General features: G+C 69.4%; 58 protein-coding genes and 1 pseudogene (1 of these 59 cut by a window edge). 23 read left to right on the forward strand and 36 right to left on the reverse strand.

The features are described from left to right. Window positions 1-312: 312 nt before the first annotated feature. The 4 genes from AB0K28_RS09010 to AB0K28_RS09025 form a co-directional block, all read right to left on the reverse strand. The gene (locus tag AB0K28_RS09010; RefSeq protein WP_364367011.1) at window positions 313-780 is read right to left on the reverse strand and encodes a hypothetical protein; all 468 of its coding nucleotides are present in this window, start codon (window positions 778-780) and stop codon (window positions 313-315) included. A gap of 372 nt (window positions 781-1,152) precedes the next feature. Then, the gene (locus AB0K28_RS09015; RefSeq protein WP_364367014.1) at window positions 1,153-1,476 is read right to left on the reverse strand and encodes an STAS domain-containing protein; all 324 of its coding nucleotides are present in this window, start codon (window positions 1,474-1,476) and stop codon (window positions 1,153-1,155) included. A 119-nt stretch (window positions 1,477-1,595) separates the two neighbouring features. Beyond that, the gene (locus AB0K28_RS09020) at window positions 1,596-2,447 is read right to left on the reverse strand and encodes a DUF5994 family protein (protein WP_364367017.1); all 852 of its coding nucleotides are present in this window, start codon (window positions 2,445-2,447) and stop codon (window positions 1,596-1,598) included. Between the two features lie 384 nt (window positions 2,448-2,831). After that, on the reverse strand, window positions 2,832-3,422 hold the full coding sequence (locus AB0K28_RS09025) for a DUF5994 family protein (protein WP_364368010.1): 591 nt from the start codon (window positions 3,420-3,422) through the stop codon (window positions 2,832-2,834). Between the two features lie 360 nt (window positions 3,423-3,782). On the opposite strand from AB0K28_RS09025, the gene AB0K28_RS09030 reads away from it, so the two are divergent. After that, a complete protein-coding gene (locus AB0K28_RS09030) occupies window positions 3,783-5,456 on the forward strand; it encodes a SpoIIE family protein phosphatase (protein ID WP_364367020.1) in 1,674 nt (557 codons plus the stop codon). A gap of 290 nt (window positions 5,457-5,746) precedes the next feature. Here AB0K28_RS09030 and AB0K28_RS09035 read toward each other — a convergent pair. The 5 genes and pseudogenes from AB0K28_RS09035 to AB0K28_RS09055 form a co-directional block, all read right to left on the reverse strand. Beyond that, window positions 5,747-6,094: pseudogene (locus AB0K28_RS09035) on the reverse strand (transposase); the annotation flags it as partial. A gap of 91 nt (window positions 6,095-6,185) precedes the next feature. Continuing rightward, window positions 6,186-6,458, reverse strand: a complete 273-nt coding sequence (locus AB0K28_RS09040; RefSeq protein WP_364368013.1) for a tyrosine-type recombinase/integrase — start codon at window positions 6,456-6,458, stop codon at window positions 6,186-6,188. A gap of 94 nt (window positions 6,459-6,552) precedes the next feature. Then, window positions 6,553-7,980 carry a DEAD/DEAH box helicase gene (locus AB0K28_RS09045; RefSeq protein WP_364367023.1) on the reverse strand — a complete coding sequence of 476 codons (1,428 nt, stop codon included), beginning with the start codon at window positions 7,978-7,980 and terminating at the stop codon, window positions 6,553-6,555. Window positions 7,981-8,326: 346 nt separating this feature from the next. Next, on the reverse strand, window positions 8,327-8,533 hold the full coding sequence (locus AB0K28_RS09050; RefSeq protein ID WP_020545593.1) for a cold-shock protein: 207 nt from the start codon (window positions 8,531-8,533) through the stop codon (window positions 8,327-8,329). Between the two features lie 169 nt (window positions 8,534-8,702). Then, entirely contained in the window at window positions 8,703-8,972 is a 270-nt protein-coding gene (locus AB0K28_RS09055; protein WP_364367026.1) for a hypothetical protein, read from the reverse strand. A 594-nt stretch (window positions 8,973-9,566) separates the two neighbouring features. Here AB0K28_RS09055 and AB0K28_RS09060 point away from each other — a divergent pair. Further along, complete coding sequence (locus AB0K28_RS09060; protein WP_364367029.1) at window positions 9,567-9,965, forward strand: MerR family transcriptional regulator; 399 nt, start codon at window positions 9,567-9,569, stop codon at window positions 9,963-9,965. A 345-nt stretch (window positions 9,966-10,310) separates the two neighbouring features. Here AB0K28_RS09060 and AB0K28_RS09065 read toward each other — a convergent pair whose 3' ends face one another. Beyond that, complete coding sequence (locus AB0K28_RS09065) at window positions 10,311-11,174, reverse strand: SDR family oxidoreductase (RefSeq protein ID WP_364367031.1); 864 nt, start codon at window positions 11,172-11,174, stop codon at window positions 10,311-10,313. 183 nt (window positions 11,175-11,357) lie between these two features. On the opposite strand from AB0K28_RS09065, the gene AB0K28_RS09070 reads away from it, so the two are divergent. Beyond that, window positions 11,358-11,732, forward strand: a complete 375-nt coding sequence (locus AB0K28_RS09070; RefSeq protein WP_364367034.1) for a helix-turn-helix domain-containing protein — start codon at window positions 11,358-11,360, stop codon at window positions 11,730-11,732. Between the two features lie 423 nt (window positions 11,733-12,155). Here AB0K28_RS09070 and AB0K28_RS09075 read toward each other — a convergent pair whose 3' ends face one another. Next, window positions 12,156-12,827, reverse strand: a complete 672-nt coding sequence (locus AB0K28_RS09075) for a response regulator transcription factor (protein WP_364367037.1) — start codon at window positions 12,825-12,827, stop codon at window positions 12,156-12,158. Further along, window positions 12,824-13,999 (reverse strand): histidine kinase, encoded by a 1,176-nt coding sequence (locus AB0K28_RS09080; protein ID WP_364367040.1) that lies wholly within the window; start codon window positions 13,997-13,999, stop codon window positions 12,824-12,826. The genes AB0K28_RS09075 and AB0K28_RS09080 overlap by 4 nt, the downstream gene beginning before the upstream one ends. Window positions 14,000-14,187: 188 nt before the next feature. Between AB0K28_RS09080 and AB0K28_RS09085 the strand changes: the two genes are divergently transcribed. The 3 genes from AB0K28_RS09085 (at window position 14,188) to AB0K28_RS09095 (ending at window position 17,760) form a co-directional block, all read left to right on the forward strand. Continuing rightward, entirely contained in the window at window positions 14,188-15,744 is a 1,557-nt protein-coding gene (locus AB0K28_RS09085; protein WP_364367044.1) for an alpha/beta hydrolase, read from the forward strand. Window positions 15,745-15,790: 46 nt separating this feature from the next. Next, window positions 15,791-16,684 carry a TIGR03564 family F420-dependent LLM class oxidoreductase gene (locus AB0K28_RS09090; protein WP_364367047.1) on the forward strand — a complete coding sequence of 298 codons (894 nt, stop codon included), beginning with the start codon at window positions 15,791-15,793 and terminating at the stop codon, window positions 16,682-16,684. Window positions 16,685-16,863: 179 nt separating this feature from the next. Next, window positions 16,864-17,760, forward strand: coding sequence for a type II CAAX endopeptidase family protein (locus tag AB0K28_RS09095; RefSeq protein ID WP_364367050.1), 897 nt, complete (start codon window positions 16,864-16,866; stop codon window positions 17,758-17,760). A gap of 27 nt (window positions 17,761-17,787) precedes the next feature. Here AB0K28_RS09095 and AB0K28_RS09100 read toward each other — a convergent pair whose 3' ends face one another. The 7 genes from AB0K28_RS09100 to AB0K28_RS09130 form a co-directional block, all read right to left on the reverse strand. After that, a complete protein-coding gene (locus tag AB0K28_RS09100; RefSeq protein ID WP_364367053.1) occupies window positions 17,788-18,402 on the reverse strand; it encodes a DUF6461 domain-containing protein in 615 nt (204 codons plus the stop codon). A gap of 35 nt (window positions 18,403-18,437) precedes the next feature. Further along, window positions 18,438-18,854, reverse strand: a complete 417-nt coding sequence (locus tag AB0K28_RS09105; protein ID WP_364367056.1) for a hypothetical protein — start codon at window positions 18,852-18,854, stop codon at window positions 18,438-18,440. A gap of 95 nt (window positions 18,855-18,949) precedes the next feature. Beyond that, window positions 18,950-20,143 carry a fumarylacetoacetate hydrolase family protein gene (locus AB0K28_RS09110; RefSeq protein WP_345391630.1) on the reverse strand — a complete coding sequence of 398 codons (1,194 nt, stop codon included), beginning with the start codon at window positions 20,141-20,143 and terminating at the stop codon, window positions 18,950-18,952. Then, window positions 20,140-21,321, reverse strand: coding sequence for a mandelate racemase/muconate lactonizing enzyme family protein (locus AB0K28_RS09115; RefSeq protein WP_364367059.1), 1,182 nt, complete (start codon window positions 21,319-21,321; stop codon window positions 20,140-20,142). The genes AB0K28_RS09110 and AB0K28_RS09115 overlap by 4 nt, the downstream gene beginning before the upstream one ends. 7 nt (window positions 21,322-21,328) lie before the next feature. Continuing rightward, window positions 21,329-22,159, reverse strand: a complete 831-nt coding sequence (locus AB0K28_RS09120) for a carbohydrate ABC transporter permease (RefSeq protein ID WP_364367062.1) — start codon at window positions 22,157-22,159, stop codon at window positions 21,329-21,331. Continuing rightward, entirely contained in the window at window positions 22,159-22,923 is a 765-nt protein-coding gene (locus AB0K28_RS09125; protein ID WP_364367065.1) for a sugar ABC transporter permease, read from the reverse strand. The genes AB0K28_RS09120 and AB0K28_RS09125 overlap by 1 nt, the downstream gene beginning before the upstream one ends. A 245-nt stretch (window positions 22,924-23,168) precedes the next feature. Beyond that, window positions 23,169-24,419 carry a sugar ABC transporter substrate-binding protein gene (locus tag AB0K28_RS09130; protein ID WP_364367068.1) on the reverse strand — a complete coding sequence of 417 codons (1,251 nt, stop codon included), beginning with the start codon at window positions 24,417-24,419 and terminating at the stop codon, window positions 23,169-23,171. Between the two features lie 134 nt (window positions 24,420-24,553). On the opposite strand from AB0K28_RS09130, the gene AB0K28_RS09135 reads away from it, so the two are divergent. Continuing rightward, the gene (locus tag AB0K28_RS09135) at window positions 24,554-25,327 is read left to right on the forward strand and encodes an IclR family transcriptional regulator (RefSeq protein ID WP_364367071.1); all 774 of its coding nucleotides are present in this window, start codon (window positions 24,554-24,556) and stop codon (window positions 25,325-25,327) included. A gap of 44 nt (window positions 25,328-25,371) precedes the next feature. On the opposite strand, the gene AB0K28_RS09140 is transcribed toward AB0K28_RS09135, so the two are convergent. From AB0K28_RS09140 to AB0K28_RS09155, 4 genes are all read right to left on the reverse strand, one after another. Beyond that, complete coding sequence (locus tag AB0K28_RS09140) at window positions 25,372-25,677, reverse strand: antibiotic biosynthesis monooxygenase (RefSeq protein ID WP_345391649.1); 306 nt, start codon at window positions 25,675-25,677, stop codon at window positions 25,372-25,374. Window positions 25,678-25,775: 98 nt separating this feature from the next. Then, window positions 25,776-26,366, reverse strand: coding sequence for a TetR/AcrR family transcriptional regulator (locus AB0K28_RS09145; protein ID WP_345391652.1), 591 nt, complete (start codon window positions 26,364-26,366; stop codon window positions 25,776-25,778). Between the two features lie 25 nt (window positions 26,367-26,391). After that, a complete protein-coding gene (locus AB0K28_RS09150; protein WP_364367074.1) occupies window positions 26,392-27,117 on the reverse strand; it encodes an ABC transporter ATP-binding protein in 726 nt (241 codons plus the stop codon). Then, entirely contained in the window at window positions 27,114-28,256 is a 1,143-nt protein-coding gene (locus AB0K28_RS09155) for an ABC transporter permease (protein ID WP_364367077.1), read from the reverse strand. The genes AB0K28_RS09150 and AB0K28_RS09155 overlap by 4 nt, the downstream gene beginning before the upstream one ends. A gap of 204 nt (window positions 28,257-28,460) precedes the next feature. Here AB0K28_RS09155 and AB0K28_RS09160 point away from each other — a divergent pair, with 204 nt between their 5' ends. Both AB0K28_RS09160 and AB0K28_RS09165 read left to right on the forward strand, forming a co-directional pair. Then, entirely contained in the window at window positions 28,461-29,873 is a 1,413-nt protein-coding gene (locus AB0K28_RS09160; RefSeq protein ID WP_345391661.1) for a glutamate decarboxylase, read from the forward strand. A 5-nt stretch (window positions 29,874-29,878) separates the two neighbouring features. Next, on the forward strand, window positions 29,879-31,063 hold the full coding sequence (locus AB0K28_RS09165) for a cytochrome P450 (protein ID WP_364367081.1): 1,185 nt from the start codon (window positions 29,879-29,881) through the stop codon (window positions 31,061-31,063). Window positions 31,064-31,114: 51 nt separating this feature from the next. Here the strand turns inward: AB0K28_RS09165 and AB0K28_RS09170 are convergent, their stop codons facing one another. The 8 genes from AB0K28_RS09170 to AB0K28_RS09205 all read right to left on the reverse strand — a co-directional run bounded on the left by AB0K28_RS09170 (window position 31,115) and on the right by AB0K28_RS09205 (window position 38,807). Further along, window positions 31,115-31,963 (reverse strand): LLM class flavin-dependent oxidoreductase, encoded by an 849-nt coding sequence (locus AB0K28_RS09170; RefSeq protein ID WP_364367084.1) that lies wholly within the window; start codon window positions 31,961-31,963, stop codon window positions 31,115-31,117. A 43-nt stretch (window positions 31,964-32,006) separates the two neighbouring features. After that, on the reverse strand, window positions 32,007-33,338 hold the full coding sequence (locus tag AB0K28_RS09175; protein ID WP_364367087.1) for a fumarylacetoacetate hydrolase family protein: 1,332 nt from the start codon (window positions 33,336-33,338) through the stop codon (window positions 32,007-32,009). Next, on the reverse strand, window positions 33,335-34,492 hold the full coding sequence (locus AB0K28_RS09180; RefSeq protein ID WP_364367090.1) for an epoxide hydrolase family protein: 1,158 nt from the start codon (window positions 34,490-34,492) through the stop codon (window positions 33,335-33,337). Before AB0K28_RS09180 ends, AB0K28_RS09175 begins: the two co-directional genes overlap by 4 nt. Before the next feature lie 264 nt (window positions 34,493-34,756). Beyond that, a complete protein-coding gene (locus AB0K28_RS09185; protein ID WP_364367093.1) occupies window positions 34,757-35,515 on the reverse strand; it encodes an SDR family oxidoreductase in 759 nt (252 codons plus the stop codon). Then, window positions 35,512-36,258, reverse strand: a complete 747-nt coding sequence (locus AB0K28_RS09190) for an aldolase/citrate lyase family protein (RefSeq protein ID WP_364367095.1) — start codon at window positions 36,256-36,258, stop codon at window positions 35,512-35,514. The genes AB0K28_RS09185 and AB0K28_RS09190 overlap by 4 nt, the downstream gene beginning before the upstream one ends. Window positions 36,259-36,271: 13 nt before the next feature. Further along, complete coding sequence (locus AB0K28_RS09195) at window positions 36,272-37,165, reverse strand: ABC transporter permease (protein ID WP_345391685.1); 894 nt, start codon at window positions 37,163-37,165, stop codon at window positions 36,272-36,274. A gap of 8 nt (window positions 37,166-37,173) precedes the next feature. Next, entirely contained in the window at window positions 37,174-37,962 is a 789-nt protein-coding gene (locus AB0K28_RS09200) for an ABC transporter ATP-binding protein (protein ID WP_345391688.1), read from the reverse strand. Window positions 37,963-38,027: 65 nt separating this feature from the next. Then, window positions 38,028-38,807: a helix-turn-helix domain-containing protein gene (locus tag AB0K28_RS09205; protein ID WP_364367098.1), complete on the reverse strand. Its 780-nt coding sequence runs from the start codon at window positions 38,805-38,807 to the stop codon at window positions 38,028-38,030. Window positions 38,808-39,017: 210 nt separating this feature from the next. Here AB0K28_RS09205 and AB0K28_RS09210 point away from each other — a divergent pair, with 210 nt between their 5' ends. From AB0K28_RS09210 to AB0K28_RS09260, 11 genes are all read left to right on the forward strand, one after another. After that, a complete protein-coding gene (locus AB0K28_RS09210) occupies window positions 39,018-39,908 on the forward strand; it encodes a DUF6282 family protein (RefSeq protein ID WP_364367101.1) in 891 nt (296 codons plus the stop codon). A 34-nt stretch (window positions 39,909-39,942) separates the two neighbouring features. Then, window positions 39,943-40,809, forward strand: coding sequence for a hypothetical protein (locus tag AB0K28_RS09215; protein ID WP_345391697.1), 867 nt, complete (start codon window positions 39,943-39,945; stop codon window positions 40,807-40,809). Between the two features lie 15 nt (window positions 40,810-40,824). Further along, the gene (locus AB0K28_RS09220; protein ID WP_364367104.1) at window positions 40,825-41,916 is read left to right on the forward strand and encodes an ABC transporter substrate-binding protein; all 1,092 of its coding nucleotides are present in this window, start codon (window positions 40,825-40,827) and stop codon (window positions 41,914-41,916) included. Next, window positions 41,917-42,888: an LLM class flavin-dependent oxidoreductase gene (locus tag AB0K28_RS09225; protein ID WP_364367107.1), complete on the forward strand. Its 972-nt coding sequence runs from the start codon at window positions 41,917-41,919 to the stop codon at window positions 42,886-42,888. Next, the gene (locus AB0K28_RS09230) at window positions 42,885-43,967 is read left to right on the forward strand and encodes an ABC transporter substrate-binding protein (protein WP_364367110.1); all 1,083 of its coding nucleotides are present in this window, start codon (window positions 42,885-42,887) and stop codon (window positions 43,965-43,967) included. Before AB0K28_RS09225 ends, AB0K28_RS09230 begins: the two co-directional genes overlap by 4 nt. 27 nt (window positions 43,968-43,994) lie before the next feature. Continuing rightward, window positions 43,995-45,188 (forward strand): thiolase family protein, encoded by a 1,194-nt coding sequence (locus AB0K28_RS09235; RefSeq protein WP_345391703.1) that lies wholly within the window; start codon window positions 43,995-43,997, stop codon window positions 45,186-45,188. Then, window positions 45,185-45,847, forward strand: coding sequence for a 3-oxoacid CoA-transferase subunit A (locus AB0K28_RS09240; protein ID WP_364367113.1), 663 nt, complete (start codon window positions 45,185-45,187; stop codon window positions 45,845-45,847). Before AB0K28_RS09235 ends, AB0K28_RS09240 begins: the two co-directional genes overlap by 4 nt. Then, window positions 45,844-46,506 carry a 3-oxoacid CoA-transferase subunit B gene (locus AB0K28_RS09245; protein ID WP_364367116.1) on the forward strand — a complete coding sequence of 221 codons (663 nt, stop codon included), beginning with the start codon at window positions 45,844-45,846 and terminating at the stop codon, window positions 46,504-46,506. Before AB0K28_RS09240 ends, AB0K28_RS09245 begins: the two co-directional genes overlap by 4 nt. Before the next feature lie 12 nt (window positions 46,507-46,518). Then, window positions 46,519-47,958 (forward strand): aldehyde dehydrogenase family protein, encoded by a 1,440-nt coding sequence (locus tag AB0K28_RS09250; protein ID WP_364367119.1) that lies wholly within the window; start codon window positions 46,519-46,521, stop codon window positions 47,956-47,958. Further along, on the forward strand, window positions 47,952-48,569 hold the full coding sequence (locus tag AB0K28_RS09255) for a nuclear transport factor 2 family protein (protein ID WP_345391712.1): 618 nt from the start codon (window positions 47,952-47,954) through the stop codon (window positions 48,567-48,569). Before AB0K28_RS09250 ends, AB0K28_RS09255 begins: the two co-directional genes overlap by 7 nt. A 266-nt stretch (window positions 48,570-48,835) precedes the next feature. Beyond that, window positions 48,836-49,741, forward strand: a complete 906-nt coding sequence (locus AB0K28_RS09260) for a YihY/virulence factor BrkB family protein (protein WP_345391715.1) — start codon at window positions 48,836-48,838, stop codon at window positions 49,739-49,741. A gap of 634 nt (window positions 49,742-50,375) precedes the next feature. Here the strand turns inward: AB0K28_RS09260 and AB0K28_RS09265 are convergent. Beyond that, window positions 50,376-51,233 carry a LysR family transcriptional regulator gene (locus AB0K28_RS09265; protein WP_364367123.1) on the reverse strand — a complete coding sequence of 286 codons (858 nt, stop codon included), beginning with the start codon at window positions 51,231-51,233 and terminating at the stop codon, window positions 50,376-50,378. A gap of 70 nt (window positions 51,234-51,303) precedes the next feature. On the opposite strand from AB0K28_RS09265, the gene AB0K28_RS09270 reads away from it, so the two are divergent. The 3 genes from AB0K28_RS09270 to AB0K28_RS09280 all read left to right on the forward strand — a co-directional run bounded on the left by AB0K28_RS09270 (window position 51,304) and on the right by AB0K28_RS09280 (window position 52,941). Next, window positions 51,304-52,035, forward strand: a complete 732-nt coding sequence (locus AB0K28_RS09270) for an SDR family oxidoreductase (protein ID WP_345391721.1) — start codon at window positions 51,304-51,306, stop codon at window positions 52,033-52,035. A gap of 28 nt (window positions 52,036-52,063) precedes the next feature. Then, on the forward strand, window positions 52,064-52,366 hold the full coding sequence (locus AB0K28_RS09275; RefSeq protein WP_364367126.1) for a hypothetical protein: 303 nt from the start codon (window positions 52,064-52,066) through the stop codon (window positions 52,364-52,366). A 101-nt stretch (window positions 52,367-52,467) separates the two neighbouring features. Beyond that, window positions 52,468-52,941 carry a hypothetical protein gene (locus tag AB0K28_RS09280; protein ID WP_364367129.1) on the forward strand — a complete coding sequence of 158 codons (474 nt, stop codon included), beginning with the start codon at window positions 52,468-52,470 and terminating at the stop codon, window positions 52,939-52,941. Between the two features lie 4 nt (window positions 52,942-52,945). Here the strand turns inward: AB0K28_RS09280 and AB0K28_RS09285 are convergent, their stop codons facing one another. The 4 genes from AB0K28_RS09285 to AB0K28_RS09300 form a co-directional block, all read right to left on the reverse strand. Next, window positions 52,946-53,071 (reverse strand): alpha/beta hydrolase, encoded by a 126-nt coding sequence (locus AB0K28_RS09285; RefSeq protein WP_364368016.1) that lies wholly within the window; start codon window positions 53,069-53,071, stop codon window positions 52,946-52,948. A gap of 36 nt (window positions 53,072-53,107) precedes the next feature. Next, on the reverse strand, window positions 53,108-54,118 hold the full coding sequence (locus AB0K28_RS09290; protein ID WP_364367132.1) for a DUF418 domain-containing protein: 1,011 nt from the start codon (window positions 54,116-54,118) through the stop codon (window positions 53,108-53,110). Between the two features lie 213 nt (window positions 54,119-54,331). Beyond that, complete coding sequence (locus AB0K28_RS09295) at window positions 54,332-54,595, reverse strand: hypothetical protein (protein WP_364367135.1); 264 nt, start codon at window positions 54,593-54,595, stop codon at window positions 54,332-54,334. A gap of 62 nt (window positions 54,596-54,657) precedes the next feature. After that, window positions 54,658-55,117, reverse strand: partial view of a carboxymuconolactone decarboxylase family protein gene (locus AB0K28_RS09300; protein WP_345391736.1) — the 3' portion only. The gene runs 23 nt beyond the window's last position; the window shows 460 of its 483 coding nt (coding positions 24-483); its start codon lies off the right edge, out of view — the gene reads right to left on this strand; it ends in the stop codon at window positions 54,658-54,660.

Below are 55,117 nucleotides of genomic sequence, written 5' to 3' on the forward strand. Positions count from 1 at the left end.
GCTACGAACGCCGGGCCGACCACTTCGCAGCCTTCGCCGCCATCGCCGCAGCCCTCATCTGCTACCGCCGACTCACCAAATGAGTCATCGTCTAAGTTTAAGATGCTTCGCCGCTTACGGACGGTCACGAACGTCCCTGGGACGCCAGGGCAGGGACCAGACTCAAGATCCGGGATATGCGATCCGGCTCACCTCAGCCGCTGATGGCCTCCTGCTCGTCGCGATCATCTCGGAGCCTGAGGCCCCGCCGGAGGCTTGCTCCAAGGGCACCTCTTGGAGAGGTGTCAGTTGTGATTAAGTAACGACCATCGCCTAACTGCACCTGTAGCCGCGGTCGTCCCAGCAGGAGTCAGCCGCGGTCACATTGACCCACAAGCCCTCTTGTTGGCCTTCCGGAGCGGTGTCAGTGATCTCTTCAATGGCGATCCCGATGAGCCGCTGGTCCACTTGGTCGACGAGCTGAAATTCGGTGCAGCGTGGAGTGCATGCCTTCGAGGCGGGAGACCACCCCGCCTCGACGAACGCTTTCCACAACTCCTCATGTCGGAATTCTGGGCTCACCAGAACGGATAGTGAGGCACCGTTGTTAGCTGAGTCGCATCCATTCCATTCGTCAACACTCCGACGCTTGCCCGACGGCAGAACAGGACTGACCGCCTTCAGGTACAGAGCGTTCTCCTGCTTTGCCCGGTCCACGCAGACCTGGCCGCCACCGTACATGCCCTCATAGCCAGATGTGCAGCCGATCAGACTGCAGGCCAAGACCATCACGGCGCTCACCGTGCAGAGCTTTCTGGATGGCGGAATCGAGCGACGTAACCCCATAGGCAAAGTAGATCATTTGTCCAGGACGCGGGCAAAGAGAGCGTTGGGCGGGATGATCAACGAGTCACAGGCGAGCAGTCCCTTCTCTTGCAGCCGTAAAAACGTCCGCCAAGAGGTGTCGAAGGTTCCTGGCGCTGGACTGTGCCGGCGTGAACGCAGGATCCGCCGCACGGTCGCCGCGCTGACCTGCAAACCGAGCCGAGCCAGTTCACCGTGGACCCGCCAGTACCCCCATCGTGGGTTCTCCCGGGCCAGGCGGAGGACCAGACCCCGGACCTCTTTGCTGGTTCCGAGACGGCTGGTGCGGTGGGGGTAGGTCCAGGAGCGTCATGCCATGACCGGGAAGCGGTGGTCCAGGCCGGTGATGCGCAGCAGCCGGGCCACGCGCGGGGGAACGCCGGTCAGGGCCAGCGTGATGCCTCGTGTCCGGGCACGGCCTTGCACGCCGATCAGCACGCCGATTCCGCCTGCCCCGCAGAAGGTGACCTGGGACAGATCCACGATGAGCAGGTCGGTGCTGTGGTCGAGGGTGTTGATCAGCCTCTGGCGCAGGCGGGCTGTGGTGAAGATATCGATGTCCCCCGACAGATGCACGAGGGTCGGCGCCGAGGCGCCGGCCTCGGCGAGCGGGGCGGTGTCGAGGGCGGTCATGGAATGTCTCCTCACGGGAGAAGCTGAAAGGCGATGAGATGCCTGCCGGCCGGAGATCGGCCAGCCGCCAGTACGGGCGGTGCCAGGACCGCTCGATCCGGCCGGCAGGCGGCACGGGGTCATGGCGACGGCGCCCGCCGTCCCATGGATGGCTGCGCCGCCTGCCCGATGACCGGCCCGCCCTCGTCCTCCCATCGGGCCGAGCCGTCGGCTGTGGCACGCGCAGCTGGGCCGGCGGGCAGATGCGCGAGGGTGAGGATGGCGTCGATGCTCATGCCGGCGATGTCCTGGGCGGTGAGCTTGAGCGTGGCCTCGGCGGTGCCGGCGGCGGTGCCCGAAGGAATGATCAGCAGGACGACCGGCTCGTCGGCGGCGAAGCTGAGAGTGAGCACGCGCGGGTCGGTGTGGCGGAACCAGCCGATGCGGACCTGACGCCCGCGCGCGGGGATGCGGCGCGGAATGTTCTGCCACGCATCGCCATGCAGGCCGATGCGGAGCGTGGCCCGATCCAGCAGCCGGTCCACGGCGGCGATGAGGCCGGGCAGTTCGGCGGCCGCGTCACGGGAGGAGGGCCACCAGGCTCCGTCCACCACCGCTCGCCGGTTCTGCACTGGGCGGAGACTGAGCCGTACCGGGCAATCGGCCCGAGGGGCCGCGGGCGAGGCGGGGCTGAGCGGTGCGGGTTGCGAAAGAAGTGTCGGCGTCATGGTCGCCTGGCCTGTCCAGGCCTCCGGGGAGGCCGGGTGGTGGTTCGCCGGGGGCGACGCCGACCTGAATGCCAACGCTCGAAAAGACCTCGGTATTTCTATTGTACGGCATGACTTCCAGAATTCGCCAATTCCAGAAGTAGCCTCAGCGGGTGAAATGCGGAAACACGCCCTCAGCTCAGAAATCACACAACCGGCCGTAGCAGCTTTCGGAAGAACAAGCCAGTCGCGGGCCGTGCCGCTCTCCGCCCCGCACGCCGCCATCCTGGCCGGCCACACCGCCGCTCTCGCGCACGCCCCGCTCGAGCGGGTGCCGCCATTGCACTCCTGTCTTCCAGCCCGGCTGGAGGGCACACACCGCGCACCACGGTAAGCGAATGTGGAGGACGACTACCTACAGCGTTCGACCCTGGGTAGGCCAACGTGGTGTCGGCGCGTGTGTCGAAGACAGACAGCGCCGAGGCGGGCCAGTACCTGTAGCAGCGAACAGTTACAACATGCTCACCGACGCCGAATGGGCTCCGCCGGCCGAGGGAGGCCGGCACGGACGCAAGGCCGTTGACGGATGTGAGCTGCGACCCGGCCACGCGGGCGCGCACGCCGCGCACATCCAGCTGCTGCGGGGGCCGGATCGGTTCATCCGGCCGCTCAGTGGGTCACTGGCCGGAGACGGCGGGTGGCGGGCCGTTCAGGGGCGGGCTCGGTGACGCGACCGCCCTCATTCTCCCAGGAGGCTGAGCCGTCCTGGGCAGGTGAGCTCTCCTCGGGTGCCGCGGCGCGGAGGAGGTCGGCGGGACGCACACCGAACGTGTCCGCGACGGCGCGCGTGAGCGCGGCGATGGCGAGGCCTGCAGCGGTGCGGGGCGGGATGACCAGCAGGCTGACCGGCGAGGTTCCCGCGAAGCTCAGGGTTATCAGGTGCGGGTCGGCGCTGCGGAACCAGGCCACCCTGACCTGACGGCCCGGTGCCTGGATTCGGCGCGGGATGTGGTCCCAGGCGTCCACATGCAGGCCCACACGCAGGACAGCCCTGCCGAGCCGCTGGTCGACGGCGGAGATGAGAGCAGGCAGTTCGGTGCCGGCATCGCGGGTGCGCGGCCACCACGCTCCGTCGATCGTGCCCTGCTGGTGGAGGACGGTGTTCAGGCTGAGCCTGAGCGCGGACTGTTCCGCGAAAACCGGACCCGACGGGAAGAGGATTGTCGTCATCATGGTTGCCTGGCCTGTCAGGCCCCTCATCACGAGGCCGGAAGTGATCTATCGCCGCGGGCGACGCCAACCCGAATGCCAACGCGCGAAATGTCCTCGGTGTTTTCTATTGTATCTCATTTCGCGAAACGAGAGGAATCAAGGCTCTACTGCGGAAATCGGCGATATTGTCATTTGCAGTGGTGATCGGGCCCGGCGGACGACCGTACTCCGCGCGTGATCGCCGGGCGATGTCGAACCAGCGCGTCGCCGGGCACAACCGTTTCTCATCAGGAATCATCCCTGATAGCCGACCGAGGCCTGCGGGGTTGTCCTCGGCTGGGAGCGGTACGTCGACCGTGGAGGCAACGCGTGGCCCAGAGCACATCCGACGGTCGGGGTCAGTGGTGGGTGACACAGCCGGGTTTCTGGCGCGAGGTCTTCGACCATCTGGGTGCCGGCGTGGCCGTGCTGGACTCCTCTGACCGAATCATCGCGGTCAACCCGGCTGCCGAGGAGTTGCTGGGCCGTACCGCCTCTGCGATGAGCGGACAGGACTTTCACGTCCTGCTGCACCGCCACGTCGAGGACGCCACCCTGCCGCAGGAGCCGTGCCGGCTGCTCACGGCCCTCACCCGTCGCCTCCGCGCCCGCGGGGCGGACACACTGCTGAGCGAGGACGGACATCTCATCCCGGTCACCTGGTTCAGCGATCCAGTGACCAGGAACGGCGAGGCGCTCGGCATGATCGTGCTGATGTCCGGCGACGGAACCGACCGGGAAGCAGCGGTCAGCCTCGCAGCGCACGTGACCGCCTTGGAGGACCTCACCGACCGGCTGGCCCTGGCCGCGGAGATCGCCACAGCGCTCGCGCAGACCCTGGACACCGAGGAGGCACTCGCCCGGCTCGGCCGCTTGCTGGTGCCGCGCCTGGCCGACTGGATCGCCATCGACCTGCGAACGGACGAGGGCGTACGAAGACTGGCGGTGATCGGACCAGAGAGCCGCGACACCGAGCGGGATGCGTGGCAAGGTCCACTTCCCGCGCTGGACGAGCACTCACGTTCTTCTCTGGTACGAGTGTTGCGCGGCGGCGATCCCGTCCTGATGGGGCTGGGGGACATCGCTCAGCCACCCGACTCTCCTCTGGCCGCCGTCCAGACGGGCTTCCTCCAGGCGATCGGCGCCACCTCCGTGCTCATCACACCTTTGGGCACCGTCCGGCGGGTCACCGGCGCCCTCACCCTGGCCCGTACCGGCGCCGCTCGGCCTTTCGACTCCGCCGAGGTGTCGCTGATCGGCGACATCGGGCGCCGCGTCGGCCTGGCCATCGACAACACCCTGCGGTTCGGCCGCCAACGCCAGATCGCCGAGGCCATGCAACGCAACCTGCTCGCATCCCTGCCGCAACCCGGCCGGCTGCGCCTCGCGGCCCGCTACCAGCCCGCCCCCGCCGGCTCCCAGGTAGGCGGGGACTGGTACGACGCGTTCCTCCTGCGTGACGGCGCCACCGCGCTGGTCATCGGCGACGTCGTGGGTCACGACCTGGCCGCCGCGGCGGGCATGGCCCAACTGCACGGCATGCTGCGCGCCCTGGCCTGGGATCGGACGGGACCTCCCAGCGCCATCGTCGACCGCCTCGATCAGGCCGTTCCCGTCATCACGAATGTCCCTCTGGCCACCGTCATCCTGGCTCGCCTTGAAGGTCCGGATGAGGGTCCCTGGCAACTGCGATGGACCAACGCCGGTCATCCGCCGCCCCTGCTGGTCACACCCGACGGACGCGCCGAATTCCTTGAACAGGGACAGGGCCTGCTGCTGGGCACCGGCCTCAGTGACGTCAGCCGGCCGGACGCCACGGTCCCCCTGCCACCTCGCGCCACCCTGCTGTTCTACACCGACGGCCTGATCGAGATCCCCGGCACCGATCTGGACATCGGTCTGAGGCGACTCCGCCGCCACGCCGCCGCCCTGGCCTGCCATGCCCTGGACGATTTCTGTGACCAGGTCCTCGCCCGCATGCCCCCTGGCACCGCCGACGACGTCGCCCTCTTGGCCGTACGCATCCCGGCCGCCTCCGAGTGACCGGCTCTTTCATGCCGGGTGACAAGCGGTTCACGCCACTGCGGTCGCGCCCTCGGAGCGGTGTAAACAGCTCGACGAGGCCGGTGCCGTGAGTGAATCTTAGGCGGCCTTCGGTCAAGTGCCTGCTCACCGGCCGTCAGAGCCTGACCACCTACGTGCGCATCCTGCAGGACCTCCGCCGAGCCCTGCTGCATCCGCCCACACGGCTCCACCCGACCGACAGCCCGTCCTTGGCACCCGTCACCTAGGTAGCGCCGGCACCTGGCGTCGTATTCGACGACGCCGCGCACGAACAAGGCGATCACGAGCGTCTCCAGCGCGTGGGTGCGGGTGACACCTGCGCCGAACAGGCGGGAGGCGAACTTCTCGGTGGTGCCGCGCAGCTTGGGGCGGGCAATGGTGATCGGCCCGCTGGTGGTCTTGACGGTGGTCGGGCAGTGCCCGTTGCGGTAACCGGGCCGCACCGGGGCCTCCTCGTCGCCGCCGGCAGCGGTGGCGGTGCGCTGGTAGCGGGCGCGGCCGAGGAAGGCGTCCACCTCGGCTTCGACGACGGTCTGGATGATCAGACGGGCACCGAGCCGGGCGACGCCCTCGATGACCTCGACCAGGTCACGACCCTCGGCGAACAGGGCGTCGATCTCGGCGCGGCTGGCCTGAACGGGCGGTGGATGCGTGCCACGAGCGTAGGTCCTTGCGTAGTGCGATCTGTGGACGGTTCAGCACGGCAACCTACGCTCGTTCACTTTTACACCGCATCTCGGACACGACCGCCGGGCTGTGGCCCGGTCGCTGTCGTGGATATGGCTGAGGCAGCACCGAGGTGTAGGTGTCGGCGGTGAGGACGATGCCGGCATGTCCGAGCAGGCCCTGCACTACACGTAGATTCGCGCCTGCCGCCAGGGCCGGTGTCGCGGCTCCATGTCTCAGGTCGTGCAGCCGCAGCGGGGGGAAGGCCGCTGGCCAAAACCAGTTTGTGCGAGCGGTGGGTGAGGCAGTTGGGATCGATCGCCTCGCCGTTCTCGCGGGCCAATCTCTTCAGCACCCTTGCCGTCCGAAAGGCCTGACTACCTGGTCCTGGGCGAGCCCCCATCCGCTGCTACCGGAAACGTCTGCCGTTCCGTCCCGACCGACGGCTGACAACCGGTGCGGCGATGGTCACGGGGATACCTGAGGGAGCCTGGGCGCCCGTGATACGCCTCAGCTCGGCCTCGCCCGAACGGACCTCGCTGGTCTGCGGGACGATACCGGCATCGGCCATCAAGCGGGTCATGTCACGGCGCTGATTGGGCAGCACCAGGGTGACGACGCTGCCGGACTCGCCGGCGCGGGCGGTGCGGCCGCCGCGGTGCAGGTAGTCCTTGTGGTCGCTCGGCGGGTCGACGTTGACGACGAGGTCCAGGTTGTCGACGTGGATGCCGCGGGCCGCGACGTTGGTCGCCACCAGCGTCGTGACGTGGCCGCTCTTGAATTGAGCGAGGGTGCGGGTGCGCTGGGGCTGGGACTTGCCTCCGTGCAGCGCGGCGGCGCGCACTCCGCTGTTCAGCAGTTGTTCGGTGAGCCGGTCCACAGCGTGCTTGGTGTCCAGGAACATGATCACCCGACCGTCGCGAGCAGCGATCTCCATAGTGGTGGCCTGCTTGTCGGCACCCTGGATGTGCAGCACGTGGTGCTCCATCGTGGTGACCGCGCCCGCCGAAGGGTCGACCGAATGGACCACCGGGTCGCTCAGATAGCGGCGGACCAGCAGATCGACGTTGCGGTCCAAAGTCGCGGAGAACAGCATCCGCTGGCCGTCCGGGCGCACCTGGTCGAGCAGGTGGGTGATCTGCGGCATGAAGCCCATGTCTGCCATCTGGTCGGCCTCATCCAGCACGGTGATGCCGACCTGGTCCAAGCGGCAGTCGCCGCGCTCGATGAGATCCCTGAGCCGTCCCGGGGTCGCGATGACGACCTCGGCGCCGTTGCGCAGCGCATGGGCCTGGCGGCTGATCGACATGCCGCCGACGACCGTGGCCAGCCGCAGCTTCAGTGCTTGGGCGTACGGTGTGAGCGCATCGGTGACCTGCTGGGCCAGCTCCCTGGTGGGGACAAGGATCAGGGCAAGCGGTCGCCGCGATTGTGCCCGCTGTCCGGAGGTGCGAACGAGCAGGGCCAGGCCGAAGGCGAGTGTCTTGCCCGACCCGGTGCGTCCCCGCCCCAGGACGTCCCGGCCGGCCAGAGAGTTCGGCAGCGTGGCCGCCTGGATCGGGAACGGTTCGTTCAAACCCAGGCTGGTGAGCACCTTCAGCACTGCGGGCGGCATGCTCAGCTCAGCGAACGTCGCGGCTGCCGGCAGGGCCGGGGTGACGGTGACCGGCAGTGCGAACTCTCCCTGAAGCGCGGCGGGACGCCGCCCGTTGCCGGACCGGCTGGAGGGGCCTGAACGGCCCTTGGCCGGAGAGCCGAATCGGCCGCCCCTGCTTCGGGCGGAGCCGCCCGTATGGGGCGAAGAGTTGCGATCGTGCGCGCGAGTTGCGTGGTTCATGCAGAACCTTCCTCGATGCGGCACGTGTCAGGTGATCCTCGGTGCGATGAGCGGCACAAGAACAGCGAGCACGAGCCGAAGAAAAGACGAGTCGAACCGGCGGAAAACCGCCTGGGCCCGTACGTCGAAATGGTCGGCTTTCGCCGGGAAGAACGCGGCGATGATGCCGCGCCGTAGGACTGGAGCGGGCCTATGCCCGAACCATCGGTGGTGGTGCATCCGGTGTGCGACGGAAGAACAGACGCGCTGTGCTTCTCGGTTGTGAGGCCATCACGGCACGATGGATGCCACAAAAGCAACGCGCCGGGGCCGCGCCCTGCGGCGCGGGCCCCGGCTACGTGGTGTGTCAGGCGGGAACGATGTTCTCGGCCTGCGGGCCCTTCTGGCCCTGCGTGACGTCGAAGGCCACCTTCTGGCCCTCGCGCAGCTCACGGTAGCCGCCGTTGGCGACGATGTTGGAGTAGTGCGCGAAGACGTCGGCGCCGCCGCCGTCCTGCTCGATGAAGCCGAAGCCCTTTTCCGCGTTGAACCACTTCACGGTGCCAGAAGCCATGTTGATCTCCTTTGATAGGTGCATAGCCGAAACCCGCATCGAACGGATTCCGCGTCGCCGCGATAGGACCACACCCGGAGATGACCGGAAAACAAAAATGCACCTGAGGCTACATACCGTCAGGTGCACACAAGTCTTTATGGGTACCACAACTGCAACTAGGTTCAATCTAGCACACGTGTGGCCGTGCCGCGCATGCCCCCGCCGACGTCGTCATCATCCTCATCTTCATCATCGTCATCGTCATCATCCGCGCGCCATCGCCGCGCGGGTGATGAGGCAGGAACGAGGCGATCTCGGCCGCGGCCAGGCCGACCGCCACGGCGGCGGGCCGGCCGCCCAGGACGTGGTCCGCCTCCCGGCTGGAGCCGGCGGCCGTCGTGGTGCGCAGCTCACCCCGCAGGCCCATCACCGGGCACACCGCCGAATGCCACCCCACGATCGCCGGCCCATCTCCCCACCCCCGGCCCGCTTCTCGCGTCTCATGTGGCGGGAGAGCAACTTCCTCTCTGACACCCTCAAGAAAATCTGTAGTCGCGACTGTAGACATTCGTGCGGTGGGGAGCTAGAGTTCTTCATATCGCAAGAGACGGATCCACGAGGGCAGCGCAGGACGAGCACCACGACGGACTGCCCGGACGGACGTGGACGCAGGAGTGCAGAACGAAGTGAAGGCAGAAGGTCGGATTGCCGGGGCCAGCGCAGTTGAACAGGGCCCGGGTGATGGACGCGCTGCCGTTGCGCGAAGCCGACACCAGAGGTCGGGGTGTCGAGGTAGGGATACATCAGAAGGGAGTGTTGAACGCCATCAGGATCGCCCGTCGCCGGCTGCAGAATGCCGCACGGGTACCGCAGCTCCACGAACAGGATGGTGGTCTACGGTCACGCTTACGCGATCCTCGCATCCCGCCTCATCGAGCGGTCAGATGCGGAACAAGTGGACCGGCCAGCAGGCCGGTCGATGGTGTTAAACCTCGTGCGGGCCCCGGCGCATCAAGGCGCCGGGGCCCCTGTCTGCATTCGGGAAGGTTGTATGAATCGAACACCTCAGGCATTGACCACCACCTCCAGGCGGGAGCAGCCCCACCCAACCAGCGCTCACCCGGCCGGCCAGTCAGCCGAGGCGGCCGATAGCCTCGGGCAGCGCCTCGACGATGAGGACTACCCCGCCTACAGCATGGGCCGGGCCGCCGAGATCCTCGGCGTCACCCCAGCGTTCCTGCGCAGCCTCGGCGCCGCCAAGCTGATCGAGCCGCTACGCAGCGAGGGCGGCCACCGCCGCTTCTCCCGCTACCAACTGCGCCTGGCCGCCCGTGCCCGCGAACTCGCCGATGCCGGCACCCCGCTGGAGGCGGCCTGCCGCATCATCATCCTGGAAGACCAGCTCGCCGAGGCACTGCGCATCAACGAAGAGCTCCGCCAGCGCCACTGACCGCTCCTGGCCCTCGGCCGCGCCCGGGGGCATCAGGACCGGCACGCCCGGCAGCCCACCACAGCCCGTGACGGCGAGGCCCGCGCGGCGCCGGCCGTCGAAACTGACCGCCGTCCCGGCACGGTCACATGAACCTCAAGGAATCGGCCACGCCGATCACACTGCCGAATTGTTCTTATCGGGATCAAGGCGACGGCGCTGCGCGCCGCCGCACGGGACTTCGTACCTCAGCCCCGGTCCACCGGGCATTCCAGCATCGACGAGGGCCCTTGGACGGCCGCCTCGCCGAGACCGGCCTGGCAATCAGACCCACCTGAGCAACCCGGCCACATCACGAGTTCAACCTCAGTAATGCAGGGCGGTCGCGAGCGCCTCGGCCAGGGTCACGGGCGGGCGGCCGATCAGGCGGCGCAGGTCGCCAGAGTCGGTGTACATCTCGCCGCGGTTCATACCGCGGTCAGCGTCAGCGAGGACCTCCGCCAGCTCGGCGGGTAGGCCCGCGGTGTGCAGTACCTGGGCGAAGTCGGCCACCGGGAGGTCAGCGTAGGTGACCTGCTTTCCGGCCGCAGCGGAGATCGCGGCGGCGAGCTCAGTCAGGGTGAAGGATTCGTCGCCGCCGAGCTCGTACACGGCGCCGGTGTGGCCTTCAGCGGTGAGGACGACCGCTGCGGCCTCGGCGTAGTCGGCGCGGGACGCGGCGCTGATCCGCCCCTCGCCTGCGGCGCCGACGACCGCGCCGTTCTGCAGGATCTGCGGCAGTTGGCTGGTGTAGTTCTCCAAGTACCAGCCGTTGCGCAGCAGCACGCTGGGGATTCCGCGGTCCCGCAGATACGCCTCGGTCTCCCTGTGCGTGGCACCGATGATGGTGGTGGCCGTGTCTGCGTGCGTCGTGCTCGTGTACGCCACCAGCGACACGCCTGCGGATGCCGCGGCGTCGATCACGCGGCGGTGGTTGGCGACCCGCTCGCCCACGGGGACCGAGACCGAGATCAGCAGCAGCCTGTCCGCCCCCGCGAATGCCTCGGCCAGGCCGTCCGTGTCCGCGAAGTCGGCGCGGCGTACCGTGATGCCTCGGTCGGCCAAATCCTTGATCCCGGCGATGTCCCGGCCGGTCGCGATGATGTCCGCGGCCGGGATCCCGCGCCGCAGCAGTGCCTCGACGGTGAGCCTGCCCAGCTGGCCGGTGGCTCCAGTGACGACGATCGGCATGATGGTCATTCCTTCCTTCCGCGCGTGCCTCGCACGCCTGCCGTGGTCCGTCCGCCGCGGGATGGAACACAGAATGACCTGGATACTCTCTGTTGGGGAGTAGCCACTTCTTGGTAGGGTACTTACCGCAGCGAAAGCATCGAGGTGAGCCGTATGGCTGCTGTCGAGAATGTGACCGGGCCCATGTCGTCATTCGATCCGTACGAGCGCGACTGCCCGTCGCGGGACCTGCTCGACCAGATCGGCAGCAAGTGGGCGGTCCTCGTGCTGGGCGAACTCGGCCGGAACGGGACCTCCCGGTTCGGTCATCTCCGGCAGGCGCTGGCGGGCGTGAGCGAGAAGATGCTCACCCAGACGCTGCGCACCCTCGAACGCGACGGGCTGGTCAGCCGGACCGTCTACCCAGAGGTGCCGCCGCACGTGGAGTATGAGCTGACCGCGCTCGGCCAGACGCTACGGGGACCGCTGAAGGCGCTCACGGAGTGGTCCGTGCTGCACATCGAAGAAGTCATCACCGCCCGCGAAGAGTACGACAACCGCACTGAGCGCACCAGGTAATCAGCGGCGGCCGGCGGTCTGGTCATGGACGGCCGCCTCGCCGAGACCGGCCCGACAATCAGACCCACCTAAGCCACCCGGCGACATCACGAGTTCAACCTCAGATACGCACCATCTGAAACTACGGCCGCCTCCACGTTCAGCGTGATTTCACTCTCACGCAGCAGTTCAACCAGCGACCTGCGTCCAACTGTCCAGCGTCATGATCGTCCGCTGGTTTGGACCGCGTCTGCCGAGTGCTCCGAATTGGTGCGGGTTCCGGGTTCGAGCCCCGGGCGCCCTACCTCTCCACACTCATCCGAACTGCACTTTCGGGGCCTTCGGCGAGACGCAGGCACGCCGTTTCTTGCTCTTCGGTACGAGCCGGGAGACCTGGCGGGCATCCCGGTCCGGGGTTCGCCTGCCGGTCGGCTCGGAAGGGTTTCAGCGGTCGTCGTCGGCGAAGCCTGTACGGTAGGCGAAGACCACGGCTTGGACGCGGTCGCGTAGGTCCAGTTTGGTGAGGATGCGGGAGACGTAGGTTCGGACGGTCTCGAAGCTGATGACCAGTTCCGCGGCTATCTCGGCGTTGGAGAGGCCGCGGGCGATCAGCCGCAGTACCTCGCGTTCGCGGGGAGCCAGGACGGCCAGCGGGTCCTCGTCGGGGGTGGGGGCGGCCGGACGGAGGCGGTCGGCGAAGCGACCTATCAGGGTACGGGTCACGGTGGGGGACAGCAGGGACTCTCCGCGGGCGACGGTGCGGACGCCGTTCACCAGCTCCAGTAGAGGGGCGTCCTTCAGCAGGAAGCCGCTGGCTCCGGCGCGCAGGGCTTCGTAGACGTACTTGTCCACGTTGAACGTGGTCACCACGAGTACCTTCGGCGGCGCCACGACACCGGGGCCGGCGATGCGCCTCGTCACCTCGATGCCGTCCATCAGCGGCATGTGGATGTCCATGATCACCACGTCGGGCTTCAGGCTGGTGACCGTCTCGACCGCGGCAGGGCCGTCGGCGGCGACGCCGGCCACCGCCATGTCCGGCTGCGCGTCGAACGCCGTCGCGTAGCCGGTACGGACGACCTCCTGGTCCTCGCAGATCACGACACGGATGGTCATTCGGCACCGCCCACGGGGATCGACGCGGAGACTCGGAAACCGCCGTCCGGCTGCTCGCCTACGGCCAGCGAGCCGCCCAGCACGCCGATCCGCTCGCGCAGTCCGGCCAGGCCGCGCCCGCCGGAGAGGCTGCTTCTCGCGCCGACGGGGACCGCGGCGGCGGCGTTCGTCACCTCGACCTCCACCCGGTCGTCCCGGTATCCGATGCGAACGGTGGTGGGTCGGCCTTCGGCGTACTTGACGGCGTTCGTCAGGCCCTCCTGCACCACCCGGTACACGGCCAGCCTCACGCCGGCCGGAAGCGACGGCTGGTCGCCGTCCTCCACCAGCTCGATCGGCTGGCCGCCGCTGCGGGTCTGTTCGACCAGGTCTCGCACGCTGCCCACGACGGGTGTGGCCGGCTCTCCGGTCGCCTCCAGCACGTCCAGCAGAGCCCGCAGTTCGGCCAGGGCTCGGCGGCCGGCGCCGCCGATCGTGGACAGTGCCGTGACCACCCGCTCCGGCGAGGTGGCCACGAACTGCGTGGCGTCGGCCTGCACGACGATGCCGGTGACGTGGTGGGTCACCACGTCGTGCAGCTCCCGCGCGATGCGCGCCCGCTCGGCGGCGGCCGCGGCCTCGGCGGCGAGCCTGCGTCGCTCGGCCTCCTGGAGCCGCTGCCCGCGTACGTAGGCGCCGACCAGCCAGCACGCGGCGAAGAGCAGGTAGAAGATCAGGAAGTCGCTCTGCAAAGGCGGTGAGCCGAGCAGAACGATGGCCACGCACAGGGCGACGTACGCGGCCGATGCCACGGCGGCGACGACGCGCCGGAATCGCTCCTGGTGCGCGCCCACCGAGTACAGCGCGATGTACACCGTCACGGTGCCGAACTGCATCGGGTAGCCGAGCGTCTCGTGGAGCACGAAGGCCGTGCCGCTGATCGCCAGACACGCGGCAGGCCATCGGGTCCGCACGGCCAGAGGCAGCGTCTGGGCCAGGATCAGGACGATCTGGAACGCGTCGGCCGGACGTCCTGACCGGTCGCCGAACTCGACGCTCATGATCGACAGCGCCGGCACGAACGCCAGCCCGGTGCACACGACGGCCAGCCACCGGTCCCACACCGTGGCGTCGTAGAGGCGCCGCAGCTTCCGCAACCTCCGCGACCGGTCGCTGGCACAGGTCCCCGACATAGGTCAGAGCCTAGCGATCCCTGATCCCGCTATTGCCGCGCTTGTCCCTCATGTGAGCTACACGCAATGTCCGCAACGCAGTGATTCGGGACAGGGCCGTCCACTTCTACCTTTCTCATCAGCGGCCGGCAACCACGGTCAACCGCGAAGTCAGATCGCGGCACATCGGTCATTCGGAGGACAGCACCATGGGAAACACCATCCGCGTACGCGTCGCCGCCGTCGGCGCCCTGACCGCGGTCGCGGCAACGGGGGCGGTGATCGGCGGCCAACCGGCCGACGCCAGGGCCGTGGCGGCCGCCGGTCACGTCCAGACTTCGATCAAATGGGGTAAGTGCCCGGAACCCGCGCCGGGCGCCAGGCGAGACCCCAGGCAGACCTGCGGCACGGTCAAGGTGCCTCTGGACTACCGCCGCCCCGGCGGGGAGACCATCACCGTCGCGGTCTCCAGGATCGCCACCGCCAAGCCCGGCAAGAAGCGCGGCAACCTGCTGTTCAACCCGGGTGGTCCGGGACTGCAGGGCCTCGACATGCCCGGCCAGATGGCACGCACGCTCCCGAAGAAGGTGCGGGACTCCTACGATCTGATCGGGTTCGACGCGCGCGGCGTCGGCCACAGCACCCCGATGAGCTGCGGTCTGTCCGGCAGCAGCCTGCTCACCATCTTCCCCTACCCCGGCGCCGGCGGCTCGATCGAGGGCAACGTCACCACCGCGCGCGCCGTCGCCCGGCAGTGCGCCACGATCGGTGCCAAGCTTCGCTTCTTCAACAGCGCGAACACAGCGCGCGACATGGATCGCATCCGCCAGGCGCTCGGGGCGCGGAAGATCTCCTACTGGGGTCAGTCCTTCGGCACCTACCTCGGCGCGGTCTACGCCTCACTGTTCCCCCGCAACACCGACCGGATGGTGCTGGAGGGCAACGTCGACCCGGCCAAGGTGTGGGCGAAGATGCTGAACACCTGGAACCAGGGCATGAACGACCGGTTCCCTGACGCCGCCCGCGTCGCCGCGGCGAACGACGCCGACCTCGGGCTGGGCGCCACCGCCGGCGAGGTCACCGACACCTTCCTCGCGCTGGCCGACCGTCTCGACCGCGAGCCGGCCACGATGCCGGGCGCCTCGGTGGCCATCAGCGGTGCGCTGCTACGCGGCGTCACGTACCAGATGTTGCAGCACAACGAGACGCTCCCCCCGCTCACCCGGTTCTGGAAGGCGGCGGCCGACCTGTCCGCCGGCAAGGCCCCGGCGGACGCGGACGTCGCCGTGCTCCGGCAGGTTCTCGCCGACACCCCGGCAACGAAGGGCGTGCCGGCGGACAACCAGGCCACCATGGTCCTGGCCATGCTCTGCGGGGACACCACCTGGTCGCGCAAGGTGGACTCCTACGCCGACGCCACCGCGGCCGCCCGCGCGAAGTACCCGCTGAGCGCGGGCATGCCCAACAACATCCTGCCGTGCGCGTTCTGGTCGCAGAAGCCGATCGAGCCGGTGGTCAAGATCACCTCGCGCGGTGCGCGTAACATCCTGATCCTGCAGAACCGCCGCGACAACGCCACACCGTGGGCCGCGGGCCGGGGAATGCGCAGGGCCCTGGGTGACCGCGCCGGCTTCCTCGGCGTCGAGCACGGCGGCCACTTCGTCTACGGCACCGGATCGACCTGCGCCGACAAGGCCACCGTCGCGTTCCTGATCAAGGGAACCCTGCCGGCCAAGGACGCCTCCTGCGACGGCCCCCGGCGCTGACCGTCGTGCCGACGACACGCCCACTGTTGATCTCGAGGTGATTCTGATGCGCATCGGATTGTTCGTAGATGAGAAGGGGCCGTCCCTCGACCTGATCGTCGATCAGTCTCGCGCCGCGGCCACGGCGGGCTTCGCCGGAGTGTGGCTGGGCCAGCGCGACGGCAGGGACGCGCTGACCACGCTGGCGGTGGCGGGGCGCCAGGTGTCCGGCATCGAGTTCGGTACGGCGGTGGTGCCGAGCTACCCCCGGCATCCGCTGACCCTGGCGGCGCAGGCGCTGACGGTCCAGGAGGCGGTCGGCGGCCGGCTCAGTCTGGGGCTTGGTGTCAGCCACCGGCACATCATCGAAGAGCAGTACGGCCTTTCCTTCGACCGCCCTGTCCGTCACCTCCGCGAGTACCTGTCCGCGCTGGTTCCGCTGCTGAAGGGCGAGACGGTGACGTACAAGGGCGAGACGCTCCAGGCCGCGGGCGCGGTCGACATCGCGGCAGCGGCGCCGCCGTCCGTGCTCGTCGGCGCACTCGGCCCGGCGATGTTGCGGGTGGCCGGAGAACTGGCCGATGGAACCATCACGACGTGGGCCAATGCGGCGGCTCTCGCTGACCACATCGTTCCTGCGATCACCCGTGCGGCGGGTCGGCGTACACCCCGTGTGGTCGCTTCCACGGTCGTCTGCGTCACCTCGCACGAGGACGATCGCCGGCAGTGGGTCGCCGAGAATTTCGGGATGGTCGGGCAGTTGCCCGGCTACCGCGCCGTGCTCGACCGAGGTCGCGCCGCAGGCCCTCAGGACACGGTCGTCATCGGTGATGAGATCGTCGTCGAGCGGCAGATCCGCCGGCTGTTCGATGCCGGTGCCACGGAACTCGTGGTGATGCTTCTCGGATCAGCGGATGAACAGGCCCGGAGCACCGCACTCCTGGCCGACCTCGCGGGGTAGGACCGGCCGGACCAGAACGGCGCAGGTCCGAGCGAGAGCACGGCACACCCGTGCTGGACGCGGGTGGAACTCATGCCGACCTGACCGCCGAGTACGGTGCCGGGCGCTCCACCGGCTCCGATCCCTCATCTTTCAGCCGCGGAACACACCGCGGAAACTCACGCGAAAGGATCACGATCGTGGCGTCTCCGGAGCACCCGGAAGATACTCTCCCGCAAGCCGCCTCCACCACGGGCCGCGGCCGATGGCGCAGGTTCCGGTTCCCCGTCCTGCTGATCGCGTTGTTCGGTGTGATGGTGGTGGCGGGCGGGATCACCCAACTCGTCCTGCCCGTACCGGTCCTCGCCCTGCCGGTGGGGGTCGGCCTGGCCATCGCCGCTCTGACCTGCTATCGCTGGTTGTGCCGGGTCGTCGAGCTCCGCCCGGACATCCCCGAACTCGGCAGGACGGGACGATGGTCCCAGCTGCGGCGCGGGACGCTGATCGGGCTCGGCATGTTCGCCGGGTTGATGGCGGTGATCGCGGTGTTCGGTGGCTGGCAGGAGGTGTCCTGGGGTTCCGTCGGCGGATTCCTCGGCGCCGCGGGCCTGATGGCGAGCGTCGCCGTCACCGAAGAACTGCTGTTCCGCGGGGTGCTGTTCCGCATCATGGAGGAACGTACCGGAACGGTGATCGCCCTGGTCGTATCCGGGCTGCTGTTCGGTGCGATGCACCTGATCAACGCCAACGCCACCCTTTGGGGCGCGTTCGCGATCGCCTTGACGGCCGGAGTCATGCTGGCCGCCGCCTACATCGCGACCCGCTCGCTGTGGCTGCCCATCGGCCTGCACTTCGCCTGGAACTTCACCCAGGCCGGGATCTTCGGTGTCACGGTCTCCGGATCGGCCGTACAGTCCGAGGGCCTGCTGAACGTCACGCTGTCCGGCCCGTCCGCACTGACCGGCGGCGCCTTCGGCCCCGAGGCCAGCCTTTTCGCACTGCTGATCTGCATGGTGCCCACGATCCTCCTGCTGCGGCGGGCCGCCCGCACCGGCCGGATCCGGCCCCGCCCGCACCGCGCCAAGGTCTCCACCTGATGGAGGGAGGTCGGCTTGCCGGGCTGCTCACCGGGATCGAGGCGCCAGGCCGCACAGATACGTGGACTCCTCCAGCAACTGTGGCGTCAGCTCTACTCCGGTGAGGTGCTCGGCCAGGGCGAACGCCGCCTGGTCGTGGGTGCCGCGATCGAGGCCGTGGCCGAGGTCGAAGCCGACTCGTCGCATCATCTCCACGAGTTCGTCCGGGGCGCTGCCGTGGCGGAAGGACGGGAAGAGCGGGTCGAAGGAGAGGCGGATCTCCCCGTCCTCCACCCAGTGGAAGTGGCCCACCGCGTTGACGTTACGGGAATGGGAAACGAGTCGCGTACCGGCCGACAACGGCACGATGGCCTTCCTGTTCACGCCGAGATGCCCGTTCACCTCGACCATGAGCACCCAGCCGCCGATGGAGGCGGCTCCGAAGAGGTGGCCATCCCAGGTGCCGAGTGGGCCGGGACCGGAGTAGGAGGCATCGATCAGCTGATCGAGCGTCTTACGAGACACCGCTTCGACGTTGGCGCCGAGGCGAGTCATCAGTGCCTCGGGGGTCAGGTCACGGACGAGAGTGAAGCAGTAGGAGTCCGCCAGGTCGGGGAACCGATCGTCGTTGAACCATGAGTAGTCCACTGCATTCGGGGCCATCTCGGCATCCTCGCAGCAGTGAACCGTGCAGTCCCCTACCGGCCGCCGGTGAAGGAGGCGGCGGGGACGAACAGCTCGTGCCCGGTGCCGAAGCGGACCCGTACGCCTTCCGGAGTCCACTGTGTGGACTGCACCGGCTTGTCGGCGATGCCCGGGAGGTCGAGGGCGACGAAGTGGCCGTAGTGCAGCGACGGATCGCGTCCCGCGTACAGGCGATAGGAGTCCTCCAGCAGCGAGTGATCGCGGATGAGCGCGATCACGTGCGAGGAGTCGTCGTCGTACGCGACCGTGCCCGGCTGCTTGTCGGTGTAGAGGGTCTGCTGGGCGGGCCAGCGCATGGCGATCATCGCCCCTGCGCACAACACGACGCCCAGGATCAGGCCGATCATCAGGGGGCCGAGCCGTCCCGGCCGACGCGTGGTGCCGGTTGGCGCGGGGGTGTGGATCGTCATGCTCACCTCTCCTTGGAGACGTGACGACCCTTCCAGGCCCGCCTTTCACTCTCCTTTCTCGCCGCTTGAAGGACGCCCCGGGCAGGACAGTGTGCTCACAGAAGTCCTCTCCTGTGGAGATTTCCCATGAGGTCGCGGATCCCGAAGCTCCACGGCGCACAGTCCTCGGCGTGCTGGACGCGGTTGACCAGGGTGCCGAGTGCGGGAGAGCTGATCCGCACCACGTCGCCGGTCTTGTGGGTGAACCCCTCGCCCGGGTGGTCGCGGTCCTGGATGGGGGCGAACATCGTGCCGAGCATGAGGACCGCGCCGTCGGGATAGTGATGGTGCGGGCCGATCAGCTGCCGTACCAGCGCCTCCGGATCGCGGGAGATCCGCGACATCTCCGAGACCGCCTCAAGGCGGAAGCCGTCCTCGCCTTCGAGGTCCAGCCGCACCGCGAGGCCGCGTACGTGGTCCAGGTCGAACCGCTCGTCGAAGAGCCGGACGAGGGGGCCGAGCGCGCAGGACGCGTTGTTGTCCTTCGCCATCGGCAGCAGGAGCGCGGATCGGCCTTCGACGTCCCGGAGGTTGACGTCGTTGCCGAGCGTCGCCCCCACGATCCGGCCACTCGACTGGACGACGAGGGACACCTCGGGCTCAGGGTTGTTCCATGTCGAGGCGGCGAGCACCCCGACGGGCGTCGCGGTGCCCATGGCGGACAGGATCTGGCCCTTGGTGAAGATCTCGGCGTCAGGGCCGATCCCGACCTCCAGGTACTGGCTCCACATGCCTTCGGCGACCAGCAGGGCCTTCAGCCGTGCCGCCTCCTCGGAACCTGGCGTGAGGTCGTGCAGGTCGACGCCGGCGAGCATCCGGCGGCGGATGTCCGCCGCGCGCGCCATGTCGCCGCCGGCCCGTTCTTCGATGACGCGCTCGATCATCGAGACGGCGAAGGTCACTCCGGCGGCCTTGAGCGCCTGGAGGTCGACCGGTGCGAGCAGCCAGGGCCGGGTACGGTCGCGGGCAGGGGACCCGGTGTTGGCGAGCACGTCCGCGAAGGCGCCGACGTGCCGGCCGTTCAGCCCGGAGACCACGGCAGCGGGTTCCGGCAGCTCGCAGATGTCGCGGATCGTCGGGAACTCCGCGCTGACGTCGATGACCTCTCCGTCGCGGACCACCACGGGTGAGGGCCCTTCGGCGAGGGGATCCCAGATCCGCCCGATCAGGACGGCGTCCGCGGCATCGTCCGGCAGCGCGTCCGCGGCCGTCCCGAACCAGGCGCGCTCATCGGACGATGACAGGCTCATTCGCCGTCTCCCAGGTTGAAGAAGGACCGCTCGTCGGGGGGCCGGATGTCGAAGACGGCGTCCTGGAACAAGCGCATGGGGTGGGGGGTGAAGGGATGCCGCGCGATCGCCTCGAGGTCGAGCTCGATGCCGAGACCGGGCCCGGTCGGGACGAGGATGTCGCCCTCCTCCGTCAGCACGAGCCTCTCGTTGGTGACCTCCGGGCGCCATGGGACGTCGGTGGCCATGATCTCCAGGTAGCGGAAGTTGGGCAGGGCGGCCCCGAGCTGCAGCGACGCCGCCGTGCTCAGCGGTCCGCTGGGATTGTGCGGCGCGAACCCGACGTAGCTGGTCGCGGCGAGCGTCGAGATGAAGGCCAGCTCGGCGATGCCGCCGGCGTGCGTCACGTCAGGCTGGACGTAGTCGACCGCCTGGCGGGCGAGCGCCGGCGCGAAACCCTGCCGTCCGAACCATCGCTCCCCCGCGGCGATGGGCACCGGCGATGCCCGGCGGATGTCGACGAGGGCGTCGAGGTTGTCCGGAGGGCAGGGCTCCTCGAAGAACACCGGGTCGAACTGCGCGATCTCCCGCGCGATCTTGATGGCGTGCGTGACGTCGAACCGGCCGTGGCCCTCGACGAACAGCTCGACGTCGGGCCCGACGGCGGAGCGGACGGCGTCGATCTGCGCGAGCGCGCGGTCCAGCTGGCGATGGGTGATCGTGAGGTCGAAGTTCTCGAAGGGGTCCCACTTGAGACCGCGGAAGCCGCTGTCGACGGTCCTCCTCGCGGCGGCCGCGTACTCCTCGGGCGTGGCGGCTCCGGAGAACCAGCCGTTGGCGTACGCGCGCACCCGGTCGCGGGTGGCGCCGCCGAGCAGGCGGGAGACCGGGACGCCGAGCTCCCGTGCCGAGATGTCCCACAGCGCCATCTCGAACGAGCTCAGCGCGGTCATGACGACGGGGCCGCCTCGCCAGTACCAGTCCCTGGCCAGCTCGTACAGGATGCCGGAGATGCGGGTGGGGTCCAGCCCGATCACGGCCTCGGCCAGTTCGGTGACGGCGCCCTGGACGGCGCGTTCCTTGCCCTCCAGGGTCGCCTCGCCCAGTCCGACGATTCCTTCGTCCGTCGAGACGCGGACGATCACGAGATTGGTGCGGTAGAAGTCGACGACGAGAGTGTCGACTGAGGTGATCTTCACGTGCGGCTCAGCCCTTCACGGCGCCGGCGGTCATGCCGGCGACCACATACTTCTGGACGAACAGGTAGAAGACGACGGCCGGCGCCGTGAACAGGAACGAGACCGCCATGACCGTCTGGATGGGCGTGCCGAGCTCACCGATGAAGTTGGCGATGCCGACCGATGCCGGCTGCGTCTCGGGAGTGAAGATGAACGTCACGGCGAAGACGTACTCGTTCCAGGCGTGGAAGAACGCGATGACCGCGCTGGCGGCGAGTGAGGGGGCGATCAGCGGCACGTTGATGCGGGTGAGCACGGTGAGCGGTCGTGCTCCGTCGACCCGCGCGGACTCCTCGATCTCACGGGGCAGGCCGTCGAAGGCGCCCTTGAGGATGAGGGCGACGATCGGCAGGACGAAGGCGGAGTTGACCAGGATGAGCCCGCCGAGGGAGTCGAGGAGGTCGAATCGCCGGAAGAGCGCGAACAGCGGCACGACCATGAGCGCCTCGGGAAGCATCTGCGTGAACAGCAGCACGATGGTCATGAGGACCTTGCCCCGGAACGAGAATCGCGACAGGGCGTAGCCGAGCGGGATGCCGAGACCGATCGAGAGGATCGTCGTGCCAGCGGCGATCACCAGACTGTTGCGCAGCCAGGTCGCCGCCTTGCCTTCGGCCAGCGCGTCGATGAAGACGCCGAACTGGGAGAAGTCGGGGACGAGCCGGGCCTCGGCGGCGAAGAGCTCCGAGTCGCCGGACAGCGCGGTGACGAACATCCAGTACAGCGGGAAGACGGCGATCCCGAGCACGACGAGAACACCGACGATCCGCAGGGTCAGACCGATGCGGGGCAGCCTCATCAGCCGGCCTCCCTTTCAGCGGCGCGGGCGACGAACCGGCTGCCGGCGATGACGATGAGCGAGATGATCACACCGACCATGCCGACCGCCGCCGCCGAGCCGAGCTGCTTGGAGTCGAAGGCCTGCGAGTAGAGGTCGATGACCAGCGTCTGGGTCGCGCCGACCGGTCCGCCCTTCGTCATGAGCCAGATGAGCTCGAACCGCCGCAGCGACCAGATGGTCATGAGGACGGCGAGCAGGCCGACGGTCGGCTTGATGGACTGCCAGGTGACGGCGCGGAAGGTCGCCCATCGTCCCGCGCCGTCCATCATCGCGGCCTCGGTGAGGTGCGACGGGACAGCCTGCAGCGCGGACAGCAGGACCACCGAGGTGAACGGGAACAGCTGCCAGATGGTCGTGACGAGGATGGCCGGGAGCGCGTATCGCGGGCTGTCGAGGATCGCGCCGCCGGGGACGCCGAGGCCGACCGCGTCAAGGAAGCGGTTCACGATGCCGTAGTCCGGGTTGAGCATCCAGATCGCGATGAGCGCGACCGCGATGCCGGGCGCCGCCCACGGAATGGTCACCAGTGCCCGCGCCAGCCCCCGGCCGCTGAAGCCCTTGTTGAGCAGCAGGGCGACTGCCAGCCCGGTGCCCACGGCGGCGACGACGCACACGACGACGTAGATGAGGGTGATGAGGAGGGTACGGCGGAACTCCGCATCACCGAAGATGCGGGTGTAGTTGTCGAACCCCACCCAGGTGCTGTGTGTGGGGTTCAGCAACGAGGTTCGCGTGAAGCTCAGAAAGACTTCCTGCGCCAGCGGAACGACCTGGAAGACCAGGATGAAGAGGGCTGCGGGGGCCAGGAAGAAATAGGGCGTCCACTTGCTCCCCAGAGGGCTGCCTCGACGCCGGGTCCCGGTTCGAGGCCCTGGAAGCTGCTGTTGTTCCAGCGCGGTCATCGAATGTGGTCCTTAGAGAAATAGGACGCCGCCGGCGGGAGGGGCTCGCCGGCGGTGTCGTCCGGTCAGCCGACCTGCTGGGTCGCCTGCTGCTGAGCGCGGTCCAGTGCGGTCTTGAGGTCGACCGTGCCCTGGAGCGCCGCGATCACGTTCTGCACGACGATCTTCCGGATGTCCGGCGTCTGCGCCTCGAACCCCTGGACGATCTGCGGCAGGCTCGTCTCGGTGAGGTCGTCGAAGACGGTCAGGAACGGCGTCTCCTTGAGCTGCTCAGGGCTTCGCTTGGTGACCGTCGCCACGCTGCTGGCACCGAGGATCTCCTGCAGCTTGACCTGGTTCTCCGGCTCAAGCGTCCACTTGATGAAGGTCGCCGCCGCCTCCTTGGCCGGGCTCGCCTCGTTGATCACGATGGGGGCGAGGATCGCGCCCTGCTTGCGGACCGGGAACGGGATGGGCGCGACGTTGAAGTTCAGGTCGGCGTTCTGGCCGCGGGTCGCCGTCACGTAGCCGCCGTTGTTGAGCTCCATGCCGACCTTGCCCTCGGCGAACATGCGGCGGAACGTCGCCGCGTCCGTGCCGCGCGGGATCACCTTGGCGTCGTACAGGTCCTTGAACGCCTGCAGGCCCTTGAGGTTCGCGGGCGAGTTGATCGTCAGCTTCTGGCCGTCCGACCACGCGCCGCCGAAGCCGTAGACGTAGTTGAAGATGTCCTGCCAGACACCGGCTTCCTCGGCCTCCGTCTGGCGGAACGCCAGGCCGTAGGTGTCGCCCTTGGTCAGCGACTTGGCCGTCTTGACGAACTCCTCGTAGGTCGTGGGCGGCTTCTTGATCAGGTCGGCGTTGTAGAACATCGCGTAGTTCGACGCCTCGAAGATGATCCCGTGACGCTGGCCGTCATGGACCATGAACTGGTCAGGCTGCTTGATCAGGTCGTACTTGCTGACGTCGATGAGGTCGTCGAGCGGTGCGATGAGGCCGGCATCCGCGGCGGACTCGAACTCCGGCATGTCAAAGCGGATCAAGTCGGGCCCTTTTCCGCTGCCCATCTGGGTCAGGACGGTCTGGCCGAAGGTCGGGTACGGCACCGCGGCCGGAGAGACCTGGATCTTGTTCTGGCTCTTGTTGAACTCCTCGAGCCATTTCGTGAGGAGCGGGCCTCTGCCGGGGTCGCCGAGGGTCGAGGCGGCGAACGTCAGCTTGGTCACGCCGCCTTCGGTGGATCCGCCGTCGGAGCCGCAGCCGGTCAACAGGGCGGCGGCCATACAGGTGACGCCGGCCGCCGCGACCATGCTCCGGCGAACGCGATGCAGCCTCATTTGCACTCCAGAGTGATGACTCGTAACTTCCTGTCGGAATTGCAACGATCGTAGCGACATGTGCAACGGTGTCAAGTAGCGATTGCGCAGGTCATGCGCTACATTGCAACATACGCAACGCAAAGGAGGCGTAGGTGGCGCAAACGATCAGGCGTGCGATCGATTTGATCCGCTTGACCGCGGAGCATCCACTGACCCTCTCCGAGGCCGCGGACGTGCTCGGCGTCCACAAATCCACGGCCCTCCGCATCCTCAAGACGCTGGAGGACGCCCGGTTCGTGCGTAAGACGGGCGCGGGGACGTACGTGTTCGGCAGCGGGCTCATCGAGCTGTCGGAGCTCGCGCTCGGCTCCATGGACCTCCGTCAGTTCGCGTCCCCGCACCTGCGCGCGCTGCAGCGGCAGACGGGCCATACCGTGCACCTGGCACAGCTGACCGGCGACGAGATCATCTACGTCGACAAGGTGGACAGCCCCGCGTTCGACGCGGTGAAGCTGCCGTCACGGATCGGCCGCGCCGTCTCGATCCACGCGAGCGCCGTGGGCAAGGTGATCCTCGCCCACCTCTCCCAGGAGGAACGCGACCGCCTGCTCTCGCACGTCACCTTCGAGCGGTACACCAGCACCACCCTCGCCGATCGCGAATCCCTCGATGCCGAGCTCACCCGCGTCGCCGAACGGGGCTGGGCCGTCGACGACGGCGAGCACGACTCCTATGCCAGGTGCGTCGCCGTGCCGATCAGGGACTCGCGCGGACAGGTCATCGCGGCCGTCTCCGTGACCGCGATCGAGGTGATCGCCACTTTGGAGCAGCTGAAGGAGAAACTTCCGCTCCTGCTGGAGACCTCGGCGCTGATCTCTCAGGAACTCGGGTTCACCTCCCAGCCCTCGCCTGCGCCGGCGAGCTGAGACGAGCCCTGCCGGACCCCGTCGGAGAGCCGCCAGGGCATGGTTCAGGCTGAGAAGTCCTCCAGTACATCGAACAGTTCGATCGCCGAGGGGGCCTGCATGCCGGGCGCGTCGACGTCGGAGTGAGCGGCCTTGAAGGAGTCGGACTTCATCCAGGCGCGGAAATCCTCGGCCGAGTCGAACTCCATGGTCGACACGTACGGGTCACCGGGCTTGGCCGGGCGCATCAGCAGGCTGCGCCGGAGTCCGGGCACCCCGGCGAGCGTCGCGCGCATGCCGGCGCTGAAGGTCTCCTCGAAAGAGGCGGCCTGTTCGGGAGTGACTTCGATGCGGTTGTGAACGACGTACATGGCGTTCCTCCGAGAACTGAGCCTGCCGGTGCCGCCATCTTACCGACGCTATGTCGGCAAGATGGTTCCGCCCCTGTGACGCACCTCCGGCGGTGTGCTCAGGGCGTCGTCTGGTCTGCGGCGCGGACGAACGGCTCCAGCAGACCCCGTGCGGACCCCCAGACGGTCTGCAGGTCAGTGCCGGACTCGATCAGCCGGGACCCGGCGAAGACGATGGCGTTGATCATTTCCGCCGTCTCCGGCGCCGCGGGATCTCCGAGGAGGCGCAGCGTCTCCACGAGAGGCTCCAGGAGCTGCGCGTGCATGGCACGGCTCTGCTCGGCGATGGTGTCGCCCGGCACGACCTCGGCGAGGACGGTGGCCAGCGCGTGCTCGCCCTCGGTGATGAGCTCGAAATTGGTCAGCACGTAGGCGAGTACGCCGTCGGCAGGGGTGGCCGCGGCGTCCATCGCCGCGGCCACCCTGGCCGACCAGCGGGGGAAGACGTCTTCCACCACCGCGTTGAGCAGGTCTGCCGGCGACCGGAAGTATTGGTAGAGGCTGGGGCGGGCAAGCCCGGCGCGGGCCGCGACCCGGGTCAGCGTCGGGGGCCGGCCCGTCTCCGCGAGGATCTCCCTGGCCGCGTCGAGCAGCGCCCGGCGCTGGGCGGCCCGATGCTCGGCGACAGTAGGGGCTTGAATGCGCGGCACCTGCCCTCCTCCACCCATGGTCGGCCTACTCCGACAGTCTCCCATCCACCATCGACAGGACACGATCGCAGTGGTGCAGCACCTCGTGATCGTGGGTGACCATGATCGTCGCGACGGCGAACTCGTGCGCCTCATGCGCCAGCAGCGTCACGATATCGTCGCTGCGGGCACGGTCGAGCGCGGCGGTCGGCTCGTCCACCAGGAGCACGGCCGGGCGGGTGACCAGCGCGCGGGCGATCCCCACGCGCTGCCGCTCGCCGCCGGACAGCTGGTGGGGGCGGTGCCCGGCGCGGTGTCCCATGCCGACCCGGTCGAGCAGTTCTCGCGGGTCGTGACCGCCACCTGCGCGTTTGCCCGCTACATCGAGCGCGAAACGGAGCTGGTCGAGCGCGGTGAGGGCCGGGATGAGGTTGCCGGACTGGAAGACGAACCCGATCCGTTCGCGTCGGTGCCGCGCCTTCTCTCGCGGGCTCGCCCTGGTGATGTCGACGCCGTCGAGCAGGACCCTGCCGGTGTCGGGTGTGGTGAGCGCGCCGGCGACGGCGAGCAGGCTCGACTTGCCGGACCCCGACGGCCCCACGACGGCGACGAACTCGCCGGCCGCCACGTCGAGGTCGACGTCGTCGAGCGCGGTGACCGTGGCGTCGCCGTCGCCGAGGGACAGGGTGACGCCCTCCACCAGCAGACCGCCGCGCTCATGAGCGCCGGCCGGGCGGGCGTCAGGACGCCGGGACGTGGAATGAGTGGTCATCGTTGCCCTCCCAGGGCTACGAGCGGGTCGACGCGGACGATGCGGCCCACGGCCGCCGCGGCACCGGCGAGGCCGAGGCCGACGAGGAGCAGGGCGGCGAAGACGAGCGGGCCTGCCTCCAGGGCGAACGGCATGGGCGTGGTGGCGAGCATCGCGCCGCCGCCGACCCCTATCAGGAAGCCCACGGCGGTGGACACGGCCAGGATGACGGTCGCCTGGATCATCGTGTCCCGCATGAGGTAGCCGGTGGAGGCGCCCATGGCCCGTACGACGGCGAGCTCGTGCTTGCGCTGGATCGTCCACACGGTGAAGAACGTTCCGACGACGAGCGCGGAGATGGCGTAGAGGAAGACCTGGATGAGCGTGAGCGTGGAGGTCTCGGCGGTGTAGCCGGGCGAGGCTCCGAAGGACTCCTCGAGCGTCATGCTCGCGGTGCCCGCCGCCGCGTCGCCGCCGGTCAGGTCGATCTGGTCGCCGTCCCGTGCGCGCAGGGCGATGGCCGTGGCCTCTTCGTATGCTTCGGCACGCGGCTCGTCGCCCGCCCCGGCGCCGGCGTGCACCTGCTGCCAGGAGCGCAACGGCAGGTACGCCACGTCGACGTGCCCGAAGGTGCGCTGGTCGCCCGTGGTTCCGACGATCTTGAGCTGGGTGCCCAGGCGGTTGATGACGACGGTGTCGCCGATCGCCAGGCCCTCGTCCAGGACGGTCTGGCTGACCACGATCCCGTCTAGGTCGCCCAGCCCGGCGCCGGCGGAGACGGCGGGCTTGAGGAACGAACCGGGCTCGACGCCGAACAGGGCCAGGTCGATCGGCACCTGAGCGCCGGCTTCTGTCGTGGCCTTGGCGTTGACCAGCGTGATGCCGAACGGCGCGGCGTCGCCGACGTCGTCGCGGCTCTTCCAGGTCTCGGCCTGGCTCACGTTGACGGTGCTGCGGGAGAAGGCGGAGTCGGTCTGGGTGCCCTCGGCGAAGGCGAACGCGGTGACGGGCAACCGTTGGAGCCCGGAGACGCCGTCGTTGACGAGCCCGGAAGACAGGCCGGACAGCAGGACGACGAGGATGGCGATGAGGGCGACGACTCCGCCCATCAGGCCGAAACGTGCGCGGGCGAAAACCAGCTCGCGCCAGGCCAGGAACATGGCACTCCTTCACAGGAGGGGATTTCACGGAACCGGCGCCGCTATTTACCGACGCGTCGTCGGCAAGATACCAACATAGTGTCGGGAAGACGAAATTCGACGCGTCCGCCACGAGAGACGCTGCAATCACAGCATTGACTCATCGTAAAGACCTGCCTACCGTGAGTGATGAACGCGGCAAAGCTCCTTCGAAGGGTGAAGCTCATGCTCAGACGAGTCGAATCCGACCGGTGGCAAGAATCACTCGATGTCAACCCTCTTTACAACGGGCTGGTGCCGGAAGGCGGCGTGCCGCGGTTCAAGATGCCGGCCGGCCCGATGAGTCCCACAGCGGCCCAGGCGCTCATCCGCGACGAACTCCTCCTCGACGGCAACGCCCGGCTCAACCTGGCCACCTTCTGCACGACCTGGATGGAGCCCCAGGCCCGCGAACTCATCGCGGAAACCCTCGACCGCAACCTCGTCGACCACGACCAGTACCCGCAGACGGCCGACATCGAGGCGCGCTGCGTCAACATGCTCGATCACCTGTGGGGCGACCCGAACGGCGCCAGCGTCGGCTGCTCCACGGGCGGCTCCAGCGAGGCGGCCATGCTCGGCGCGCTGGCGATGAAGTTCCAATGGCGCGAGCGGCGCAGGGCGGCCGGACTGCCCACCACCAACCCCAACCTCGTGATGGGCACCGCCGTCCACACCTGCTGGCCGAAGTTCTGCCAGTACTGGGACGTCGAGCCGCGCTGGATACCGATCGAGGAGCCGGCCTTCACCTTGAACCCGGCCCGGCTCGGCGAGTTCTGTGACGACAACACCATCGGCGTCATCGGCGTGCTCGGCTCCACGCAATGCGGCAAGTACGACCCGATCGAGCAGATGTCGGCCGAGCTGGACCGGCTGGAGGCCGAGCGCGGGCTGAGAATACCGCTGCACGTGGACGCGGCCGTGGGCGGCTTCATCACCCCGTTCCTGGAGCCCGACATGGTGTGGGACTTCCGGCTCCCCCGGGTGCAGTCGATCAACACATCGGGGCACAAGTTCGGCCTGGTCTACCCCGGCGTCGGCTGGATCGTCTGGCAGGAGCCGGACGCCCTGCCGCAGGACCTGGTGCTCTCCTGCGACCTGCTCGGCGGCAACATGGACACCTTCACGCTCAACTTCTCCCGCTCCGGCGCCCCGGTCGTCGCGCAGTACTACAACTTCCTGCGGCTCGGCTTCGAGGGCTACCAGGCCGTCCAGCAGACCTGCCGGGACGTGGCGACCTACCTCGGGCAGGAGATCGCGAAACTCCCCGAGCTCTCCCTCATCGCCGACGGCTCCGAACTCCCGGTGCTCGCCGTGCGGACCGCCCCCGGCTTCGACGGTTTCACCGTCTTCGACCTGGCCGCCCGGCTGAAGATGCACGGCTGGCAGGCCCCGACGTACTACCTGCCGCCTGACCTGGAGCACATAGCCGTCATCCGCTTCGTCATCCGCAACGGCTTCAGCCAGGACACCGCCGCCAAACTGCTGGCGAACCTCCGCACCGAGGTCGAGTACCTGCGCGGCAATCCGGTTCCGCGCCCCCGCCTCGGCGGCGACGAGGCGGCCGCCGAGCAGCCGGGTGTGCCGACGGGCGGGTGACGTCGATGAACGACTTCGCGGCGTCCATCACCTTCGACCGGCTCGGCGGTGACCCCTATCCGATCTTCGCCAGGCTGCGCCGCGAAGCGCCGGTCGTCCTGCTGCCGAAGCTCGACCTGTGGATGGTCACCCGATGGGATGGCGTGCGCCAAGTCCTCAGTGCCTACGAGTCGTTCACCAGCGCCTTCCCCTCGCTGGCCACGCAGATCTTCGGGGAAGGGTCCGTGCTCAGGGCCGAGGGCGACGCCCACGCTGATCTGCGAGCCGCCGTCGACACGCGATTCGCCCACGAACGCGTCGAGCAGGTCGCGACACTCACCCGCGAGGCCGCACGGCCGTACGCCGGCGGGCTCAGCAGCCGGGACGAGCTGATGTCCGGCTACTTCGAACCCGCCGCGAGCACCGCCCTCGCCCGCTTCCTCGGCCTGCCGGACGTGGACACCGGCACGCTCATCCGCTGGGCCCGCCACCTCAGCGCCGGGATGAGCAACTTCATGGCGGATCCGGGCGTCCACGAACGGGCGTTGGCCGCCGCCACCGAGATCCGCCAGACGATCGAGCCCTGCGCCAGGAAGGCCGCCGACCGGCCCGACGGCTCGGTCCTGTCACAGCTGCTCCACAGCGGCTGCCCGCCCGATACCGTCCGATCCGCCGAGAACGTCCTGCCCACCTTCATCGAGATCCTCTCGGCGTTCCTGGAACCGGCGGCCGGCGCCGGGCTCACGCTGCTCGCGCTGCTCCAGCACCCCGTTCAGATGCAGGCCGTACGCGACGACCCGCGCCTGATCCGCAAGGCCGTCCACGAAACGCTGCGCTGGCTGTCGCCGAACGGCGCGCTCACCCGCCGCACGACCAGAGACGTGCTCCTCGCCGGACAGATCATCCCCGCCGGAGCGACCGTCATGGCGGTCATCGCCTCGGCAGGCCGGGACGAGAGCGTCTTCACCGACCCCGACACCTTCGACATCAACCGGGACCCCTTCCCGCACCTGGGTCTCGGATACTCCCGCCACGCCTGCCTCGCCGCCCCGGTCGTCGGCGGCATCATCGCGGCCCTGCTGGAGGTGCTGCTCCAGCAACACCCCCGGCTCTCCCTGGACCCCGGACGGCCGCATGACCTGCACGGCTGGAAATTCCGCGTGCTGACGAACCTGCATGTCCGCATCGGCGATCCGGCCCCCGCCAGCTGAACGCAGAAGTGGCGGTCGCGACCTGCGACTTCTTCGCTCGTCGCGCTCCGTTCAGGTGACGAGGTCGGCGAGGCGGGCGATCTCGTCGAGGTCGTCTGTGGCGGGGACGAAGATGATCTCGTCGAGGCCGAGGTCGGTGTAGGCCGCGACGGACTCTTTGATCATTTTCGGGGTGGTGCAGAGCACCGCGTTGGTGGCGATGTCCTTGGGGGCCAGGCGGTAGAAGTCATGGATGTTCGCCTGTCCGGTCTCGGTGTCGCCCAGCGCGAAGTAGCAGAGCACGACGAGTTTCGGGGCGCCCTGGCGGCTCGCCTCCCGCCAGGCCCGTTTCGCCGCCTCGAAGCTGGGCGCCGTCATGGCGGGCGGCAGGGAGCCGCCGATGTAGCCCTCGCCCCAGCGCACCATGCGGTCCAGCGCGCGAGCGGAGTATCCGCCGAACAGCATGGGGACCTGCCGGGTGCCCGATGGCACGGCCGGGTTCGGGCCGTTGCCGACCGGTGCGCCGCCCCAGATCTCGCGGTAGGTCGCCAGGTCGGCTTCCAATCGCGCGCCCCGGCCGTGCAGGCCGTGTCCGGGGACGGTGAACTCGTCCGCGCGTGACCCGACGCCGACCCCGAGGGTGAGACGGCCGCCGGAGACGCCGTCGATGCCCGCGATCTCCTTGGCCAGCAGGGCGCCGGGCCAGGTCGGGGCCAGCAGAACCGCGCTGAGCAGGCCGATCGTGGTGGTCGCCCCCGCCGCGGCCGCGAGCGCGACGGTGTCGCTCACGCTCGGGTACGCGTAACGCCCGGTCGTGGCGAGGGTGGAGAAGCCGGCTTCCTCAGCCCGGGCCGCCCAGCGTGGAATGATCGAGGCGGTGACGTGGCGCACCTGGTTCGGAAGTCCGATGCCGATGTGCACAAAGATCCTTTCTGTGGTCAGGTCAGGGCTCGCCGGGACGGCTTCAGGCGCCGTCCTCGATCAGCGCTTTGAGCCGCGGCAGGGTCTGCTCGATGGCCTCGGCGTCCCGCCGGCCCCAGGCGGATCCCGCGACGCGCTCTCCCCATGGCGAGGTGGTGAAGTCGCAGGTCTCGGTGACCAGCGTGCCGCCCTCGACCTCCGCCAGCTCGTAGCGCCAGCGGTGCCGGCCCGGGTGCGCCCAGGCGATGCGGCGGTTCTCCTCGTACTCGACGACGGTGTTCGTCACCTCGTACGGCACGTCGTACAGCACCATCGAGACGCTGAACTCGGCGCCCAGGGTGAGGCGGGCGGGGCCGGTGATCGTGTCGGCGACCGTGCCTGACCCGTCGATGTGGCCGTGCCGGCGCGGATCCGCGATCACGTCGAACACGGCCGCGGCGGGAGCGGCGATCAGGACGCTCCGCGAGATCATCATCTCCGGTACGAGCCTGTCGCCCTTGGCGACGATCCGCGCCTCCACCGCGCCGAGCCGCTCGACCTCGACCCGGACGGTGTCGCCCGGCGTCAGGTAGTCGCGCCGCCCGGCCAGCTCCAGGATGCAACCGGTGCCGACGGGACCGCTGGCGATGATGTCGCCGGCCCGCAGCGTAGTGTCCCGCGACGCGTGCGCCAGCAGCTCGCCGAACGACCAGTGGATCTCGTCCCAGGTGCCGCCTCCGTACGGCTCGCCGTTGACGTAGCCGTCCATCGTGAGCGTGTAGCCCTTGCCCGAGCGGTGGGGCTCCAGTTCGTCGGGCGTGACGAGGTACGGGCCGAGGCTGGTCGCGCTGTCCTTGCTCTTGGAGGGGCCGAAGACGAAGCCCATCTCCCGGGCGGAGAGGTCGCGCGCGCTCCAGTCGCAGTAGACGAGGTAGCCGGCGATGTGGCTCTCGGCCGTGGCCGGGTCCAGGTCGGAGCAGTCGTCGGCGATCACGGCGGCGACCTCGACCTCGTAGTCCCACGCCGTCGTCCCCGGCGGTACGGGCACGTCGTCGCGCGGGCCCCGGATCGCGGCCGGGTTCGAGAAGTGGAAGATGGGCTCCTCGTACCAGACCGGGCTGACCGTGCCGCCGGCGGCGCCCGCGACGTGCCGTTCGAAGGCGGCGAAATCGCGGACCGACGGCGGCACCGGGATCGGCGCCAGGATGTCCGCCCAGGCCAGGTCCACGATCTCGGCCGGGTTCGACGTCACCAGGGCGGCGGCGGCCTCCAGGCCCTCACCGGAGCGCAGCACGTCCAGCAAGGTCATGCCCGGGGTGTGGCCGAGGATCTTGCCTCCCTGCACCAGCCCGCACCGCTCCGACCCGTCGGACGACCGGTAGGTGACCCATCTCATGCGGCCACCTCGATCGCCCGGGCGAACGCGCGTACCTCGTCGACGAACAGGCCGGGCTGCTCGAACGCCGCGAAGTGGCCGCCGGCGGGAATGTCGTCGTTGAAGTAGCGCAGGTCGTGGTAGGCGCGTTCGGCCCAGATGCGCGGGGTGCGGGTCAGCTCGTCGGGGAAGACGCTCACGCCCACCGGCAGGTCGAGCTCGGTCAGCCTGAGCGGCTCCTGGGCGTACTCCCAGTACAGGCGGGCGGACGAGGCGGCAGTGCCGGTCAGCCAGTACAGGGAGATGTGGTCGAGCATCTCGTCCAGGGTGAAGGCTCCGGGGGCGGCCCAGTCGAGGAACTTCTCGTAGATCCAGGCGGCCTGACCGGCCGGGGAATCGGTCAGGGCGTAGCCGATGGTCTGCGGCCGGGTGCGCTGCAGCAGGTGGTAGCCGGAGTGGACGTGCGCGAACACCTCGCCCTGAGCCAGGGCCGCGGCCTCTTCCGGGGTCGGCTCGTCGCCGACCGGCGGCAGGGCGAGGAACTCGGGGAAGTTGAGGTGGACGGCGCGCAGGCCGTCAGGGCGCTGCCTGCCCATGCGGGTGGCCACCACGCCGCCCCAGTCGCCGCCCTGCGCCAGGTAGGAGTCGTAGCCCAGGCGCCGCATCAGCACCGCGTACGCGGCGGCGATCCGATCCGGCGTCCAGCCCTCGGCGCTGGGGATGTCCGAGAACCCGTAGCCGGGCATGGACGGGATGACGACGTGGAAGGCGTCCCGCGCGTCCCCGCCGTGCGCGACCGGATCGGTGAGCGGGCCGATCACCTTCAGGAACTCCAGGAACGATCCAGGCCAGCCGTGCAGCAGCAACAGGGGTGTCGCGTTCCGGTGCGGTGAGCGGACGTGCGTGAAGTGGATGCCGAGGCCGTCGATCGTCGTGCGGAACTGGCCGAGGTCGTTGAGGTGCCGCTCGATCTTGCGCCAGTCGTAGCCGGTGGCCCAGTGGTGCAGGAGCTCCCGCAGCCGGCCGACCTGCACGCCCTGGCCGGCGTCCGGCACGGTCTCGGGGTCGGGCAGGCGTACCCGGGCCAGCCGGTCTCTCAAATCGGCCAGCGCGCTGTCCGGGATGTCAATGTGCAACGGCTGGACGTCGTCCTGGCGAGCCGTGTCTGATTGCATGATCTTGGGTTTCTCCGTGAACGGGTGTCATCGCCCGGCCGGAGAGTTCCGGCCGCGCGGCAAGCCGGCCGGCGATGCCCGCCGGGCCCGGCTTTCACGGATCAACCATGCGTTCACGGCCACCCGCCCGTCCAATGAAACTGTCGGAACAGGTAATACGCCTCACGTATCACCGCAGGTTGTAGGCGGTTCCTGATGCTGTCCAAGGCGCGCTGTCGATCCGTGGCCCGAAAGCATCCGCACTTCTCCCCTCTTCGGCTGCTGTCAGGGGGCGGTGTCGCGGGGGGCGTCCATGTGGGTGAAGAGGTTGATGCCGCCGTCGACGTTGATCACCTCGCCGGTGACGAAGGGGATCTTGGTCAGGGCCAGGATCATGGCTGCGATGTCGGAGGGTTGGCCGAGGCGGCCCAGTGGGGTCATCGCCGCGGTGCGGGACGCCCGTTGAGCGAGGCCGGCCGAGGTGAGGCGGGTTTGGAGGGGCCCGGGGGCGATGGCGTTCACGCGGACGTCCGGGCCTACGGCCTTGGCCAGCAGTCTCGTCAGGTGGTCGAGGGCGGCCTTGCTGACGGCGTAGGGGATCGAGCTGCCGAGGGGGCGCGAGCCGCCCACCGAGGTGATGTTGATGATCTGGCTGCCGGGTTCCATCACCTTCACGGCGGCGACGGAGACCTGCCACGTCCCGACGACGTTGACGCCGAGGATCCGGTGCCAGTCGTCGGCGGTGATCGCCTCCAGGTCGGCGTGCGGGACGGGGCGCGCGACGCCGGCGTTGTTCACCAGCAGGTCGAGCCGGCCGTGCCGCTGCACGGCCGTCTCCACCAGGCGTACGGCGTCGGCGGGATCGGCGACGTCGGCCTGGACGTAGCTCGCTCCGGGGAACTCGGCCGCGAGGCGCTCACCGGCGTCGACCGAGGTGGCCGAGTTCACCACGACGGTGAAGCCGTCGGCCGCGAGCCCGCGGGCGATCCCTTCGCCGATCCCGGAGCTCGAACCTGTCACGATGGCGACGCGCGGTGCGCTCATCGGGCGACTCCCTCTGCGAGTTTCATCGCGTTCACGATCGCCCGGCTGCCGGCGGCGAGGATCGAGGTGTCGTTGCTGACCACCACGTAGTCGTAGCCCCTGGCCAGGGCGGCCCTGGCCTGGTCGCTCGTGGCGGACGCGGTGCCGATGGGGATGCCTGCCGCGGCGGCGGCCTCCAGCGCGGAGGTGACGAGCCGGTCCACCTCGTCGCCGCCCGCCGCGACGCCCATCGACATCGACAGGTCGGCCGTCCCGACCAGCGCGGCACCGACGCCGTCGAGGGCCAGGATCTCCCCGGCGTTCTTCATCGCCGCCTCGCTTTCGAGCTGGACGACGCACAGAACCGGCGCGCTGAGGTAGTCCGCGCGGGGCAGCAGCCCCCAGCGGCCCGCTCGGCTGGTGCCGCCTGACCCGCGGTCGCCGCGCGGCGGGAAGCGGGTGGCCCGTACGACCGCCCGGGCCTGCTCCACCGTGTCGACGTGCGGCACGAGCACACCGGCCGCGCCAGCGTCGAGGACCCGCTGGATCACGCTGAGTCCGTGGTCGGGCACCCTGACGAGCGGGTCCACCCCGAGGGCTCGGGCCGTCGCGATGTGGGTGGAGGCGGCGCCCAGGTCGAGTGTCGTGTGCTCGAGGTCGATGACCACGAAGTCGAAGCCCGCGTACGCCATGATCTCGACGCTCTCGGGGCTGGCGAGCTTGATCCAGGTCCCGAGCGTGCCGCCGTTGATTCCGTCGCGCATCCGTGTCATCGGCTCAGACCTCGCCGGCGGTCTGGTTGGGGGTGGAGGTCCAGAAGACCAGCCACTTGCCGAGCTGTACGACGACCGCGTGCAGGGCGATGCCGACGGCCGACAGCACGACGATCACCGCGAAGGTCCTGGCCACGTCCAGGGTGAAGTTGGTCGCCTGGATCAGGTAGCCCAGACCTTCCGAGCTGCCCACGAACTCCGCGACCACGGCGCCGGTCACGGACAGGATGACGGCGACCTCCAGTCCCGCGAAGATGTGCGGCAGCGCCGAGGGGATCTGCAGGTGCCGCATGACCTGCATGCGGGACGCCCCGAAGGACCTGAGCATCTCGACCTGCTCGTAGGCGGCGGACCGGAATCCCAGGATCGCGTTGATGAGGAGGGGGAAGAACGCGATGAGGGCCACGGTCAGCACCTTCGAGCTGATCCCGATGCCGAACCAGACGATCAGCAGCGGCGCCATGGCGACCTTGGGGATGGTCTGGGTCAGGATGAGCAGCGGGAAGAGCACCCGTTCCACCGTCCTGAACTGGGTGATGAGCACGGCGGAGACCAGCGCGGAGCCGACCGCGATGCCGAACCCGATCAGGATCTCCTTGAGGGTGACGAGCGAGTGGGTGACCAGGCTGCCGTCCTGGAAGCCTTCGACCAGGGAGGCGGCGACGGCTGTGGGTGCGGGGACGAGGATGTCGGAGACGTCGAGGATCTCCACGACGGCCTGCCAGACCACCAGCAGCCCGATGAACACCAGCACGCTGTAGGTGATCTCCGGCAGTCGGCGGCGCCGGGCGCGGACCGGGGCGTCCGGGCTCGTGGGCGCCTCCACCGGCCCGGTCTCGCCGTCCGGGACGGCGAGCGCCTCTCGGCCGGCTGCGTGGCGCTTGGTGTTGGTGGACATCAGTGCTCCTAGTGGGCGCTGTGCTCGGAGTCGAGCAGCTTGCGGATCTTCAGGACGATCTCTCCGAACTCGGGCGTGTTGATGTTCTCGAGCCGCCGTGGCCGAGGCAGCGCGACCTCGACGACGTCCGCCAACCGGCCGGGCCGCGGTGTCATGACCACGACGCGGTCGGCGAGGAGCACCGCCTCGGGGATGCTGTGCGTCACGAACAGCACGGTCTTGCGGTCCTGGTCCCAGATCTTCAGCAGGTCCAGTCCCATCTGGTCGCGGGTCATCGCGTCGAGGGCGCCGAACGGCTCGTCCATGAGCAGGATGCGCGGGTCGTGCATGAGGGCGCGGCCGATCCCGACCCGCTGCTGCATCCCGCCGGACAGCTCGTTGGGGTACCGGTCGCCGAACTCCTCCAGGCCGAGCATCACCAGCAGCTCGTCGGCCTTCGCGTGGGTGCCGGCGTCCCGGCGCTGGTGCAGGTCAGGCGAGGTCAGCAGGTTCTTCCGCACGGTACGCCAGGGCAGCAGCAGCGGCTGCTGGAAGACCATCCCGAGCTGGTTGCGGTGGGTGTCGTCCGACGGCCCGAAGGTGACCTGTCCCGAGGTCTGGCGGGACAGCCCCATGATGATCCGCAGCAGCGTGCTCTTGCCGCAGCCGCTGGGGCCGACGATGGAGATGAACTCACCGGCGCGGACGCTGAGGGAGACGTCGTCGAGAGCCTGGACGGTCCCGCCGGACTTCGTCGGGTAGAGCATGGACACCGAGTCCAGGCGGATCACGTGGTCGGTGTCGGTACTGGTCGGCATGTCTGTCATTCCTCACCTGGTTCGAGCGCAGGCTGCCCGCGCCTCGGTCGTCGTGCCGGCAGCGATCAGCCGGCCCCCTCGGGCCACGTGCCGCCCATCTCCTTGGTCAGTCGCTTGCAGACGGCCTTCAACGCCGTGGCCTCCCGGGAGTCCAGCGCCGCCGGCAGCATCCGCTCGGTGCCGACGGCCGCGATCGTGGCGCAGATCCCGGTCGCCGCGAACACCGGCGCCGCGACGACGCAGATGCCGCGGTGGTTGACGTGGCTGCTCATGCCGGCCTGCCGGATCTCCTCGATGCGCCGGCGCGTCTCGGTGCGCTGGGGCTCGGGGAGGCTGCCGGTGAGCCGGTCGGCGTTGAACTGGTCGGGGAGGAAGGCCAGGAAGACCTTGGCCTGCGAGGAGTCCAGCGCGAGCTGCGAGCCCACGCGCACCGTCACGAGGGTGGGGTGCTCGGCCTCCTCCACCAGCGAGACCACCGGCCCTGAGGTGCCCCACAGCGACAGCACGGTGCTGACCTTGATCTCGCGGACGAGCTCGCGCATGTGGGCCGGCGCCATCTGCATGATGCGCTGGCGGCCCAGCGCGAAGCTGCCGAGCTGCAGGATCGACCGTCCTGGACGGACGAGTGCGGACTCCTCCACGCGCTCCAACAGGCCGCAACCGATCATCGAGCTGAAGTAGCGGTGCACCGTGGTCCGGTTGAGGCCGAGCCGGCGGGTGGCCTCCGCGACGGAGAGCTCAGGTGTCTCAGGGCCGAACAGTCCGAGGATCTGCGCGGTCCGGCTCACCGCCTGGATGTCCTGCTCGCGGGCAGTCACCTGTCTGTCGTCCTGGCGCTCCGTCATCGGCCCCCACCCCGTTGCGTTGATGTCCGTAGAGAGTTCTTGTAGTTCGCAGTACGGACAGAGGTTATGCACGCCCTCGCGATTGCTGCAAGGTTTTCCAGGTGTTTCGGGTAAGTGTTTCGGTATGCACCCTATTGACAGACCGGATAGCGAACTTTAAGTCTGTGATGCGAACGGTGATGTGAACTTCCGCCGACCCCCGGAGACTTCATGACTGACTCCCCCGCCATCATCAAGCTGCTCGACGGCTGCGTTGACCTGCACTGTCATTCCGGCCCCAACCCGTTCCCCCGACGGATCGACCACGCCGAGGCCGGTAAGGACGGCGAGCGGCTCGGCATGCGCGGCGTGCTGGTGAAGTCCCACCACCACAACACGGTCATGGACCTGCTCGCGATGAGCGACCGGCTGTCCACGATCAAGACCCCGGTCTTCGGCGGCATCACCCTGAACAGCATGATCGGCGGCATCAACCCCCAGGCGGTGGCCATGTGCCTGCGCATGGGGGGCAAGGCCGTGTGGTTCCCGACGTTCTCGGCCGACCGGCACATCGAATGCCATCCGGAGGGCGTCGGCTTCCCCACGGCCAGCGTCGAGGTGCCGTCGTCCAGGGTCGACATCCACCAGGAGAACGGCGAGCTCATCCCCGAGGTCTACGAGGTGCTCGACCTGGTCAAGGAGACCGGCGCGATGGTGACCGGCGGGCACATGGAGACCGAGTCGATCACCCAGCTGTTCGCCGCGGCCAAGGACAAGGGCGTCACCAGGATGCTGCTCAACCATCCCGACTACGTCATCGGCGCGGACGAGGCGAAGTGCCGCGAGCTGGTCGGCTACGGGGCGTTCGTCGAGCACGAGACCGGCTTCTACGACCCCGAGGGGACCAAGAAGTGGGACCCGAGGCTCCTCCTCGACTGGATCGAGAAGATCGGCCCCGAGCACACCGTGATGGCCTCCGACCTCGGCCAGAAGGACCGGCCGCTGCCGGTGGACTCCTACATCCGCGTCGCGACCGCGCTGCTGGACCTCGGCCTGGACGAGAGGTCGCTGCGGCAGATCTTCTGCGACAACCCGGCCTTCCTGCTCGGCCTGGACGACTGAGCGACCACACCCCCTACGACAGATGAGGCAGACGATGACCACCTTGGCCACCCCACCCGACGTGGAGTTCTCAGACCTCGGCACGGGCGATCCCGACGAGACGACCCCTGCCGGATCGTCGACGTGGTACTTCCGCGGGCACAACTTCGTCCTCGCCTACACGACGCTGGTCGCCGGCGACGTGCTGGATCGCGATGACCAGCCGGACGAGTACGTCGCGATCCTCCCGTACGAGGAGTGCAGCGTCGTCATCCGTGCGTCGCGGGAGTCCGAGTCGGTCTCGGGCAAGGCCGTGGTGATGGTCCCGCCCGGCAGCAGTGCGATCGTCGGCGTCGACGACTGCACCGTCGTACGGCTGTTCAGCTCCCGGTCCGCCGACCTGCTGGACAAGGCGCGCAACCGGGACGCGTACGCCGATCCGCACCCGAACACCAAGCCGTTCGAGCCGTGGCCCGACCCGCCCGAGGGTTACCGCATCCGGGCCTACCGGCTGGCCGACCTTCAGGTGACGCAGGACGCCATCCGCCCGGGCCAGATCGTGCGGTGCAGCACCTTCATGATCAACTTTCTGGCGCCCAGGATCGGCCCGCGCGATCCGGACACCCTCTCGCCGCACGACCACGACGACTTCGAGCAGTGCTCGCTCGCCGTGGAGGGAGAGTACGTCCACCACCTGCGGACCCCGTGGTCCAGGCGGCGCAGCGAGTGGCGCGAGGACCGGCACCTGAAGTGCGGCAGCCCTTCCGTGGCCGTGATCCCGCCGCCCATGATCCACACCAGCGAGGCCGTCGGCCCGGGGACCAACCAGCTGATCGACATCTTCTGCCCGCCGCGTCTGGACTTCTCCCTGACGCCGGGCCGCGTGCTCAACGAAGACACCTACCCCCTCCCCAACCAGTAAGAGGCAGGTTCCATCGTGAAGACCGGACGAGCGGTGAAAGTCGTCAGTGGTGCGGTCGCCGTCTTGTGCGCGGTCGTAACGCTGAGCGCGTGCGGTTCCGACAACGGATCCGGGGACTCGGCCGAGTCCGGCGAGCTGACGCCGGTGACGTTCGCGATGGCGTCCCCGAGCTGGAACGCCGGCTACGCGGTCATGGCCGTCGTCGAGGCCGAGGGCTTCTACGAGCAGGAGGGTCTGAAGGTCACGACCAACCTGTTCCCGTCGGCCACCCAGGCGGCGCAGCAGGTCGCCGGCGGCGGTGCCGACCTCGGCCTCATGACGGTCGAGCCCGTGGCCATCGGCCATGACAAGGACCTGGACCTGGCCTACTTCAGCTCCTACTGGGCGAAGTGGATCTACAGCCTCCAGGTGCCGGACGGTTCGGCCGTGCGGAGCATCGCCGACCTGAAGGGCAAGAAGATCGGTGTCTCGGCGGTCGCGAGCTCCGGCGCGACGTTCGCCCGTACCGCGATGGAGCTCAACGGGCTGGGCCAGAACGGCGCCACGCTGGTGCCGATCGGCGCCGGCGCCCAGCAGATCAACGCCATCAAGAGCGGCCAGGTCGACGCGCTGGCGCTCTGGGACATCCAGTACCAGATCGTCAGGAACGCCGGCGTCACGCTGACGCCGCTGCCGATCAAGGAGACGGCGGACGCATGGGGCGGCGGCTTCGCGACGAGCCGCAAGAACCTCGAGGCCAAGAAGGACGTCCTCGAACGGTTCGGGCGTGCGGTGGCCAAGGCGTTCGTCTTCGCCAAGGCCAACCCCGAGGCCGCGATCCGCGACCTGTGGAAGCTCTATCCGGAGACCCGCGGGTCGGAACCGGAGGAGAAGGCGCTGGCCGACGGGGTCAAGGTCCTTGAAGTGCGCCTGGACGGGCAGGGCTTCGACGACAAGACGCTGGGCCGGATCGACGAGGCGGCGTTCACCCGTTCGCTCGACTTCATGGCCTCGGCCGGACTGATCAAGAAGTTCCCGGCGAAGGAGATCTACACCGACGCGATGTTCAAGGCGTTCAACGAGTTCTCCCACGACGAGGTCGTCAAGCAAGCAGAGAGCGCCGGCTGAATGCGGCTGGGGGTCGCGCTCGATCTGAGCTCCCAGGAGCCGGTCCGCCCGCAGGTGGATCGCGCGGTCACGCTGCTCGCCCGCGCGGAGCGGCACGGTTTCGACTCCGCGTGGGTGGGTGAGAGCTATCACGCGGCCGCTCAGCCGTTCCACCTTCCGTCCGTCCTGATGGTCCTGGGGCATCTGGCCGGGCGGACGTCCCTGGCGCTGGGGTCGGCGGTGCTGCTCCTGCGCGCGTACAGTCCGGAGAAGCTGGCGTACGAGGCCGCGCTGCTCGACCAGCTGTGCGGCGGGAAGCTCACCCTCGGCCTCGGGCTCGGCGGCCCGGAGGTCGCCCACCGGGCCGGGCTGCCCCCCTCAGGCCCGGCCGGCGCCGCCTTCGACGACACGCTGAAGCTGCTGCGCGACGCCTGGTCCGGCGACCCGAGTGCCGGCGCGCCGGTGGCGGTCCCGCCTCCGGTGCGGCGCGGCGGGCCGCGAATCCTGGTGGGCGGCAAGGTGGCCGCCTCGGCCCGCCGTGCCGCGACGCTCGCCGACGGCTTCTACGGCGCGACGAACTACTGCGACGACCTGCTGTTCCAGCAGGCGGCCGCCTACTGGTCGGGGCGCGGCGAGACAGCGGGAACGGTCGCCACCACCAGGTTCTGCGTCGTCCACGAGGACGCCGCCACCGCCCGCGAACTCGCCGCACGCCACCTGAAGGCCGCGACCGGCTACTACACCGAACGGGGCCTGTGGACGGGTGCGGACGGCCCTGCCGAGCTTGAGCTCCCCATGGTGGGCACGCCCGACGACATCGACGCGACGATCGACCGGTACGTACGGGCGGGGGTCACGTCCGTACAGCTGCGGGTCGCCCCGCTCGGCACGCCCCCGGAGGTCGCCCGCCACACGCTCGACCTCGTCGGGCGGCACGTCCTCCCGCACTGGCACGACACGCACACGAGCTCTGATGGGAAAGACCGACGATGACGAGACGGCTCAAGAGCCTGACCGGCCTGTTCGCAGGAATCCTCATGGTGGCCACGCTGGGCGCATGCGGTGGGGAGGGGGGCGACCCGGCGGGCGGCGCCGGCCTCGACAAAGTCACCTTCGCCCTGAGCGCGCCCAGCTGGAACGCCGGCTACACCACCCTGGTGGTCCCCGAGGCCGAGGGCTACTTCAAGGACGAGGGGCTCGACGTCGAGGTCCAGCTGTTCCCCTCCGGCACGCAGTCGGCGCAGCAGGTGGCCGCCGGGGGCGCCGACGTGGCGCTGATGACCGGTGAGCCGGTCGCGATCGGTCACGCCAAGAACCTGGACCTGGCCTACTTCGCGTCGTACTACCCGCACTGGATCTACAGCCTGCAGCTGCCCCAGGGCTCGGCGGTGCGGAGCGTCGCGGACCTGAAGGGCAGGAAGATCGGGGTGACCGCGGTGGCCAGCTCGGGCGGGACGTTCGCCCGCACCGCGATGGAGCTCAACGGGATGAGCGAGAACGCCGCCGGCCTGGTGCCGATCGGCGCGGGCGCCCAGCAGATCAACGCCATCAAGAGCGGCCAGGTCGACGCGCTGGCCCTCTGGGACACCCAGTACGCGATCGTCGAGGACTCCGGGATCCAGCTCACCCCGTTGCCGGTGCCCCAGACCGCCGGCATCTGGGGCGGCGGGTTCGCGGCGACGCGGAAGACGATCGCCGAGCGGAAGGACGTCCTGGAGCGGTTCGGCCGCGCCATCGCGAAGGGCTTCGCCTTCGCCCAGGCCAATCCCGAGGCCGCGATCCGCGACCTGTGGAAGCTCCACCCGGAGACCCGGGGCAGCGGACCGGAGAGGGACGCGATGGCGTCCCAGGTCAAGATCCTCAAGGTACGGCTGGCCGACCAGGGGGTCGAGGACGGCGAGTGGGGCCGGATCGACGCGAAGGCGGCGACCGGGATGGTGGAGTTCATGGCGTCCGCCGGGCTCGTGGACAAGGCGTTCCCGGCCACGGAGATCTACACGACCGACCTGCTCGCCGCCATCAACGACTTCTCCTACGACGACATCCGCAAGCAAGCGAAGGACGCCTCCTGAGATGGGGCAGGAAGTGGAGACGCTCCGATGAGCAGCTCATTCGTGTACGCGTCGGTCAGGACCCCGTTCGGCCGGTTCAACGGAGCCCTGGCCGACACGAGGACCGACGATCTGGCCGCGACCGCGCTGAAGGGACTGCTCGACCGCTCGCCGGGCCTGGACCCCGGCCTGGTCGGCGACGTGTTCTGGGGCAACGCCAACGGCGCCGGCGAGGACAACCGCAACGTCGGCCGGATGGCCGTGCTGCTGGCCGGCATGCCCGTCTCGGTGACCGCCACCACGGTGAACCGGCTCTGCGGCTCGTCGCTGGACGCCGCCATGATGGCCTCCCGCATGATCGAGGTCGGTGACGCGGAGATCGCGATCGCCGGCGGCGTGGAGTCGATGACGCGGGCGCCGTGGGTCCTGCCGAAGCCGTCGCGCCGGTTCCCGGCGGGCGACGTCACCGCCGTCTCCACGACGCTCGGCTGGCGGCTGGTGAACGAGCGGATGCCCGCCGAGTGGACGGTCTCGCTGGGCGAGTGCAACGAGCAGCTGCGGGAGAAGTTCTCGATCTCGCGCGAGCGGCAGGACGAGTTCGGCGCCCGCTCGCACCGCCTCGCGGCGGAGGCGTGGGCGAAGGGCTTCTACGACGACCTCGTGGTGCCCGTCCCCGGCGCCGACCTGACCCAGGACGAGAGCATCCGTCCCGGCACCTCGCTCGAGGCGCTGGCCAAGCTGAAGCCGGCGTTCCGGCCCGACGGGACGATCACCGCCGGCAACGCCTCACCGCTGAACGACGGCGCGAGCGCGGTCCTGCTGGGCTCGGCGAACGCCGCCGCGGCCATCGGCCGTGACCCAATCGCGCGGATCGCCGGTCGCGGCTGGTCGGCGCTGGAGCCGCAGCAGTTCGGCTACGCCCCGGTCGAGGCCGCCGGCGACGCGCTCAAGCGGGCGGGCATCACCTGGGAGGACGTCGGCGCCGTCGAACTGAACGAGGCGTTCGCCGTCCAGTCGATCGCCTGCGTCGACGCCTGGCTGAAGCTCGGGCTGCGGGACACCGAGCTCGTCAACGCCAAGGGCGGGGCGATCGCCATCGGGCACCCGCTGGGCGCCTCGGGCGGGCGCATCCTCGGCACCCTCGCGGCGCGGCTCGTGGAGTCCGGCGAACGGTGGGGCGTGGCGGCCATCTGCATCGGCGTGGGTCAGGGCCTGGCGGTCGTGCTGGAGAACGTCGCATGACGCTGCTCTGCGCCTCCGCCGACGAGGCGGTCAGCGGCGTCGCCGACGGCTCGACGGTGCTGGTCGGCGGCTTCGGCACGGCCGGCCTGCCGTTCGAGCTGATCGACGCGCTGATCCGGCAGGGAGCGCGGGACCTCACCGTCGTGTCGAACAACGCGGGCAACGGTGACACCGGGCTCGCGGCCCTGCTCGCGGCCGGGCGGGTGCGCAAGATCCTGTGCTCGTTCCCCCGGCAGACGGACTCCTGGGTCTTCGACGAGCTGTACCGCGGCGGGAGGATCGAGCTGGAGGTCGTGCCGCAGGGGAACCTGGCCGAGCGCATGCGCGCCGCCGGAGCCGGGATCGGCGGGTTCTACACCCGTACCGGGGTCGGGACCCTCCTCGCGGAGGGCAAGGAGACCCGCGAGATCGACGGCCGGACGTACGTGCTGGAGCTGCCCATCGCCGCCGACGTCGCGCTCATCAGCGCCCACACCGCGGACACCCTCGGGAACCTCGTCTACCGCAAGACGGCGCGCAACTTCGCACCCGTCATGGCGACGGCCGCGACGACCACCATCGTGCAGGTGAAGCACGTCGTCGAGCCGGGAGCGCTGGACCCCGAGGTCGTGGTCACCCCGGGCATCTACGTCGACCGGATCGTGCGGGTGGCGTCATGATCGCTCAGCACGTTGACCGCGGCCCCCTCGGGCGGGACGAGATGGCGCGGGTGCTCGCGCGCGACATCCCCCACGGGGCGTACGTCAACCTCGGCATCGGCCAGCCCACGACCGTCGGCGACCATCTCCCCCCGGAGTCGGGGGTCATCCTGCACACCGAGAACGGCATGCTCGGCATGGGGCCGGCGGCGACCGGCGACGCGGTCGACCCCGACCTGATCAACGCCGGCAAGCTCCCGGTGACCGAGCTGCCCGGCGCCTCGTACTTCCACCACGCCGACTCGTTCGCCATGATGCGAGGCGGCCACCTCGACCTGTGCGTCCTCGGCGCCTACCAGGTCTCGGCAGCAGGCGACCTCGCCAACTGGCACACCGGCGAGCCCGGCGCGATCCCGGCGGTCGGCGGAGCGATGGACCTCGCCGTGGGCGCCAAGCAGGTCTACGTGCTGATGTCGCTGTTCACCAGGGCCGGCGAGCCGAAACTCGTCAAGGAGTGCACGTATCCGCTCACCGCGCTGCGGTGCGTGGACCGGGTCTACACCGACGTCGCCACGTTCGAGATCACCGGGGACGCGGTCCTCGTCCGGGAGACGTGGGGGATCTCGTTCCACGAGCTCCGCTCGCGCCTCGACGTCCCGCTCACCGCGGCGACACCATGAGGAGGTTGGAGAGTGTCCACTAGACACCAGTTCTACATCGGGGGCGCGTGGGTCGATCCCGCTGAGCCGCGGACCCTCGGCGTCCTCGACCCCGCGACCGAGGAGACGTTCGCGGAGATCAGCCTCGGGACGGCCGAGGACGTCGACCGCGCCGTGGCGGCGGCGCGCACGGCCTTCGCCACGTACGCGCAGGTCAGCGTGGAGCAACGGCTGGAGTACCTCCAGCGGATCATCTCCGGCTTCCGTGCCCGGCTGCCCGAGATCGCCAGGACGATGACGCGCGAGATGGGAGCGCCGATCACGTTCGCGACGCAGCGCCAGGCCACGGTGGCGCTGTTCCACTTCGAGGAGGCGGCCCGCGTGCTCGCGGACTACCGCTTCGAGGAGGAGATGGGCGCCGGGATCGTACGGCGTGAGCCGATCGGCGTCTGCGGCCTCATCACGCCGTGGAACTGGCCGCTCAACCAGGTCGCGTCGAAGGTGGCCCCCGCCCTCGCCACCGGCTGCACCGTGGTGCTCAAGCCGAGCGAGATCGCGCCGCTCAGCGCCATGGTGCTCGCCGAGGTCATCCACGACGCCGGACTGCCGCCCGGCGTGTTCAACCTCGTCAACGGGGACGGCCCCACGGTCGGTGAGGCCATCGCGGCGCACCCCGGCATCGACATGGTCTCGCTCACCGGCTCCACCGGCGCCGGCATCAGGGTCTCCAAGCTCGCGGCCGACACGGTGAAGCGCGTCGCGCTCGAACTCGGCGGCAAGTCGGCCAACATCATCCTGCCCGACGCGGACCTTGCGTCCGCGGTCGTCGCCGGGGTGCACGCGTGCTACACCAACGGCGGCCAGAACTGCCAGTCACCCACGCGGATGCTCGTGCACCGATCGCAGCGCGACGAGGCGTACGCCGCCGCGCGGCGGGCGGTCGAGGAGGTCCGTCTCGGCGACCCGTTCGATCCTGCGACCACGATGGGCCCCGTGGTGAGCCAGGCACAGCTGGACAAGGTCACCGGGCTCGTGCAGTCGGGGATCGACGAGGGCGCGACGCTCGTGGCCGGCGGCCCGGAGCGTCCCGACGGGCTCGACAAGGGGTTCTACGTCCGCCCGACCGTGTTCGGCGACGTCACGCCGCAGATGCGGATCGCGCGCGAGGAGATCTTCGGGCCCGTGCTGTCGATCCTGCTGTACGAGACCGAGGACGAGGCCGTCGAGATCGCGAACGACACGCCGTACGGGCTGGCGGGCTTCGTACAGTCGAAGGACCCCGACCGCGCCCGCAGGGTCGCCAACCGCATCCGCGCGGGCCGCGTCTACCTCAACGGCGCCCCGTTCGACCGCAGCCTGCCGTTCGGCGGCTACAAGCAGTCCGGGAACGGACGCGAGTTCGGGCGGTTCGGCTTCGAGGAGTACCTCGAGGTGAAGGCCGTGCTCGGCTATCCCGAGGGGATGACATGGTGAACACCGACCGGCCGGCCGCCCTCCTGGACCGCGACGAGCTCTTCGACCTGGTGCGGCGGGAACGCTTCGCCCGCGACCAGCGGCTCTTCGACGTGATGCGCGACTGCTTCCACGACGACGCCTACGTCAGGACCACCTGGTACGACGGACGCGGCGGCGACGCCTACGTCGAGGCGACGAAGACGTGGATGGCGCGGACCGGCAACAGCAAACACTGGGTCTTCCCCGCCTACGCGCGGGTCGAGGGCGACCGGGCGACCGTCGAGAGCCCGGCCAAGATCTTCAACCGGACCACGGTGGAGGGAGTGGAGGTCGACTTCCACGCCTACTGCCGGTTCTTCTCCCGTGCCGTCCGGGAGGACGGACGGTGGAAGCTGCTGAGCTTCGAGGTCCTGCTGGAGCGCGACGAACTGCGGCCCGTCTACGCGGGCGAGCCGCTTCCGGTGGACGCGGCCGCACTTTCCGGGCTTCGGCCGTCCTACCGGTTCCTCGCCTGGATCCAGTCGACCCGCGGCGTGACGGTGAGCCAGGACCTGCTCGGCGACGACCGTCCGGCCGAACTCGACGCGTTCCACAAGACCGAGACCGCCTGGCTCCACGGCACGGGATAGCGGCCGGCGCCCCGGGCCCCTGGCCGACTCCAGTGTCCGTGAAGGCACCACTGATCCTGGCGGAGCCGGGTGTCAGCCTTATGACACCATTCATGCGTGCACCGTACTGACCGGTTCTCCGCGATCCGCGCAGATCTCCGCTGTGTGGATCTCCGCTGTGTGGATCTCCGCTGTGCGGATCTCCGCTGTGCCGGTCCCGGGGGCCGCATCGTCAGCTACCGCGGTCGTCGCGGTGCGGCGCGCGTTCAGGGCCGCGTTTCGCCGACGTGCCGGACCTCGCCATGAGCGCCCGCCACTGGCTCGGCCGGATGGCGGAGGGGTGGAAGAGCGCGAGGAGCCGGCACGGCTGGCTGGATCACACGGCGCGGGCCCTGATCCGCTACGACCAGGTCGACGCGGGCCGGCTGTCGGCCGCTCTCACCTACTACGCCTTCTTCGCCACCTTCGCCCTGGGCCTGCTGGGGTTCGCCATCCTCGGCCGGGTCCTGCACTCGCCGGCGGCACTGGCCCAGGTGCAGCTCTACCTGAGCGACACCTTCCCGCGCCTGGACGTCCAGGCGCTGCGCGACGCCGGTGACACCGCCGGGCTCGTGGCCTGCGTGGTCCTCCCCCTGACGGGCCTGTTCTGGATGGACACGCTCCGCTCGGCGACCAGGGCGATCTGGCGGCTGGAGGAGTATCCGGGCCGCTTCTTCCTGCGCCAGCTCATCGACCTGGGCATCGTGGCGGGGCTCGGGCTCCTGCTCGCGCTGTCGCTCGCCGTCGCCTTCTCCGCCGAATGGCTGCTGACCTGGGTCGCGGGCCACACCGTGGGCGTGCGGGCCGCCCCTGTCCAGTGGATGCTGCCGGTGGCGGCGTTCGTGCTGGGCAGCGGGGTCAACACGGTGCTGGCCATCGCGCTGCTGACCGCGCCGCCACGGCTGCACCTGTCGCCGCGGCGGGTGATCGGGCCTGCGCTGGTCATCACGATCGGCCTGGAGATCCTCAAGACGCTCGGCCAGGCCGTGCTCAACCTCACGGCCGCCAATCCCGCGTACCAGGTCGTCACGGGAGCGGTCGCGATGCTGCTCTTCCTCAAGGTGCTCAACCAGCTCATTCTCTTCGCCACCGCCCTGGTCGCCACCAGCACCACCGGAGAGGTCAAGGATCTGGCTAACGGTCGCCGTTCCTGAGCGGTGTCCAGGCGGTGTCCGGGCGGTGGGCAGGACGACCTGGCCGGTGACGAACTCGCTCCACAGGCCGAAGGTCAGCCGGTCGCCCGGCTTGGCGGTGGTTTCGGCGAAGCCGACCGTGCGGCCCCGGTGCTGGCGCGTCGCGCCGAAGGAGAGCTGGAAGCGGATCGTGCCCGCGCGGTCCTGCGGGGGCACGGACGTGGGTGGCAGGATCTCGTCCAGGGCCCACCGGTAGTCCTCGCGGTACGGGTCCGCGACCCGCTCCAAGGTCTGCTCCAAAGCCACCCCGGAGCCGGTCAGCACCACCAGCACCCCTGGCGACCGCCCCACCCGCGTGTTGAAGGCCAGCACCTCCTGCGACTGCCCGTCCGCGGATGTCCCGAGCCCGCCGCCGATCCGCGACCCCGCCGGGCACGCCTGTGGTCCCTGCTCCTCGATCACGGTACGCGCGCACGTGGGAAAGGCCCCGGGATTGAAACTCACCGACCGGTCGAACAGGAACACGAACCGCCGCGCACCGGCCGGAACCTCCCCCGCCTCGGCCCGGCTGCTCCGGGCGGCCTCGGCGGCCTGGAGTGTTCGCACGCCTGCGAGCATGGGCGAGGGCGCATCCCACCCCGCGCGTCTCCCCCCTCTACCCGCCGTGGCCCGTCGCCTTGCCCGCCACGGCGGCGGCCGCGCGGACGAAGGCGGCCAGGGCTGGGGAGGTGGCGTGCTCGGGCCAGGCGAGGACGAGCGTGGTGGGCTCGGCATCATCGACTGGGACCGCGACCAGGTCGTCGCGGAGCTGGTCGCGGATGGAGGAGGGGAGGACGGCGACCATGCGGCGCAAGGCGATGAGGTGGAGAAGCTGCCCAAGGTCGTGGACCTCGGGTCCGTGTGAGCCACCCTCGGATGAGCCCGGCCAGCGCGGCAGGGGCTCCCCGGCGAGGTCGTTCAGGCAGACCCGGGTACGGCCCGCGAGGCGATGCGAACGCGGAATCACGAGAAGTTGAGCCTCGGTCAGGAGGTCCTGGGTGTCCAGGCCGGTGAGGTCGTGGTGGGGGCGGTGAAGCAGGGCGGCGTCGGCACGACCCTCCCGCAGGAGGATCTCACGTTCGCCGAAGCTGCACACCAGCTCGACCGGCAGCGCACCCGGCTCATCCTGATAGGCGTCGAGGATCGCGGGCAGCAGGCCACCGTCGCCGCCCGGCTTGATGACCAGGACCAGACGCGGGTCGGCGCGGCCGGCCCGCCGGGTGCGGCGCGCCGCGGCCGACGCGGCGTCGAGCACCGTACGGCTCTCGCGGAGCAGGACGGCCCCCGCCTCGGTCAGGGCGACCCGGCGGCTGCCACGTTCCAGCAGGGCTACGCCCAGCCGTCGTTCGAGCTGCTGAATGGCGCGGGAGAGCGGCGGTTGGGTCATCCCTAGCCGGGCGGCCGCCCGGCCGAAGTGCAGTTCTTCGGCGACAGCGGTGAAGTAGACGAGCTCGCGGACCTCCAGTCTTTCCATACCCGCACGGTATCGCCGCGTTCCTGATCGGTGTTGGAGCTCCCGGCCGCCCTCGTGGTGGGCTGAACGCATGACAGAAACCACGACTGCCCTGGTCACCGGTGCCAACAAGGGCATCGGGCGCGAGGTCGCAGCCCGGCTCGCCTCGCTCGGCATGAACGTCCTGCTGGCCTCGCGCGACCCGCGCCGCGGTGCGGCAGCCGCAGCCGACCTGGGCCCGCGGGTGTACCCGGTCACCCTGGACGTCACCGACCGCGCCGGCGTCCTGTCCGCCGCCCGCTGGATCGAGGAGCGCTTTGGCCGGCTGGACATCCTGGTCAACAACGCCGGCATCTCTGGCGACCTCGCCGCCCAGAGCCCTGCCAGTGTCGAACTGCCCGCTGTACGCGAGGTGTTCGAGACCAACGTGTTCGGCGTGATCAGCGTGACCACCACGATGCTGCCGCTGCTCGCCCGCTCCCCCGCCGCCCGGATCGTCAATGTCAGCAGTGGACTGGGCTCCCTCGCCCGGATGACCGATCCCGAGGACTACTTCACGACCCGGCCCCCGTTGGCCGCGTACGTCCCGTCCAAGACCGCACTCAACTCGCTGACCGTGCAGTACGCCAAGGAACTGCGCAGCCGCAACATCCTGGTCAACGCCGCCGATCCGGGGCCGTGTGCGACCGACCTCACCACCGCGTTCCCCGGCCTCACCCGCACCGCGGCCGACGGCGCGGCCGTGGTCGTCCGGCTCGCCACGCTGCCCGATGACGGGCCGACCGGCGGCTTCTTCGACGAGCACGGCCCGGTTCCCTGGTGAGCTGCCTGTCAGGGAACCGAGGGACCAGGTGCGGGCAAAGCTGCTCTTCGGTTCGGCGCGGGCATTGCTCGTGAGGGAGGAAGTCGTCCAGGACGACGTAGAGCTGCTCGCCGGGCCGGCGGATGCGGGGACCACGTTCTGCTTGACCAGGTGTTCGGCGAGCTCGGTCAGGCTTCAGGTGGAGAACGCGGAGATCTTCCAGTCGGCGGGGGACGTCCGGGCGATCAGGCAGATGTGCTCACGCACCTGGCTGCTGATCATCCTGGGGCAGCCTGCCGCGCAACGAACGGAAGATCAATCACCGACCAAGGCATCCGAACCAAGCCACTAGCCGCGAAAATATGCGCCTATTCGCTGAAAAGCGCGCAAATTACAGGAGATCACGCTAGCGTCCGGCAGATCATTGCAACCGCATCAGGAGTCACAAGCTTCATGCCGAACGTAGCCACCCTGACCGCCCGTCCTCGCCGTCAGCTCCGGCTCCCGCTCTTCTCCGCCGCGGTCGCCGCGTCCGTGGCGGCCGGTGTCCTCGTCGGGGGTGCTCCTGCGACGGCGCAGGCGGCCGCCCGGTCGTCCGCCGCGCAGGCCGCCTCGTTCTCGCTGGCGTACGTACGGGTCGCCGGCGCGTCCAGGATCAACCGGAACGGCGTCACGTGCTACTCCGGCCCGGTGAGCTTCGGCATCGCGCTGGAGGGGCCCAAGCCGGGAGCCAAGTTCTCGTACCGGTGGGTCGTGGACGGCAAGGTCTTCGAGAAGGGCACCCGGCGCCTGCCGTCGTACGGCAAGGGTGACTACTTCGGCACCAAGAAGCAGATCACCATGGGCCTCGGCACCGCGCACAAGGTCGTCTTCAAGCTCACCTCGCCGAAGAAGCTGTCGAAGTCGATCAAGTGGGTGATGTGCTGACCCGTCAGAGCCTGCAGCGGGCCCCTTCGGCCGGCGCCTTGAGGTCGATCAGGTAGCCGGCCACGGCCCGGCCGACGCAGGCGTTCGTGGTCAGGATCGCGCCGTACTGCTCCCCCTCGACGGTGAGCAGGCTGCCGCCGAGCGGACGGGTCGCCGATTCGCCATGCTATGAGACGGACGGCCGATGGCCCCAGGTGGCCCAGCGCCAGAGCCATTCGAGGGGGCCCTGCCGGTGGCGGCGCAGCCAAAGGGCGGAGAACAGCCACTGGGCCGCCAGGATGACGCCCGCCGTCCAGTACGCCGCCGTCAAGGACTCGCCGATCGGCAGGCCGAGGACGCGGGCGGCCGCCAGGACGAGGAGGGTGGCGCCCAGGTAATGGGTCAGCGCCATCCGGCCCAGTGGCGCGAGCACGAACCGCAGCACCGGTCGCAGCGGCGTCCTGAGCAGGGCCAGCAGGCCGCACACGTACACGCCGACGAGCAGCAGGTCGGCGAGGCTGGACATCGAGGTCAGGTACGTCGTTGTGCCCACGGCCCGCATGCTGTCCCGCACCCACAGAGCGGCGGCCAGGCCCACGGCGAAGGACAGGCCCAGCAGGATCGGCCCTCGGGTGGACCGCTCGATCCTCTCGATCACCTTGTACCGCACCAGTGCCGAGCCCAGCAGGAACAGCCCGGCGATCAGCAACGGCCCGCCCCCGCTGAGGACGAGTGCCCCCAGGATCAGCACGGCGGCGAGGCCCGCCGTGGCCCAGCGAGGCAGCCAGGTCGAGGGCAGCAGCACCAGCATGCCGACGACGGCGTAGTCGGCCAGGATCTCGCCCGGCCACAGCAGCATGTGCAGGAGGCCGATCACGAGCAGCGCCGCGAGCCGGCGCAGCAGCACCACCCGAGGACGGGCGACGCGGCCCGCGGCGGAGTCCAGCAGCAGCGCGAACCCGATGCCGAACAGCAGGGAGAAGATCGGCAGCCCGAGCCACGGGTCCCAGTCGCCCATGGGCTGCACCGCGACGGCGGAGCCGCCGGTGGCCATGAGCTGGATGTTGGCGAGCAGGATCTCGCACAACGCGAACCCGCGGAGCACGTCGAGCGCGACGATACGGGGCCGCCCTGAGGCGGGCGCGTCGTGCGGGGGACGCTGAGGAGGCGAGGCATTGGGGAGATGTTCGCGTGACATGGGGCCTCATCCTGCAAGGCCGCCCGGTGCCGGGTACCGGCCGAAAGCAGGGTCCCTGTCCCTGCTTTCGGCCACATCAAGGGTCACCGCGTCCGCGCGGTGGCCTGGCGGAACCCTCATGGGGCTGGATCATGTCCGCAGGACCGGCATGCCCGTTCCGGCCTCCAGGACCGTGCGTCCGTTCAGGGGGCGGCTGAGTACACGAGGTCGTGGTCACCGTTCCTGAGAGGCCGGCATCCAGGGATCGCCGAGCGGCGGCTTCACCGGCGTCCACCCCTGGTGACGCATGAACCGCCTGATGAGGGCGACCCCAGCGAACCAGAAGACCACGTAGACCGCGAGGCGGAGCGTCACGTACTCGGCCGTGATCTGCCCCGGGTCCTCCATGACGTCGACGGCGACGTTGACCAGCGCCGGGACGAAGACGAAACCGCTCCAGCCGAGTAACACGATGCGCCGGTCGGTGAACTGCTTCATGCGCCCTCCAGGGGCTCGGGTCACCCCCATGATCGCGTACGTCCCGGGCGCCGGGCCAGTTCTCAGACCGAGGACGGCACGGGCTCAGGGCGGTGGCCGCCCGCGGGACGGCGGGTGATGGCGTTCAGGCGGTTGACGGTGTTCATGAGGGAGACGAGGGAGACCAGGGCGGCGAGCTGGTCCTCGTCGTAGTGCTCGGCGGCCTGGGCCCAGGTCTCGTCGGTGACGCCCGGGGCGCCGTCGGCGATGCGGGTGCCCTCTTCGGCCAGGCGGAGGGCGGCACGCTCGGCCTCGGTGAAGATCGTCGCCTCCCGCCAGACGGCGACCATGTGGAGGCGTTCGGGCTTCTCGCCCGCTTGGACGGCGTTCCTGGTGTGGATGTCGACGCAGACGGCGCAACCGTTGATCTGGCTGATGCGCAGCGCCACGAGCTCCTGGGTGCTCTGAGGCAGGCCGCTCTCCTGCAGAATCTTGCCGGCGGACATGAGGTGCTTCACGAGCTTGCCGGTGGTCGGCTGGCTC

The organism is Nonomuraea sp. NPDC049504, from assembly GCF_040676845.1.
In the GTDB taxonomy this organism is placed as follows: domain Bacteria; phylum Actinomycetota; class Actinomycetes; order Streptosporangiales; family Streptosporangiaceae; genus Nonomuraea; species Nonomuraea salmonea.

Excerpts from the sequence above, each read along its gene's own strand:
- AB0K28_RS09255 (WP_345391712.1), top strand. The coding sequence starts at position 47,952 with ATGGTGAACACCGACCGGCCGGCCGCCCTCCTGGACCGCGACGAGCTC.
- AB0K28_RS09295 (WP_364367135.1), bottom strand. The coding sequence starts at position 54,595 with ATGAAGCAGTTCACCGACCGGCGCATCGTGTTACTCGGCTGGAGCGGT.
- AB0K28_RS09020 (WP_364367017.1), bottom strand. The coding sequence starts at position 2,447 with ATGGCGGCGTGCGGGGCGGAGAGCGGCACGGCCCGCGACTGGCTTGTT.
- AB0K28_RS09015 (WP_364367014.1), bottom strand. The coding sequence starts at position 1,476 with ATGACCGCCCTCGACACCGCCCCGCTCGCCGAGGCCGGCGCCTCGGCG.
- AB0K28_RS09130 (WP_364367068.1), bottom strand. The coding sequence starts at position 24,419 with ATGAGGCTGCATCGCGTTCGCCGGAGCATGGTCGCGGCGGCCGGCGTC.
- AB0K28_RS09280 (WP_364367129.1), top strand. The coding sequence starts at position 52,468 with ATGCCGAACGTAGCCACCCTGACCGCCCGTCCTCGCCGTCAGCTCCGG.
- AB0K28_RS09100 (WP_364367053.1), bottom strand. The coding sequence starts at position 18,402 with ATGGCCCCGAATGCAGTGGACTACTCATGGTTCAACGACGATCGGTTC.
- AB0K28_RS09165 (WP_364367081.1), top strand. The coding sequence starts at position 29,879 with ATGAACGACTTCGCGGCGTCCATCACCTTCGACCGGCTCGGCGGTGAC.
- AB0K28_RS09065 (WP_364367031.1), bottom strand. The coding sequence starts at position 11,174 with ATGCCGATCGTCGTCACTGGAGCCACCGGCCAGCTGGGCAGGCTCACC.
- AB0K28_RS09225 (WP_364367107.1), top strand. The coding sequence starts at position 41,917 with ATGCGGCTGGGGGTCGCGCTCGATCTGAGCTCCCAGGAGCCGGTCCGC.
- AB0K28_RS09230 (WP_364367110.1), top strand. The coding sequence starts at position 42,885 with ATGACGAGACGGCTCAAGAGCCTGACCGGCCTGTTCGCAGGAATCCTC.
- AB0K28_RS09085 (WP_364367044.1), top strand. The coding sequence starts at position 14,188 with ATGGGAAACACCATCCGCGTACGCGTCGCCGCCGTCGGCGCCCTGACC.
- AB0K28_RS09120 (WP_364367062.1), bottom strand. The coding sequence starts at position 22,159 with ATGAGGCTGCCCCGCATCGGTCTGACCCTGCGGATCGTCGGTGTTCTC.
- AB0K28_RS09235 (WP_345391703.1), top strand. The coding sequence starts at position 43,995 with ATGAGCAGCTCATTCGTGTACGCGTCGGTCAGGACCCCGTTCGGCCGG.
- AB0K28_RS09215 (WP_345391697.1), top strand. The coding sequence starts at position 39,943 with ATGACCACCTTGGCCACCCCACCCGACGTGGAGTTCTCAGACCTCGGC.
- AB0K28_RS09240 (WP_364367113.1), top strand. The coding sequence starts at position 45,185 with ATGACGCTGCTCTGCGCCTCCGCCGACGAGGCGGTCAGCGGCGTCGCC.
- AB0K28_RS09060 (WP_364367029.1), top strand. The coding sequence starts at position 9,567 with ATGAATCGAACACCTCAGGCATTGACCACCACCTCCAGGCGGGAGCAG.
- AB0K28_RS09070 (WP_364367034.1), top strand. The coding sequence starts at position 11,358 with ATGTCGTCATTCGATCCGTACGAGCGCGACTGCCCGTCGCGGGACCTG.
- AB0K28_RS09195 (WP_345391685.1), bottom strand. The coding sequence starts at position 37,165 with ATGTCCACCAACACCAAGCGCCACGCAGCCGGCCGAGAGGCGCTCGCC.
- AB0K28_RS09140 (WP_345391649.1), bottom strand. The coding sequence starts at position 25,677 with ATGTACGTCGTTCACAACCGCATCGAAGTCACTCCCGAACAGGCCGCC.
- AB0K28_RS09270 (WP_345391721.1), top strand. The coding sequence starts at position 51,304 with ATGACAGAAACCACGACTGCCCTGGTCACCGGTGCCAACAAGGGCATC.
- AB0K28_RS09290 (WP_364367132.1), bottom strand. The coding sequence starts at position 54,118 with ATGTCACGCGAACATCTCCCCAATGCCTCGCCTCCTCAGCGTCCCCCG.
- AB0K28_RS09185 (WP_364367093.1), bottom strand. The coding sequence starts at position 35,515 with ATGAGCGCACCGCGCGTCGCCATCGTGACAGGTTCGAGCTCCGGGATC.
- AB0K28_RS09155 (WP_364367077.1), bottom strand. The coding sequence starts at position 28,256 with ATGTTCCTGGCCTGGCGCGAGCTGGTTTTCGCCCGCGCACGTTTCGGC.
- AB0K28_RS09025 (WP_364368010.1), bottom strand. The coding sequence starts at position 3,422 with ATGAGGGGCCTGACAGGCCAGGCAACCATGATGACGACAATCCTCTTC.
- AB0K28_RS09200 (WP_345391688.1), bottom strand. The coding sequence starts at position 37,962 with ATGCCGACCAGTACCGACACCGACCACGTGATCCGCCTGGACTCGGTG.
- AB0K28_RS09245 (WP_364367116.1), top strand. The coding sequence starts at position 45,844 with ATGATCGCTCAGCACGTTGACCGCGGCCCCCTCGGGCGGGACGAGATG.
- AB0K28_RS09210 (WP_364367101.1), top strand. The coding sequence starts at position 39,018 with ATGACTGACTCCCCCGCCATCATCAAGCTGCTCGACGGCTGCGTTGAC.
- AB0K28_RS09265 (WP_364367123.1), bottom strand. The coding sequence starts at position 51,233 with ATGGAAAGACTGGAGGTCCGCGAGCTCGTCTACTTCACCGCTGTCGCC.
- AB0K28_RS09190 (WP_364367095.1), bottom strand. The coding sequence starts at position 36,258 with ATGCGCGACGGAATCAACGGCGGCACGCTCGGGACCTGGATCAAGCTC.
- AB0K28_RS09150 (WP_364367074.1), bottom strand. The coding sequence starts at position 27,117 with ATGACCACTCATTCCACGTCCCGGCGTCCTGACGCCCGCCCGGCCGGC.
- AB0K28_RS09175 (WP_364367087.1), bottom strand. The coding sequence starts at position 33,338 with ATGAGATGGGTCACCTACCGGTCGTCCGACGGGTCGGAGCGGTGCGGG.
- AB0K28_RS09180 (WP_364367090.1), bottom strand. The coding sequence starts at position 34,492 with ATGCAATCAGACACGGCTCGCCAGGACGACGTCCAGCCGTTGCACATT.
- AB0K28_RS09075 (WP_364367037.1), bottom strand. The coding sequence starts at position 12,827 with ATGACCATCCGTGTCGTGATCTGCGAGGACCAGGAGGTCGTCCGTACC.
- AB0K28_RS09160 (WP_345391661.1), top strand. The coding sequence starts at position 28,461 with ATGCTCAGACGAGTCGAATCCGACCGGTGGCAAGAATCACTCGATGTC.
- AB0K28_RS09045 (WP_364367023.1), bottom strand. The coding sequence starts at position 7,980 with ATGAACCACGCAACTCGCGCGCACGATCGCAACTCTTCGCCCCATACG.
- AB0K28_RS09205 (WP_364367098.1), bottom strand. The coding sequence starts at position 38,807 with ATGACGGAGCGCCAGGACGACAGACAGGTGACTGCCCGCGAGCAGGAC.
- AB0K28_RS09105 (WP_364367056.1), bottom strand. The coding sequence starts at position 18,854 with ATGACGATCCACACCCCCGCGCCAACCGGCACCACGCGTCGGCCGGGA.
- AB0K28_RS09080 (WP_364367040.1), bottom strand. The coding sequence starts at position 13,999 with ATGTCGGGGACCTGTGCCAGCGACCGGTCGCGGAGGTTGCGGAAGCTG.
- AB0K28_RS09110 (WP_345391630.1), bottom strand. The coding sequence starts at position 20,143 with ATGAGCCTGTCATCGTCCGATGAGCGCGCCTGGTTCGGGACGGCCGCG.
- AB0K28_RS09090 (WP_364367047.1), top strand. The coding sequence starts at position 15,791 with ATGCGCATCGGATTGTTCGTAGATGAGAAGGGGCCGTCCCTCGACCTG.
- AB0K28_RS09050 (WP_020545593.1), bottom strand. The coding sequence starts at position 8,533 with ATGGCTTCTGGCACCGTGAAGTGGTTCAACGCGGAAAAGGGCTTCGGC.